45 protein-coding genes and 7 pseudogenes (2 of these 52 cut by a window edge) are annotated in these 57,671 nt (G+C 69.7%); 20 read left to right on the top strand and 32 right to left on the bottom strand.

The features are described 5' to 3' along the window. Positions 1-492, bottom strand: a pseudogene (locus tag ACWCP0_RS08975) (cation:proton antiporter) (it extends 755 nt beyond the left edge of the window). Positions 493-496: 4 nt separating this feature from the next. Beyond that, entirely contained in the window at positions 497-967 is a 471-nt protein-coding gene (locus ACWCP0_RS08970) for a cation:proton antiporter regulatory subunit (RefSeq protein WP_451078178.1), read from the bottom strand. Between the two features lie 276 nt (positions 968-1,243). On the opposite strand from ACWCP0_RS08970, the gene ACWCP0_RS08965 reads away from it, so the two are divergent. The 3 genes from ACWCP0_RS08965 to ACWCP0_RS08955 all read left to right on the top strand — a co-directional run bounded on the left by ACWCP0_RS08965 (position 1,244) and on the right by ACWCP0_RS08955 (position 3,477). Then, positions 1,244-2,197 (top strand): sensor histidine kinase, encoded by a 954-nt coding sequence (locus ACWCP0_RS08965; RefSeq protein ID WP_451078177.1) that lies wholly within the window; start codon positions 1,244-1,246, stop codon positions 2,195-2,197. Beyond that, complete coding sequence (locus tag ACWCP0_RS08960; protein ID WP_451078176.1) at positions 2,194-2,847, top strand: response regulator; 654 nt, start codon at positions 2,194-2,196, stop codon at positions 2,845-2,847. The genes ACWCP0_RS08965 and ACWCP0_RS08960 overlap by 4 nt, the downstream gene beginning before the upstream one ends. A gap of 381 nt (positions 2,848-3,228) precedes the next feature. Then, on the top strand, positions 3,229-3,477 hold the full coding sequence (locus ACWCP0_RS08955) for a PhoD-like phosphatase N-terminal domain-containing protein (protein WP_451078175.1): 249 nt from the start codon (positions 3,229-3,231) through the stop codon (positions 3,475-3,477). Between the two features lie 518 nt (positions 3,478-3,995). Here ACWCP0_RS08955 and ACWCP0_RS08950 read toward each other — a convergent pair. Further along, entirely contained in the window at positions 3,996-4,700 is a 705-nt protein-coding gene (locus ACWCP0_RS08950) for a hypothetical protein (protein WP_451078174.1), read from the bottom strand. Continuing rightward, the gene (locus ACWCP0_RS08945) at positions 4,684-5,823 is read right to left on the bottom strand and encodes a DUF4331 family protein (protein WP_451078173.1); all 1,140 of its coding nucleotides are present in this window, start codon (positions 5,821-5,823) and stop codon (positions 4,684-4,686) included. Before ACWCP0_RS08945 ends, ACWCP0_RS08950 begins: the two co-directional genes overlap by 17 nt. A gap of 606 nt (positions 5,824-6,429) precedes the next feature. On the opposite strand from ACWCP0_RS08945, the gene ACWCP0_RS08940 reads away from it, so the two are divergent. The 4 genes and pseudogenes from ACWCP0_RS08940 to ACWCP0_RS08925 form a co-directional block, all read left to right on the top strand. Continuing rightward, positions 6,430-6,984 carry a hypothetical protein gene (locus tag ACWCP0_RS08940; RefSeq protein ID WP_451078172.1) on the top strand — a complete coding sequence of 185 codons (555 nt, stop codon included), beginning with the start codon at positions 6,430-6,432 and terminating at the stop codon, positions 6,982-6,984. Next, positions 6,981-8,312: a Dyp-type peroxidase gene (locus ACWCP0_RS08935; RefSeq protein ID WP_451078171.1), complete on the top strand. Its 1,332-nt coding sequence runs from the start codon at positions 6,981-6,983 to the stop codon at positions 8,310-8,312. The genes ACWCP0_RS08940 and ACWCP0_RS08935 overlap by 4 nt, the downstream gene beginning before the upstream one ends. A 94-nt stretch (positions 8,313-8,406) precedes the next feature. After that, positions 8,407-9,315 (top strand): annotated as a pseudogene (locus ACWCP0_RS08930) (DUF5996 family protein). A gap of 94 nt (positions 9,316-9,409) precedes the next feature. Beyond that, a pseudogene (locus tag ACWCP0_RS08925) lies at positions 9,410-9,777 on the top strand (iron chelate uptake ABC transporter family permease subunit); the annotation flags it as partial. Between the two features lie 385 nt (positions 9,778-10,162). Here the strand turns inward: ACWCP0_RS08925 and ACWCP0_RS08920 are convergent. The 4 genes and pseudogenes from ACWCP0_RS08920 to ACWCP0_RS08905 form a co-directional block, all read right to left on the bottom strand. Next, on the bottom strand, positions 10,163-10,885 hold the full coding sequence (locus ACWCP0_RS08920) for a VOC family protein (protein ID WP_451078170.1): 723 nt from the start codon (positions 10,883-10,885) through the stop codon (positions 10,163-10,165). Between the two features lie 269 nt (positions 10,886-11,154). After that, the gene (locus tag ACWCP0_RS08915) at positions 11,155-11,484 is read right to left on the bottom strand and encodes a hypothetical protein (RefSeq protein WP_451078169.1); all 330 of its coding nucleotides are present in this window, start codon (positions 11,482-11,484) and stop codon (positions 11,155-11,157) included. Positions 11,485-11,525: 41 nt separating this feature from the next. After that, entirely contained in the window at positions 11,526-12,170 is a 645-nt protein-coding gene (locus tag ACWCP0_RS08910) for a DNA alkylation repair protein (RefSeq protein WP_451078296.1), read from the bottom strand. Between the two features lie 415 nt (positions 12,171-12,585). Then, positions 12,586-13,022, bottom strand: a pseudogene (locus ACWCP0_RS08905) (3-hydroxyacyl-CoA dehydrogenase family protein); the annotation flags it as partial. A gap of 458 nt (positions 13,023-13,480) precedes the next feature. Here ACWCP0_RS08905 and ACWCP0_RS08900 point away from each other — a divergent pair. Then, positions 13,481-14,116, top strand: coding sequence for a DUF1345 domain-containing protein (locus ACWCP0_RS08900; protein ID WP_451078295.1), 636 nt, complete (start codon positions 13,481-13,483; stop codon positions 14,114-14,116). 778 nt (positions 14,117-14,894) lie between these two features. Here ACWCP0_RS08900 and ACWCP0_RS08895 read toward each other — a convergent pair. From ACWCP0_RS08895 to ACWCP0_RS08865, 7 genes are all read right to left on the bottom strand, one after another. Next, complete coding sequence (locus ACWCP0_RS08895) at positions 14,895-15,263, bottom strand: hypothetical protein (RefSeq protein WP_451078168.1); 369 nt, start codon at positions 15,261-15,263, stop codon at positions 14,895-14,897. A gap of 160 nt (positions 15,264-15,423) precedes the next feature. Further along, on the bottom strand, positions 15,424-15,969 hold the full coding sequence (locus ACWCP0_RS08890) for a hypothetical protein (RefSeq protein ID WP_451078167.1): 546 nt from the start codon (positions 15,967-15,969) through the stop codon (positions 15,424-15,426). Continuing rightward, on the bottom strand, positions 15,957-16,328 hold the full coding sequence (locus tag ACWCP0_RS08885) for a hypothetical protein (protein WP_451078166.1): 372 nt from the start codon (positions 16,326-16,328) through the stop codon (positions 15,957-15,959). The genes ACWCP0_RS08890 and ACWCP0_RS08885 overlap by 13 nt, the downstream gene beginning before the upstream one ends. A gap of 46 nt (positions 16,329-16,374) precedes the next feature. Beyond that, positions 16,375-17,871 carry an IMP dehydrogenase gene (locus tag ACWCP0_RS08880; RefSeq protein ID WP_451078165.1) on the bottom strand — a complete coding sequence of 499 codons (1,497 nt, stop codon included), beginning with the start codon at positions 17,869-17,871 and terminating at the stop codon, positions 16,375-16,377. Between the two features lie 185 nt (positions 17,872-18,056). Then, on the bottom strand, positions 18,057-18,206 hold the full coding sequence (locus ACWCP0_RS08875; RefSeq protein WP_451078164.1) for a hypothetical protein: 150 nt from the start codon (positions 18,204-18,206) through the stop codon (positions 18,057-18,059). A 363-nt stretch (positions 18,207-18,569) separates the two neighbouring features. Further along, positions 18,570-20,519, bottom strand: coding sequence for an amino acid transporter (locus tag ACWCP0_RS08870; RefSeq protein ID WP_451078163.1), 1,950 nt, complete (start codon positions 20,517-20,519; stop codon positions 18,570-18,572). Positions 20,520-20,569: 50 nt separating this feature from the next. After that, positions 20,570-21,013, bottom strand: coding sequence for an alpha/beta fold hydrolase (locus tag ACWCP0_RS08865; RefSeq protein ID WP_451078162.1), 444 nt, complete (start codon positions 21,011-21,013; stop codon positions 20,570-20,572). A 380-nt stretch (positions 21,014-21,393) separates the two neighbouring features. Here ACWCP0_RS08865 and ACWCP0_RS08860 point away from each other — a divergent pair, with 380 nt between their 5' ends. Then, positions 21,394-21,540 (top strand): hypothetical protein, encoded by a 147-nt coding sequence (locus ACWCP0_RS08860; RefSeq protein ID WP_451078161.1) that lies wholly within the window; start codon positions 21,394-21,396, stop codon positions 21,538-21,540. Between the two features lie 318 nt (positions 21,541-21,858). Then, positions 21,859-23,769 (top strand): ABC transporter ATP-binding protein, encoded by a 1,911-nt coding sequence (locus tag ACWCP0_RS08855; protein ID WP_451078294.1) that lies wholly within the window; start codon positions 21,859-21,861, stop codon positions 23,767-23,769. A gap of 121 nt (positions 23,770-23,890) precedes the next feature. Here the strand turns inward: ACWCP0_RS08855 and ACWCP0_RS08850 are convergent, their stop codons facing one another. Together ACWCP0_RS08850 and ACWCP0_RS08845 are read right to left on the bottom strand one after the other, a co-directional pair. Further along, complete coding sequence (locus ACWCP0_RS08850) at positions 23,891-24,517, bottom strand: response regulator (RefSeq protein WP_451078160.1); 627 nt, start codon at positions 24,515-24,517, stop codon at positions 23,891-23,893. Then, positions 24,514-28,851, bottom strand: a complete 4,338-nt coding sequence (locus ACWCP0_RS08845) for a HAMP domain-containing protein (RefSeq protein WP_451078159.1) — start codon at positions 28,849-28,851, stop codon at positions 24,514-24,516. The genes ACWCP0_RS08850 and ACWCP0_RS08845 overlap by 4 nt, the downstream gene beginning before the upstream one ends. Positions 28,852-29,142: 291 nt before the next feature. On the opposite strand from ACWCP0_RS08845, the gene ACWCP0_RS08840 reads away from it, so the two are divergent. The 8 genes from ACWCP0_RS08840 to ACWCP0_RS08805 all read left to right on the top strand — a co-directional run bounded on the left by ACWCP0_RS08840 (position 29,143) and on the right by ACWCP0_RS08805 (position 37,898). Further along, entirely contained in the window at positions 29,143-31,065 is a 1,923-nt protein-coding gene (locus tag ACWCP0_RS08840; RefSeq protein ID WP_451078158.1) for a SpoIIE family protein phosphatase, read from the top strand. A 621-nt stretch (positions 31,066-31,686) separates the two neighbouring features. Further along, positions 31,687-33,021 carry an OFA family MFS transporter gene (locus ACWCP0_RS08835; protein ID WP_451078157.1) on the top strand — a complete coding sequence of 445 codons (1,335 nt, stop codon included), beginning with the start codon at positions 31,687-31,689 and terminating at the stop codon, positions 33,019-33,021. After that, entirely contained in the window at positions 32,990-33,124 is a 135-nt protein-coding gene (locus ACWCP0_RS08830; protein ID WP_451078156.1) for an MFS transporter small subunit, read from the top strand. Before ACWCP0_RS08835 ends, ACWCP0_RS08830 begins: the two co-directional genes overlap by 32 nt. Before the next feature lie 881 nt (positions 33,125-34,005). After that, positions 34,006-34,866 carry a class II fructose-bisphosphate aldolase gene (locus ACWCP0_RS08825; RefSeq protein ID WP_451078155.1) on the top strand — a complete coding sequence of 287 codons (861 nt, stop codon included), beginning with the start codon at positions 34,006-34,008 and terminating at the stop codon, positions 34,864-34,866. 4 nt (positions 34,867-34,870) lie between these two features. Continuing rightward, positions 34,871-35,734: an HAD-IA family hydrolase gene (locus ACWCP0_RS08820; protein WP_451078154.1), complete on the top strand. Its 864-nt coding sequence runs from the start codon at positions 34,871-34,873 to the stop codon at positions 35,732-35,734. A gap of 22 nt (positions 35,735-35,756) precedes the next feature. Beyond that, positions 35,757-36,413 (top strand): dihydroxyacetone kinase subunit DhaL, encoded by a 657-nt coding sequence (dhaL, locus tag ACWCP0_RS08815; RefSeq protein ID WP_451078153.1) that lies wholly within the window; start codon positions 35,757-35,759, stop codon positions 36,411-36,413. A gap of 70 nt (positions 36,414-36,483) precedes the next feature. After that, positions 36,484-37,479: a dihydroxyacetone kinase subunit DhaK gene (gene dhaK / locus ACWCP0_RS08810; protein ID WP_451078152.1), complete on the top strand. Its 996-nt coding sequence runs from the start codon at positions 36,484-36,486 to the stop codon at positions 37,477-37,479. A gap of 86 nt (positions 37,480-37,565) precedes the next feature. Beyond that, positions 37,566-37,898: a hypothetical protein gene (locus ACWCP0_RS08805; RefSeq protein ID WP_451078151.1), complete on the top strand. Its 333-nt coding sequence runs from the start codon at positions 37,566-37,568 to the stop codon at positions 37,896-37,898. Positions 37,899-38,193: 295 nt separating this feature from the next. Here the strand turns inward: ACWCP0_RS08805 and ACWCP0_RS08800 are convergent, their stop codons facing one another. The 3 genes from ACWCP0_RS08800 to ACWCP0_RS08790 all read right to left on the bottom strand — a co-directional run bounded on the left by ACWCP0_RS08800 (position 38,194) and on the right by ACWCP0_RS08790 (position 42,603). Then, positions 38,194-39,414 carry a metallophosphoesterase gene (locus ACWCP0_RS08800; protein WP_451078150.1) on the bottom strand — a complete coding sequence of 407 codons (1,221 nt, stop codon included), beginning with the start codon at positions 39,412-39,414 and terminating at the stop codon, positions 38,194-38,196. Positions 39,415-39,662: 248 nt separating this feature from the next. Then, positions 39,663-39,911 carry a hypothetical protein gene (locus tag ACWCP0_RS08795; RefSeq protein WP_451078149.1) on the bottom strand — a complete coding sequence of 83 codons (249 nt, stop codon included), beginning with the start codon at positions 39,909-39,911 and terminating at the stop codon, positions 39,663-39,665. Between the two features lie 214 nt (positions 39,912-40,125). Further along, complete coding sequence (locus tag ACWCP0_RS08790; RefSeq protein ID WP_451078148.1) at positions 40,126-42,603, bottom strand: SpoIIE family protein phosphatase; 2,478 nt, start codon at positions 42,601-42,603, stop codon at positions 40,126-40,128. Positions 42,604-42,735: 132 nt separating this feature from the next. On the opposite strand from ACWCP0_RS08790, the gene ACWCP0_RS08785 reads away from it, so the two are divergent. Beyond that, a complete protein-coding gene (locus ACWCP0_RS08785) occupies positions 42,736-42,951 on the top strand; it encodes a hypothetical protein (RefSeq protein ID WP_451078147.1) in 216 nt (71 codons plus the stop codon). A 187-nt stretch (positions 42,952-43,138) separates the two neighbouring features. Here the strand turns inward: ACWCP0_RS08785 and ACWCP0_RS08780 are convergent. The 12 genes and pseudogenes from ACWCP0_RS08780 to ACWCP0_RS08725 form a co-directional block, all read right to left on the bottom strand. Next, positions 43,139-43,406 (bottom strand): annotated as a pseudogene (locus ACWCP0_RS08780) (adenosine deaminase); the annotation flags it as partial. Between the two features lie 14 nt (positions 43,407-43,420). Then, entirely contained in the window at positions 43,421-44,413 is a 993-nt protein-coding gene (locus ACWCP0_RS08775) for a hypothetical protein (protein WP_451078146.1), read from the bottom strand. Continuing rightward, a pseudogene (locus ACWCP0_RS08770) lies at positions 44,413-44,565 on the bottom strand (GMC oxidoreductase); the annotation flags it as partial. The gene ACWCP0_RS08775 and the pseudogene ACWCP0_RS08770, both read right to left, overlap by 1 nt. A gap of 11 nt (positions 44,566-44,576) precedes the next feature. Beyond that, positions 44,577-44,928: pseudogene (locus ACWCP0_RS08765) on the bottom strand (LysR substrate-binding domain-containing protein); the annotation flags it as partial. A gap of 172 nt (positions 44,929-45,100) precedes the next feature. After that, positions 45,101-46,624: an acetaldehyde dehydrogenase ExaC gene (exaC, locus tag ACWCP0_RS08760; protein ID WP_451078145.1), complete on the bottom strand. Its 1,524-nt coding sequence runs from the start codon at positions 46,622-46,624 to the stop codon at positions 45,101-45,103. Positions 46,625-46,677: 53 nt separating this feature from the next. Next, entirely contained in the window at positions 46,678-47,958 is a 1,281-nt protein-coding gene (locus ACWCP0_RS08755; RefSeq protein ID WP_451078144.1) for a GAF domain-containing protein, read from the bottom strand. Positions 47,959-48,120: 162 nt separating this feature from the next. After that, on the bottom strand, positions 48,121-49,275 hold the full coding sequence (locus ACWCP0_RS08750) for an ROK family protein (RefSeq protein WP_451078293.1): 1,155 nt from the start codon (positions 49,273-49,275) through the stop codon (positions 48,121-48,123). A gap of 23 nt (positions 49,276-49,298) precedes the next feature. Beyond that, a complete protein-coding gene (xylB, locus tag ACWCP0_RS08745) occupies positions 49,299-50,744 on the bottom strand; it encodes a xylulokinase (RefSeq protein WP_451078143.1) in 1,446 nt (481 codons plus the stop codon). Between the two features lie 140 nt (positions 50,745-50,884). Further along, positions 50,885-51,310 (bottom strand): hypothetical protein, encoded by a 426-nt coding sequence (locus ACWCP0_RS08740; RefSeq protein WP_451078142.1) that lies wholly within the window; start codon positions 51,308-51,310, stop codon positions 50,885-50,887. Positions 51,311-51,534: 224 nt separating this feature from the next. Beyond that, complete coding sequence (locus ACWCP0_RS08735) at positions 51,535-52,023, bottom strand: alpha/beta hydrolase (RefSeq protein WP_451078141.1); 489 nt, start codon at positions 52,021-52,023, stop codon at positions 51,535-51,537. A 26-nt stretch (positions 52,024-52,049) separates the two neighbouring features. Then, a complete protein-coding gene (locus ACWCP0_RS08730) occupies positions 52,050-53,387 on the bottom strand; it encodes an SWIM zinc finger family protein (RefSeq protein WP_451078140.1) in 1,338 nt (445 codons plus the stop codon). Then, a complete protein-coding gene (locus tag ACWCP0_RS08725) occupies positions 53,384-56,359 on the bottom strand; it encodes a DEAD/DEAH box helicase (protein WP_451078139.1) in 2,976 nt (991 codons plus the stop codon). Before ACWCP0_RS08725 ends, ACWCP0_RS08730 begins: the two co-directional genes overlap by 4 nt. Before the next feature lie 286 nt (positions 56,360-56,645). Here ACWCP0_RS08725 and ACWCP0_RS08720 point away from each other — a divergent pair, with 286 nt between their 5' ends. Then, on the top strand, positions 56,646-57,671 hold the 5' portion of the coding sequence (locus ACWCP0_RS08720) for a fatty acid desaturase family protein (RefSeq protein WP_451078138.1). 177 nt of this gene lie beyond the right edge of the window; the window shows 1,026 of its 1,203 coding nt (coding positions 1-1,026); its start codon is at positions 56,646-56,648; the stop codon falls past the right edge of the window.

Here is a 57,671-nt window from a genome sequence, read left to right as displayed (position 1 = left end):
ATAGACGGCCATCGCCAGGTCCTCGAGGACCAGGACGCTCAGGATCACCGGGGTCTCGCGATTGCCGAGCCGCCCCAGATCGCCGAGCACCTTGGCGATGACGCCGGAGGACGAGATCCAGGTGACGCCGGCCAGCACCACGACGGCCACCGGTCCCCACCCCAGCAGCAAGGCCATGGCGGCCCCGGGGAGGGCGTTGAGGGCGAAGTCGACCAGTCCGGCCGGGTACTGGGTCTTGAGGTTGGAGACCAGGTCGCTGGCGGTGTACTCCAGCCCCAGCATCAGCAGCAGCAGGATGACGCCGATCTCGGCGCCGATCGCCACGAACTCCTCGCTCGCCCCCAGCGGCAGCAGCCCGCCCTTGCCGAAGGCGAGACCGGCCAGCAGGTACAGCGGGATGGGCGAGAACCGGAAGCGTCCGGCGAAGCGACCCAGCAGGCCAAGACCGAGGATGATCGCACCGAACTCGATCAGGAAGACGGCGGAGTGCACGCGTTCAGTCCCGTCCGAGTATCGCAGCGGCGGCAGCGACGCCCTCGCGGGTGCCGATGACGATCAGCGTGTCCCCGCCGGCCAGCCGGAAGTCCGGAGTCGGCGACGGGATCGCGTCCGCCCGGCGCAGCACGGCGACGATGGACGCGCCGGTCTCCGTCCGTATGCGCGTCTCGCCCAGTACCCGGCCGTTCCAATGTGAGTGGACGGACAGTTCGATGCGCTCGGCGACCAGGCCCAGGTCGGTGGTGTGCAGCACGTTGGGGCTGTGGTGGGCCGGCATGAGCGCGTCGATGAGCGAGGCCGACTCCGGACCCGTGAGATGAAGCGAATGCGCGCAGGCATCAGGGTCGTCGCTGCGGTACACGTTCACGGTACGTGTGCCGTCCCGGTGTGCGATCACCGACAGATGACGGCGCTCTCGCGTGGTCAGGTCGTACTGGACACCGATGCCGGGCAGCGGTGTGGTGCTCATGCGCGGAGCAGGCACAGCCTGTCCCCTCCTGGTTCTCCGACGTTGTTCGACCGCGCGGCGGCGGACCGGGCAGGGATCGGCCGCGGGCACGACCATCCATGGTGCCACCTGTCGGTAGTGCCGGAAATGGGTGTTGTCACGGATGGACAGTGGACCGGGACAGCGGTCAGGCTGAGGCGGGGAGTTGGGTTCCGTCGCAGGTCAGGGCACGCATGTGGTCGGCTGAAGAGGCAGCGGCGATAGTGGTGGTGGGAGCCCACCGAGAAAGGCGAGTGCATGTCGCTGTACTGGCGGATCTTCCTCCTCAACGCCGCCGTGCTGGTGGTCGCGGTGCTGCTGCTGCTCGGCCCGGTCACGGTGTCCACCCCCGTGCTGCTCGGTGAAGCGCTGGTCCTGGGCGCCGGACTCGCGGCCATGCTGATCGCCAACGCGGTGCTGCTGAGGATCGGACTCGCACCACTGCAACGCCTGACCCGGGCCATGGCGACGGCGGATCTGCTCAGGCCGGGCAGCCGGCCGGCCGTCACAGGCCACGGCGAGATCGCTGCGCTGACGAAGACGTTCAATGCCATGCTCGACCGGCTCGAGGCCGAGCGGGCCACCAGCAGCGGCCGTGTGCTGTCCGCGCAGGAGGCGGAACGCCGGCGCATCGCGCAGGAGCTCCACGACGAGATCGGGCAGACCCTCACTGCGGTCCTCCTGCAGCTCAAGCATGCAGCCGACCACGCCCCTCAGCCGGTGCGCGAGGATCTCCGCCAGGTGCAGGAGACCACCCGTGCCAGCCTGGACGAGATCCGGCGCATCGCTCGCCGGCTGCGACCCGGCGTACTGGAGGAACTCGGCCTGCACAGCGCACTTCGTGCCCTGGCCGCGGAATTCACCACTCCCGGCCTCAGCGTGCACTGCTCCATCGGCCCGGGCCTGCCCCCGTTGGACCATGCGACCGAGCTCGTCTTCTACCGGGTGGCCCAGGAAGGACTGACCAACACCGCCCGCCACTCCGGTGCGAGCCAGGTGGAAATGGAGCTGCGTATCCTGTCCCGATGCGGCGTGGGACTGATCGTCCGCGACAACGGCAAAGGGCTGGGGCAGGCGGCCGAAGGCGCCGGTATTCGCGGCATGCGTGAACGCGCTCTCCTGATCGGAGCCGAGTTGTCCGTCGGCCCGGGCGGCGCCGGGGGCACGGAGGTACGTCTGGACGTCACCGACACGAAGGGGAACGCCCGATGACCGCACCGGCTCGCATCCTGCTTGCCGACGATCACGCCCTGGTGCGCCATGGGGTGAGGCTCATTCTCGACAACGAACCCGACCTCACCGTGGTGGCCGAGGCCGACGACGGCGCCGAAGCCGTCGCCCAGGCCCGCAGCACGGACATCGACCTGGCCATCCTCGACATCGCCATGCCCCGTCGGACCGGACTGCAGGCAGCCCGCGAGCTTTCGCGCCTCCGCCCGGACCTCCACATTCTGATCCTGACGATGTACGACAACGAGCAGTACTTCTTCGAGGCCCTCAAGGCAGGCGCGAGCGGCTACGTCCTCAAGTCCGTCGCCGACCGCGACCTCGTCGCAGCCTGCCGCGCCGCCGTCCGCGACGAACCCTTCATCTACCCCGGTGCCGAGAGCACCCTGATCCGCAAGTACCTCGACCTCGCCCGCAGCGGCGACCCCTTGCCCGCCCGCCCCGTCACCGAACGCGAGGAAGAGATCCTCAAACTGGTCGCCGAAGGCCACACCTCGAAGGAGACCGGCGACATCCTCGTCATCAGCGCCAAGACGGTCGAACGCCACCGCGCGAACCTGCTCCAGAAACTCGGGCTGCGCGACCGCCTCGAACTCACCCGCTACGCCATCCGCGTCGGACTGATCGAACCATGACGGCGAACCCACGCACCCGTGGACGGCTCAGATCCGGCCCTTGGGGAGAGTGACCGCCCCCTCACCGCCGTGGCATGGAGGCTCCGCCGCCCCAACTGTCGGTGCGGGCGGATAGCTTGCCCCCTGACGCGAACCGGCCATCCACCCCGGAGGCACTCCCTCGCAAGGGCAACGACCCTCCTGTAAGCGGGGACCCCGGCGTACACGACAGCTCCGGGGCGGACCACTGCTCTGGCCTGCCGACGAGCCCTGGCCGTACCGCGCCTGGCCCGGCCACTGGACGTACGGACCTGACTTCGGGGCGGATCGCACGCCGGAGGCGGTGCCCATGGTGCCGGTGCCGGGTGTCCACCTTGTCGCCCGGGATGTGCCCCCAGGCGGTTGGCTTCGCCAACGGCGCCGTTCACGCTCGGCGTTGCCTCCGGCGACCCCGACCACCACAGCGTCGTCCTCTGGACGCGACTCGCCCCCGACCCGCTCAACGCCGAGACCGGTGGCATGCCCGTGCGAAGAAGGCCCACCACGACGGCGAGTAAAGCCCGTCCCTCACACCGGGCCGACCCCCTTGCCGATGATCCTGGCAACGCCGGAGGCGAGGGGATTCCCCTTGTCAGCATTCGACGCGGCTGAGACGGTGCCTGGCCGAGCGGCCCTACGACCTGCGGCAGGCCGGGCGGCTTGTGGTTGCGCTCCGATGTGGGTCCGGCGAACCGGCCAGAGCATCCAGATCCTCCTCCGGCACCAGGCCAAGTTCCTCGACGGAATCCAGGACCACGCGAACCGCCTCATCAAGCAGTCCCTGCAGGAGTGGGACTGCGTCGGCAGGGGCGCGACGCCTTCATCTCGTACCTCCAGAAGAAGCCGAGCTTCTGCGGCGAGGCGCTCACCAGCAGATTCTTCGTCTGCTGGTGGTACGCGTGTGGCACGTCGCCGACCAGTGCAAATAGCGCCTCGCGACACTCGAAGTGGATCGCCGGCCCGGGAATGGGCCGGAACTGCTGAATCTCTTCGACCTCAACGATCTGCTGCGGCGACTGGTGGTCGGCGCGCGTCCTCCGCGACCGCGGACAAGTTGATTGCGGCCTCGGCACACTCCGCAGCCATGCCTTGATCCTGGAAGCTGTCTAGTGATCCATCCGCGTGGGCCGTCATTCGGTGAGGGCCCGAAGGGCCCGTGCATGGGCGGGCACGTATGCGAGTACGGCTCGATATGCCATCACCGCCCGGTCATGTTGTCCGGCGTGCTGGAGTGCGTGCCCCCAGTTGTAGAGGATGGCGGTCAGGGGGAGCGGAGAGGGGCTTGTGTATCTCCCGAGGGCTATGCCGAAAGCGTCCCGCGCGTGCTCGTCGTTTCCCATCGACACGTGCAGGCACGCGATGCGTGCCATCTGCTGCGGCTGGGTGTGGGCGCTGCCGTGTGCCAGGCGGAGCCTGAGGGCGGTCGGGCCGTGCCCGCACGCCTCGAGCACGTCGGCGCGTTCCTCGGCGACGGCCTCGGTCGCCGCGCCATGGTGCGTGGCCAGTGCGAGGGCCTGCACCGTCTCAGCGAAACGGTGGGTGGTCGTGGTCACGTGGGCGCGGGTGATCCAGGCAGTGGGGTCTGCGGGGGTGCGGCCGATGAGTTCGGTCGTGATGCGGTCGGCGGCGGTCAGATCGCGTACGTCGGAGGTGGTGCTGTGGCGTGCGAGCAGCGCGTTGGTGAGCCGTGCTCCCACATCCGTGCGGCCTGACTGCGCGTAGTGCTGGGCGAGGCCCACTATCTGGGCGTCCAGATTGGCGAGCGCGATCGTCGAGGACGTACACAGCGGCAGGCGCCATCCGTCGAAGTCTGGGCGTTCAGTCTGCGGGGTCAAGAATCGCTCCGGCATTCAATGCGGGTGGGTTGGGGTTGGCCTCGGCCAGGTAGGGGAAGGCGTGCGTCGCGGGGATGACGGCGGCGTCCACTCCGTCGTGGACCGGCCTGCCGTGCCAGCCGCCGACTATCACCGAATAGAGAATGTCGATGACGTCTTCGTTCAGCCAACGGCCGCCACAGGTTTTGTGGGCCTGACCGGTGAGGGCGCCGCGCTCGATGTCGAGGTATCCGTGTTCGCCGAAGGGCCTCGTGGTGTCCAGGACCAGGTGGTCGTGGAGAAGCGTCTCGGTGAGCGGGTGGTGGTGATCGTCGGTGAACGGCCAGGCGATGGCGTCATCCAGCTGATCGAACATGGCGAGATTCGCGTCGAGTCGGGCGCGGTAGAAGGCTGCGGATTCCGGTGGGACGTCGAAGGGGTCGTCCAGGTTGTACAGGTCGCGCAGATCGACGGTCGCGTTCACGGTGTCGTTTCCGTTGACCGACAGCAGCACGTTCTTCGCTTCGGGTCGGCCGATGCGCTCGAAACGTGCGGCCGGTCTTCCCTGGCTGAGGGACTCTCCGGTGGCGGCCCACAGCGCGGAGCGGTCGGCGCCGAGGACGGCGTCCGCGTCGAGTTCGAGGACGATGCTCAGCACGTTCTGTCCCTCGACGGCGTCCACGCCGGGAGAGGTGAAGGCGAGTCGGCGGGTGGCGCGTGTGCGGACCTCGCTCTTGACGTCCATGAAGAAAGGGTCTCGGCGCAGCCCGGCGAAAACGCTCACTTCGGGCCCGTATACGGCGCCCTGCTCCCCGGTGCGGAAAGCGACCGTGCGGTCGGTGCCGTAGCTGAGCACGCCACCCTGGTCACCAGTGTCTGGTTCGATGTCCGTGAAGGTGACGTCGAACGCGACGGCATCCTCACCGCGGGCCCGGACCACCGCGTCGGGGCCGATGTCTGCGGGCGCAAGCCGCATTCGGTAGAGGACGGCGTCGGAGAAGGCCGCTCCTGGCTGCGCCCCGGGGAACACGTTGAGTACCACGGCCAGCCGACCTGGCACCTCGGGCACGGGGAAGAAGTACAAGTCGGTCAGGTCGATGACCGGGTCCTGCACCGCGCGCAGGCTGGACAGGTGGTCGGACACGGCATGGCCTCCTTCGGGTACGGCACTTCCCGGCACGGTCTCCACCCGCAGCGCGTACTGCGAGAAACGGCAGTACGACCGAGGCGGACCGGCCGACTGTCTGCCTGACCGAGTACCGACAAGCTGCTGCGCGGTCTCGTCCACCCGATCACCGTCCCCACGGCGTCGATCACCGTTACCGCAGAGTCGGGCTTCCCGGGACGGTTCCGTGGTTTTACGACGGCCTGGAGAGTGCAGTTCACCGGGCTCACCTCAGCGGTCGGATCGTGAGTAGGCCGGAAGCGAGTCGGCAGGAGTCGCCTCCGGCGCGAGGGCGGTCGATCGGCTCGAGGCCGCCCGTGGCCGTCGCGCCGGTTCTGGATCCGTGTGTCGTGTTCATGGTCCGCTCCTTCCGGCCGGCGGGACCCCCGCCAGGTCTATGAGAACGACGCTAGGAGCGGAGAGCGGCATGGCCACTGGGCGCAGGACACCAAAATCGGGTGGATATTGGTATCAAAGGCCCAATCACTCGACAGTGCCGACGCGCCAGCCTCGAAGGAGGGCTGAGGCGCACGACGCCCGGCCCAGGCCCTCCATGCAGGGCTTCTTCTGAAGGAGGTAATTACCTTGTTCGATGAAAGCACCTACGACCCGATCTCGCCTCACGTCACTGCCGGGGACATCGGCCGGTACACGCAGGAGTCCCGGCGGCAGACCGAGGGGGCGGGCAACCGGGTCGGCAACCGAGCGGAATTCACGCTGGTCGCTCCGGTGATTCAGCCGACCGGTCCGTCCGTCTTCCGCGAACGGGCGAAAAAGGCGCAGATCGAGGCGCCCTATTGGGAGGGCCGGCTCGGTACTGTCCACGACCTGCGCGTCTGCTTGATCAACAACGATCAGCAGCTGCTCTTCGCTGCCACATACAGCGACGAGTTCATGCCGTACGTGCGGGATGTCATTCGCTTCGCGGGCCCGTGGATCGACTACATCTTCACTGACGTCGCGGAGGGCTACCCGGGTGTGAATTCGCCGGACGAGACGCTGCAGTACATCGCGAAATACCAGATCGAAGCAGACATCTGGTATGGCAGTCCGGACCCGGAGGCGACACCCCGCGACATCACGAAGAGCCTGCGGGTGACCAACGCCTTCAACCAGCTGCTCGACACGGTGCAGGAATGAACGACTCAGCCGGGCGCACAGTTCCCACCCTGGAATTCGACGACATCCAGGGCACGTTGCTGCGCCGACGACCCGACGACTACCGCGGCGTGTACCTGCTGTACCGGATCGATGACGCCGGTGCCGCCAAGCGGTCACTTCATGACATCCTGCCGGCGGCGACGAGTGCGGCGGATTGGGAGAGCCCTCGACCTTTCACCCTCAACATCGCAGTTACCTACAGTGGCCTCGAACGGCTGGGAGTTCCGGCGAAGTCGCTCGCTTCGTTCTCGCCGGAGTTTCGCGCGGGTATGGCTGCCCGCAAGAATGTGCTCGGCGACACCGGGGCGAACGACCCGAGCAACTGGGGTCCACCGCTGGGCAGTCGGCACGTCCACATCGGGGTGCTGATCCTCTCGCAGGACGCCGAGGCGCTGGACGAACCGCGCGACGAAGCCAGGCGCCTTGCCGGCGTGAGCCTGATCTATCAACTCGACGTAAGTGTCCCGCGTACCGGACGTGAGCACTTCGGCTTTCGTGACAGCATCGGTGGACCGCACATCCTGGGAAGTACGCACCCGCCACTGCCGGGCCATGACGAGATCCGGCCCGGAGAATTCATCCTCGGCTACCCGGACGAAACAGGAGAGCTGCCTGAGGCGCCGGTGCCCGACGTGCTGGGCCGTAACGGCTCCTATCTCGCGTTCCGGCAACTGCACTCCGACGTCGCGGCGTTCCGCCGATACCTGCGCGACCATGCCAAGTCGTCCGAGGACGAGGAACTGATCGGCGCAAAGATGATCGGCCGCTGGCGCAGCGGTGCGCCGCTCGCCCTGTCACCCGACAAGGACGATCCCGACCTCGCGGCCGACCCGATGCGCAACGACGACTTCCTCTACTACGACGACGATCCGCACGGACAGCGCGTGCCACACGGAGCCCACATCCGGCGCGTCAACCCTCGGGACAGCCTCAAGGACAGCGTGGTCGCGGTCAACAGGCATCGGCTGATCCGGCGCGGCGCCGCCTACGGACCGGTGCTCCCAGACGGCGTACTGGAGGACGACGGGGCGGAGCGCGGCATCATCTTCATCTTCTTGGGAGCGAGCCTTTCCCGGCAGTTCGAGTTCATCCAGCAGGTCTGGATGAACGACGGCGACTTCGTCGGCCTCGGCACCGAGAAGGACCCACTCACCGGCAACCACGACGGCACCGATACATACACCATTCCCGGCAAGCCGGTCCGCCGGCGACTCACCGGGTTGCCACGCTTCGTGACCGTCCGGGGCGGCGAGTACTTCTACCTGCCCAGCATGACCGCAATCGAATGGCTCTCCTCGCTGACCTAGTTCGGCGACACCGGAAGCCGGCGACTGTGAGTTGCGGGAGCGGCAAGGCCCAATGGGAGGCACGATGACCAGGTAGTAGACACAGCAGGTCGGGATCTGGCCACGGCTGCGTGTGGCGGACTGGGCCGAGACCCGAGACACACTGCACATGTGGACCCAGATCGTCGGCAAGATCCGGTTGGCCCACGCCTCCATGATCAACCACTGGTGGCAGGTCGCCTTCTACGTCACGCCGCGGGGTTGACCACTTCCGCGATCCCGTACCGGACTGGCGCATTCGACATCGAGTTCGACTTCGTCGACCACCGGCTACGCATTCGTGTCAGTGACGGAAGCCGGCGTGAGCTGGCGTTGGAGCCCAAACCGGTGGCCCAGTTCTACGCCGAGACCATGGGCGCGCTGGGAGAGCTGGGCATTGAGACGCGCATTCACCCGCGGCCGAACGAGGTGGACGCGGCGATCCCGTTCGCGGACGACTACCGGCACGCCTCCTACGACCCGCACGCCGCGCGGCTGTTCTGGGGCCAACTGCTGCAGGCGAGCCGGGTGTTCGGGGAGTTCCGCTCCCATTTCGTCGGCAAGGACAGCCCCGTGCATCTGTTCTGGGGGTCGATGGACCTGACCTGCACCCGCTTCTCCGGGCGTCCCGCGCCACCGCATCCCCCCGGCGGTGTCCCCAACGTGCCGGACTGGGTGACAAAGGAGGCGTACTCGGTTGAGTTGTTCAGCTGCGGGTTCTGGCCCGGAGGCGGTGAGGAGGGCGGGTTCTACGCATACGCCTATCCCGAACCAGCCGGCTTCGCCGACTGTCCGCCCTGCAGAGGCGTCATACCAGCGGGAAAGCGGTGAGTTCGTGCTGCCCTATGAGGCGGTTGTCGCCGCCGCCGATCCGGACCGGGTGCTGAGCGAATTTCTGCACAACACCTACGAGGCGACCGCCGAGTTGCGCGGCTGGGACAGGGCGGCGTTGGAGGCCGACCCACACCGCTGGGAACACCGCTAGGAACAGACATGGAGCGTGGTCGTGGGCAGCGGCTCCTCCTTCACCACTGCGGAGTGGGAGGTGCCCGAGGGCAGCCAACTGGTGCTCTACGGCCGTGCTCGCCGTGGGGCTGGTCGTCGCGGTCCTGCGGCGCACGGAACTCGACCTCGTGTCGCTCGATGAGGACACCCCGAGGCTCCTGGGGCTCGATCTGGCACGGGGACGCCTGGGCTTGCTCGTGCTGAGCGTCCTGCTCAGGGCCACCGCCGTCGCCGCCGCGGGCACGATCGGCTTCGTGGGACTCGTGGCACCGCACGCGGCCCGGGCCCTCGTGGGCCGGCAGCACGTCCGGGTGGTGCCGGTCGCGGTGCTCCTCGGTGCGGTCCTCATCTGCACCGCGGACCTGCTCGGCCGCACCGCGATCGCGCCGGCCTGATCGGAACGCCGTACTTCCTCCATCTGCTCGTGCGCAGCCGCCGGTAGGGGCCTCGGGGTCCACCCGCCGGGCGGCGGGTGGTGCGGCGCCCGCTCCGCACCACCGTCCTGGTTGACGGCGGAGATGTTGTCCGCGTCCTGAGGAGTTGAGGGTGATCGGCTTCGGTAATGACCACGTGGCCGCCGGCAACTGCCTCGCCCCATGGGCGGGCTGCCGTCGGGGAAAGGTCAAGATGCAGTGCGCAGGCCCGTCCGGTGTAGTGGAGGAACTGCGGCGGATCCGGACGGCCTGATGGTTTCAGGAGCGAGGGCGAGCCGAATGACCGTGGCGGGGATGCACGCCCGGTGGCTTCTCGGTCCGGCATCATGTTGGTCGCTGCCAGCCGATGATCGCAACGCGCAGGGTCGCCGCGGCCACCCGGACCTGGGCGTGCTATCGGGAAGTCAGGACACGGAACTCGTTGCCATCGGGATCGGCCAACACCACCCAGCTGACCTCGTCCTGGCCGATGTCGATTCGAGTCGCCCCCAGCGAGACGAGACGGTCGACCTCCGCTTGCTGATCACCGTCGACAGGTGGAGCGAGGTCGAAATGCAGGCGGTTCTTCCCTGTCTTCGGCATCAGTGGCGGACCGCCCCACGTGATCTTCGGACCGCCATGCGGCGAGCGGATCGCGGTCTCCTGGTCCTGGTCCCAGACCAACGGCCAGCCCAGCGCCTCGCTCCAGAAGTACCCGACCTCCTGCGAACCGTCGCACGCGAGCGCTCCGATGAATCCGCAGTCGGCAAGGAAGTTGTTGCCCGGCTCGATGATGCAGAACTCATTGCCCTCGGGGTCGGCGAGCACCACATGCCCCTCTTCCGGGCGTTGACCGATGTCGATGTGCCGGGCGCCGAGTCCGAGCGACGTCGCCACCGTCTGCTGCTGGCCCTCGAGGGACGTGCTCGTCAGATCGAAGTGCATCCGGTTCGGGCCGGCCTTCTGCGCCTGGGTAGGGAGAAACCGGATCCGGAACCCGGTGTCATCGCTCGGCAGGAGGGCGATGCCGTCTTGGCGGTCGTCGGCCAACTCCCAGTCCAGGACGCCGGCCCAGAAGCGCGCGAGAAGGAGCGGGTCGTTCGCATGGAAGCAGAGCGCGAGGAGGTGAGCAGTCATCTCGTTCCGCATCTCCGATCTGGTGACTTGTGGCCGCAGACAGGGCACGTCCTCCCTGCCTATGAGGAGCGCAACGCTAAGGCGCTTGTGCCCTGCGGCGCAACGCGAATGAATTCAGTGGGCGACGCTCTCGCGCGAGATCGTGTGCGAGAGCGTCGCCCACCGGTGACTCGGCATTGATCTGCCGCGCCGTCCCTTCGCTCACCTTGCCGGGATGGCGAATTCGACCCACACAGGGAAGTGGTCCGAGATGCGCCATGACAGCTCTGTCAGGGACTGCCCGTCCTGGAGCTGGGGCACGAAGTTGACCTGGCCACCGGCACCGGTCTCCAGGGTGAGAACCGGGCGGTGTTCCTGGCCCTTGGTGACCAGGCGATCTGGTCGTAGAAGTGCTCCGCACCGGGGTCGTCGAAGATGGTGCGGGGCAGTCCGGCCGGCTGAGGCGCGGGGACGAGGCCGGTGGAGGTGAACGCCTCGAAAAGCGGGTCCCCTGCGCGGTCGATGGTGAAGTCGCCCAGCGCGATGAGGTTATGGTTCCAGCCGAACTCCCGATCCGCCCACCCGGCCGGCCACTTGGCGATGGCGCGCAGCTCGGGCACCCGGTCGGTCGCGTCCTCGCCATGGAGGAGTACGAACCTTCCTACTTGTCGCGCTGTCGGCGCACCATCTCGGTGATCCAGATGGGCGCGAACGGAGACGTGCAGCCCGGGGAAGTCGGGTAGTCCTTGAGCACCTCCAGGCGCTCACCGATGTCGATTGCACGGGTGCGGTGCTCGGCGTGCTCGATCCCGATCTGAGCCAGGCAGTGGTTCATCGCCCACTGCAGGCGATCCGGGGCGTCCTTCATCTCCGCCTCGATGACATCGAGCAGTCCTGCGAGGTCGAGGCCCTCGGGCTTCTTCGCCACGCGTTCGGTGGTCAGCGCCCAGCCGGCACTCGCGACCTCTGGATCCGGATCGGCGGACCAGGCCAGACGCAGCTCTTCGGAGTGCGGGTTCTTCTTCACCACGTAGTTCACGAGCCAGTCGTGCACCTTGGGCGTGCGCGCCGCGCGCACCATGACGTCCAACTCGTCACGCTCGAACGCCTTCGGGCGGCAGATCAGGATCGCCAGCAGTCTCGCCGCGGTGTCATCCGTCTCCCAGAGCCGGCACGCGAGTTCCTGCTGCGTCTTCAGCCGCTTCGCGAGCGCGCGCAGCTTGCCGAGGTTCACACCGTGATCGTCACCGTGTTTCTCGTTCACCTCGCGTGTCTTCGGGTCCTCGAGCTCGGCCAGCTCGGCCATCACCTCGGCCACCGTCGTCTCGGTCAGCGTCGACTCGGCCACCTCAGCCTCCTGTCCATCACGTGCGAGATTCAGCCTACGACGGAGGTCGGCCTCCTGTCGTACACACCGGTTCGGCGGCAGCCACCGGCACGAAATCCCGCGTCTTCACAAATTTGCAGCAGTTCTCGGCACTGACCCTCGCCTTCACTCCGAGCAGCCATCCAACTCCTGGCCAACCCGGTGAGGAGAGTGATTGGCTCAGCCGCGCACCACCGGTTCGTCCGGGAGATTCGGGTATCGTTCGTGCGCCTTTTCTGCACGACACAGTCCATGACCTGTCCCAGGTCGGACACCGGCCCCTCAACCGGCGGCCCGACCGGCTCCCTCGGCCCGGGGCGCCCGGGGCCCTCCCGGCCCGCGGCGCACCAGGTCCTCAGTCGCGGTCGTACCTGTGGAACCCGCGGCCCGTCCTGCGGCCCAGCAGCCCCGCCTCCACCATCCGCTGGAGCAGCGGCGGGGGCGCGTACAGCGGTTCCTTGAACTCGTCGTACAGCGAATCGGCGATCGAGGTGACGGTGTCCAGGCCGATCAGGTCGGCCAGTTTCAGGGGGCCCAAGGGGTGGGCGCAGCCCTGTTCCATGCCGGCGTCGGGTCGGCCGCGGTGGCGAAGCCGGACTCGGCCATGCGGACCGCCGCGAGGGGGTAGGGGATGAGCAGGGCGTTGACGACGAAGCCCGCCCGGTCCGTCGAGCGGATCACGGTCTTCCGCAGGACCCTGGTGGCGAAGTCCTCGGCAGCGGCCACCGTCTCCGCCGCTGTGTGCAGGGAAGGCACGACCTCCACCAGCGGCAGTACGGGCACGGGGTGGAACTCCGGATCGCCCTCGGGGTCGGGCCCGGCCCTGGGCTCCAGGCGCTCCTGCTCGCCACTGCTGGCGCTCAAGACTCTCAAGCCTTCCACCATGCGGGCATGAGGTGACCAAACGGCACTTTTGGGCAGATTATGCCCGTTGATCCACGAGCGTCATTCGAGTCTCGACCACCACCAGATCCTCCGCAGGGGTGGGTCGTCGTGCTGCTGGGCTGCACTCTGTGTCACGTGCGGATATCCTGACGCTGTCCTCTTTATTTGCTTTGTCCACCCGTGGTGGCGGCATCGAACTGCTTCTCGGCCAGGACGTGCACTCGGCTGCACGCGGCACGACGCGAGCGGTATCGAGTTGTGCTCCACGACGCACTGACGCTCCTGACGTACACGGACGAGGCCGTGGTCGTCCTGGAAGCCTGACACCCTTCGCCGGGCCATCGAGGCGGTCCCCCATGAGCCCCATGAAGCACTGGTCGGTGATTTCCGCGGTCCCCCGACTCGCCGGTGCGGCGGTGCTCGGAGCGGTGACCGGCGCGGTCGTCGGTGTTCTGACCAGCACACCACTGGGAATCCTCGCCGGTTTCGCCACGGCGGAGACGATCTTCGTCGTGGCGGGGTGGATCGTCCTGTGGCCCATGGACGCCGCCACCACCCATCGCAACGTCCGACGCGAGGAGTTCCGGCCCCTCCTCGAGGAACTCGTCGTCGTCGGGACCGCCGTGTGCGGACTGCTCGGCATCGTGGTGCTGCTCATGGTCAGCGACACGGACCTGAGCCACGCCGCGGCCGCGACGGCGCTCTGCGGCGTGTTCATGGCCTGGGCGGCTCTCCACCTGATGTACGCCACCCGCTACGCACACATCTTCTACCTGCCGCCCAAGGGCGGGATCGACTTCAACACCGACGAAGCGCCGCAGTACAGCGACTTCCTCTACTTCAGTTACAACCTCGGAATGACCTATCAGGTCTCCGACACCGACGTCTCGAGTTCCACGATCCGTGCGGTCGCCCTCCGGCACTGCCTGCTGTCCTATGTCTTCGGCGTCAGCATCCTGGCCACCACGATCAACCTCGTCACCGGAATCGTCACGGGCTGATCCGCGGACGCTCCCACACAGGCATGCGAAGACCGGCCGTCCGCGGCCGGCTGCGCTCCACCTCGGCTCTGCACCAGGCCGACTCATACAGAGGCCCGCAGGGTCCGAAACCCCCGCGTGACGAGCGGCGCGCCGTACGGCGTCTCATGACCCCGACCCACGGCCGATCACGACAGCCGACCCAACCCCTCATCAGGCGCAACCGGGCCGGAGATGCGGCGGCAGGCCGGAACTGGTGCCTGGCCGTCTGCCCCGGGCCTCGATCGCCTTTCGCGCTGAGCCGCCGGGGGCTAGTGTTCATGTGCAGCGAGTGACCCACGAGGAGCTAAGACATGGTCGGTCGTCCGAGCGCGCGTTGGCGTTGTAGGCCGTGATCGGCCTGTCATCGCGTGCTGCCCTTGATGTTGCGGCACAGCGAGCCTTCCCCTGCCTGAATCGCAGGCGCACCTGGTGTGCGCCGGGTGATGGGCCTCGTCGTCGGCAATCCAAGGGATCTTCGTGCTGTCCACTTCCTCTGCTGTATCCGATTCCAGTCGATCTGTTCGGCCAGGTCTGTGGCGGGATCGCGACTTCCGCAGACTCTGGGCCGTGCAGGACGCGCCGCCGGCGGTCGCCCGTTCTGAAGCCCACGAGACGGCCGCCCGCGAGACCAGCAGCCGCCCTCCAGGTGACGTCGAAACTCGTTCACATTGATCACGGATACGGCCTTCACGTGACTCCCGAAGCCGCCACGAAACGATTTCCGCACAAGGTGACACAGCCAACAGGTCCGGGGCCGTCATTCGAAGACGGCTTGGGATCTGGCGAGGGGAACGACGACGGCTGAGCGTCGTGCGGCCTGCTCTCGAAGGGCTGCGTTCTCGGCCAGGAGGACCGCGATGGCGGTGGCGGAGGCGTCGACCTGGCCTTGAAGGCACCGACGTTCCTCTCGGCCCTCCTTGAGCTGGCGGCGGAGGAGCGTCACCTCCGCCGCCTGTTTCTGGTCGCGGAGGTTGGCGGGACTCGCATTGATCTTGGCGTTCCACTCGGCGAGCACGTCGGTGGCTCGGTTCATGGTGGCCCTGCTGACACTGGCCTCGCGCCAGAGATTGTTCTTGGTGAGCTTGCCGTCGGTGCATGCATGAGTGCCTGCGAAGAGCCGGGCCATGGCCTCTCGCAGGGCTTGTTGGGCCTTCGCCGAGACCCCGGGCTGCGGTGTGCTGGTCGTGATCAGTCCATCTTCTTGAGCCCGAGCTCGACGTCGCGGAGCTGTTCGTTGAGCTGTGCTCGGGGGTTCCGGGGGAGTCTCGGGTTGGACAGGAGCCGGGTCAGGGACGCGTGCTCGGCTTTCCAGAGCGGGATGTGAGTTGGGGCGAAGAAGCTGTTGCCGCTGCGTGAGGGGCGGCAGCGGTCCGGCAGCGGACCTCGGTGGCCCTCGGGGAGGATGGCGTCCTCGACGCACTTGGCGCCGACCGGGTGTCGTCGTCCATGGTGCAGTGGTTGAGCTTGCCGAACCGGGTCGTGGATTTCGAGCGTCTGAGCAGGTCGTATTGGACCCGGATGTCGCCCCTTTGAGCCTGTCCGGTGATACGGAGCTCTTCGGCTCGGTGTCTCACGGCGCGGAATGCCTCGCGCATGCGTTCGGCACCGGGCCCGAATCCGGCGTTCTCGCCTTGACTGTCGCGGTCGAAGGGTTCCTTGAGTCGTTCGAAGCGACGCTCGCTGACAGCGTCGTCGTGTTCCTGGGCCCAGGACGATTCCTTCTCCAGGTAGCCCTGGGTAGATCGGTTGGCCAAGGTCCGGGTGGCGACATGCTTGAGCTGCATTTCGACGGCGATCTCAGAGCCAGGGAAGTCTTTGGTCAGTATGGCCATCGTTCGACGGAACATGTGTGGGTCACGTGGCACTTGGGGATCTCCGCGAGGCCCGTGTGGTCTCGGTGACGGTTCACGTGCTTGGTGAAGTTCTCGACGGCCCGCTGGCTCTCGAACGCTGCCTCGGGGTCACGCTCGTTGACCGACCCGAAGACCAGCTCCTCGTGGAGGGACAGCTGCGAGGCGATGTCGATCGCTTTGGCAACCGGCTCGATGATCCACCAGTGCTTGACCGGAAGATCAGCAGCGTCGCCCGGGCGCTTGGTCGACTTCACTGCTGGGTTGCCGAAGTACTCGACCACGGAGCCCTTGACGACGACCCGGACTACTGGCGGGAGGGGGGTATTCCGACCATGCACTATTCCCCTCCGACCAGTAGTCCTCACGTCGGGACTCAGCAGCTTGTCAGGAGACCGTCGCCGGGGTGTCCCGCAGGGTGACGTTGGCGTGGCTCTCCTGGAAGCTCTGGTCTGAAACGAGGGTCAGCCTGGCCGTGGACTGGAACTCCGGCAGGGTAGTGGAGCCGCAGGAGACCATCGTGGTCTTGAGCTTGGCAATGGTCAGGGCGAGCCCTTCGTTGAGGTCGCCGGCGTAGGGGACGTAGCCGTCCACGCCTTCCTCGAAGACCAGCCCCTGGCCTCCCTGGCCGTAGCGCTGCCAGTTGCGGGCCCGGTTCGAGCCCTCACCCCAGTACTCCTTCACGAAGCCGTCGCGGGTGGGCAGCTTCGCGCCGGCTGCCTGGTCGAAGCGTGCGAAGTAACGCCCCATCATGACGAAGTCGGCCCCCATCGCCAGCGCCAGGGCCACGTGGTAGTCGTGTACCAGTCCACCATCGGAGCAGATCGGTACGTACTCGCCGGTGCGTTCGCGGAAGGGGTCCCGGGCCGCCGCGACGTCCAGCACAGCGCTGGCCTGGCCGCGGCCGATGCCCTTCTGGTCCCGCGTGATGCAGATGGAGCCGCCGCCCACCCCGACCTTGACGAAGTCCGCTCCCGCCTCGGCGAGAAAGGTGAACGCCTCGCCGTCGACCACGTTGCCGCCGCCGACCGGGATCTCCGGATAGTGCTTCTTCACCCAGGACAGAGCCTGCGCCTGCCAGTCGCTGTAGCCGTCGGACGAGTCGAAGCACAACGCGTCCACGCCTGCCTCCAGCAGGGCCGGGACGCGCTCCTGATAGTCGTGGGTGTTGATACCTGCGCCCACACGCAGACGCTTGGCAGCGTCCACGACCTGGTTCGGGAAGCGCTTGTTGTCCGCGTAGTCGGAACGGAACACCAGATGCTGCAGGTGGCCCTCGGTATCCAGCACCGGGAGGCAGTCCAGCCGTTCGTCCCACAGCCGCGCGTTGGCTTCGGAAAGCGTGATGTCGGGCCCGGCATGGGCCAGGTCGGCGACAGCGGTCATCCGGCCACGGACCGGTCCGTCCAGATCATGACGCTGGGGGTGGAAGTCCCGGGAGGTCACCAGGCCGAGCAGGCGGCCGGTGGCGGTCCCGTCGTGGGTGACCGCGGCGGTGCTGTGACCGGTGCGGCGCATGACATCGACCAGGAGGCTCAGGCTGTCGTCGGGGCGGACGTTGGTGTCGCTGGTGACGAACCCGGCCTTGAAATTCTTCACCTGGCGGACCGCTGCAGCCTGGTCCTGGATCGGCTGGTTGTGGTGCAGGAAGCTGAAACCACCGTTGCGCGCGAGCGCGATCGCGAGATCGGGTGTGCTGACGGCCTGCATGATCGCGGACGTGAACGGGGACTGCAGCTCGATCGCCGACGCCTCGCCCGCGATGTGCCGCACCAGGGGCGTGCGCAAGTCAACCGTCGCAGCCGAGCAGTCGGTCCGAGTCCGGTTCGGCAAGAGCAGAAACTCGTTGAACGTCCGTGAGACTTCGGCGATGATCTGTGCCACTCGTTCCTCCTGACCCGTCGGCCGGGGCCCGACTGCCCCGCCGTGAGGATCGCCCCCGTATCCCAGGGCCCGGGCAGGCAGAGATCGGCACGGCAGCCGTGGAGGTGCCACCAACTGCGGCAGAGCCCTGACCGGCCCGTGGATCGAACGGGGTGCGGTCGTGACCTGGCACCTTATCGATCAACTCAGCCGCTGCACGAATCGTGGCCGTCACCGGCAGCCGCCACCCCCGGGTGGTTGCTCAGGTCCTCGGCCCGGGCCGCGAGGTACTGGGCCCAGTCGCGTCTGGCGGAGGCGACCCAGCGGAGCGCCGTGTGGCGGTGCATCCCGGTCACGTCGGCGACGATCGGGCCGGGGAGACCAGCCGCGAGAGCGGGCGAGCGCCGTTCGGTGGACGGGCCGAACAGCAGGGTGATCGCGCGGCCGCCCGGACGTCCGTGGGCAGGGCATCGTCAGTCAGACAGCGCTGGAGGAGTGGCCATCGATCGTCCTCGTCGAGCAGGTTCTGGGGCTCCTGCCTCGGGATGGAGGGTTCGCCGCCCCGCAGGAAGCTGAACCGGACGTGGAGCGTAGGGACGCTGGCGAGGATCCCGGCTGTCCCGAGATCTCGCCCTCGGTCCGCGTGCCGTCGGCACGCAGGCCGAACACCCTCCCCGGTCCACGGCTGTCTCCTCGCCGGTCACCCACGGGCCGGTGTGTCAGCCGACGTGGACGCGGGGCCGGTTCGCCCGGTTGGGTTCGGCGACGCGCAGGACCTCGCGGGTGACGGGGGCGACCTCGCCCTGGCCGAAGAGGAAGAAGCGGAGGAAGTTGGCGAACGGGGTGCCCTCGGTCCATTCGAAGTACATGTGGGGGCGTTGGCCGGAGGCGTCGCGTACGTGGAGGAGCAGTGCGGCCAGGGCGTTGGGGACGGAGGAGCTCTCCAGGGTCAGGACGCGGTAGCGGCCGTGCAGCACCTCGCCGCGTACGTGCAGGCCGGCCTCGAACTCCGAGGGGTCGCCGACGGTGACCTCGACGAAGACGAAGTCGTCCTCGGGCGGGATGTCGTTGTCGGCCCGGATCTGGTGGATCTTGTTGCGGTACTCGGCGACGTCGCGCTGGTCGGGTTCGTTGGCGATGAACCGGATCGTGCGGTGGGAGATGTCGCGGACGAAGCGCTCGGCCATGTCGTCCAGCGTCACGCCCGTGACGCGCAGCTCGAAGGCGCGGGCCAGCCGGGATGCCAGGGACAGGATGATGATGCCGGCGATGAAGCAGGCACCGATCTTCACGCCGTCGGGCCGTTCGACGACGTTGAGGGCGGTGGTGTAGAGGAAGACCGCCGAGATGACGGCGAAGGCGATCGTCCAGCCCCGCTGCCCGGCGCGGCTCGCGGCGATCGTCACCGCGATCGACGCGGAGCAGATCAGGACGAGCACGCCGGTGGCGTACGCGCCGCCCTGGGCGTCGACGTCGGCGTCGAAGATCCAGGTGACGAGGAACGCGACCAGGGTGAAGACGATCACCATGGGGCGCACGGCGCGCGCCCAGTGGGGGGCCATGCCGTAGCGGGGGAGGTACTGGGGCATGAGGTTCAGCAGCCCGGCCATGGCGGAGGCACCGGCGAACCAGAGGATGGCGATGGTGGCGACGTCGTAGACGGTGCCGAAGGCGTCTCCGAGGTACTGGTGCGCGAGGTAGGCGAGGGCGCGTCCATTGGCTTCGCCGCCCGGCTCGAACTCCTTCGCCGGGATGAGCAGCGTGGTGATGAAGCTGGTCGAGATCAGGAACACGCTCATGATCAGCGCGGCGGTGGTGAGCAGCTTCTTGGTGCCGCGGATGCGCCCGGCGGGCTTCTCCTCGATGTCGCCCGGAGCGCCCTCGACATGTGGCATGACCGCCACGCCGGTCTCGAACCCGGACAGGCCCAGCGCCAGCTTGGGGAAGACGATCAGCGCCACACCGATCATGGCCAGAGCGTTTCCGTGCTCGGTGGTCAGGGCCGTGGACCAGTCGGTGACGACGTGCGCCTCGGTGGCGACGTGCCACAGGCCGACGGTCACGACGACCGCGTTCAGGGCCAGATATGCCCCGACGAGGGCGACGGCGACGCCGATCGCCTCCAGGAAGCCCTTGAGGAAGACCGCCCCGAGCAGCGCGATCAGCAGCAGGGTGACGAGCATCTGCTGTCCGTGCAGGAAGCCGGGCACGTGCGGGTTCTCCACCAGGTGGATGGAGGAGTCCGCCGCCGACAGCGTGATCGTGATGAGGAAGTCGGTGGCGGCGAAGCCGAGCAGGGTCAGGACGAACAGCTTGCCCTTCCAGAACGACAGCAGTCGCTCCAGCATGGCGATGGACCCCTGACCGTGCGGGCTCTCCTCGGCCACCCGCCGGTACACAGGCAGCGCGCCGGCCAGCGTGACGATCACCAGCACGATGGTGGCCACCGGCGACAGCAGTCCCGCCGCGAGCGCGGCGATGCCGGGCTGATAGCCCAGGGTGGAGAAGTAGTCGACGCCGGTCAGGCACATGACCCGCCACCACCGCTGCCCCTTGTGCGCGGGCTTCGGCTCGCCAGGTGCCCCCTTCTGGTGCCTGGCCATGTCGGACAGGCCCTCCAGCATCCACGCGCGCAGGCGGCTCGTACGGGCCTGGACGGGGGTGGCCATGTGTGCTCCTGACTACGGCGAACGATACGGCCATCATGGAGACGGCCCGATCAGCGTATGCAAGGAAACAGCCCGCAGGCCCAGAGGCACCCGCCCATGCCCCGAGACAGACGTGGATCATCGACCGGTTCGACCGGTTCGACCGGTTCGACCGGTTCGAGGAAGCGCCCGGACGACCCGTCAGTTCGAGCGTGGCGCGCGTATATCGTTCCATCGGTTGAACTGGTTCGCACATCTGGCGCAATCATGCCGAGGCTGCGTGGCAGGTCGGCCGGCTCGCTCCATTCCGTGCCGCCGCGGTCGTGGAGCACCGCCCTGGTGAATCGGCCGACCCGGGCGTGGATGTTGAGGTAGTCCAGGCCGATCGCGCCGGCGGCGGGCAGGAAGACGACGGCCGGGCCGCCGGCTCCCGAGCGGTGGAGGAACAGGCCCCGTCCGTCGATGTCGAAGAAGCGTCCCGGCGGGACCTGATGCGTGTGCGTGGTGGTGTTCATGGAGCCGATGGTCGAGCCCTACGCAGGGGCGTTCAGTGGCAAATCATGAGAAATCTTGCCGGGCGTGATCAGCCGGCGCAACTGCCGCTGCGTAGACATGACATCAAGAAGGCGGACTGGGATCGGCCACCGAGTACCGTCCAGCAGGGGGTTGTTGTCGTGCATGGCCTTCGCCGGCGGTCGTGGCGGCGGGCCGTCCGAACGCCCAATTCACCAGCAGCACCAGCTCTTGAGGTGGGGACATGAACGGGTACATCGTGGTGGCGTTCGTGCTTTTGGGGGTGCTTGTGGTGGTCGCCGCGATCACGACGGGTTGGCTGCCCAAGTGGTAGCGCAGGCATGTCCAGCGACCCCGCCTGTGGGGTGATGGGCAACTGCTGGTGGCCGCGTTCCTCGGTCTCCAGGTGCTCTTCGGCGTGTTCGCAGAGTCGGGGCTGCATTTCATCGGCGCCGGCATGGGCGCGGTGCTGATGTCTATTGCCGCAGGGCCGATGTGGGCTGCGCAGCGGTCGGCTCGGGCCGGGTGAGCCCTGGACCGAGTACCGGGGCTTGCTGACGCCGTCGCCCTTGCGTGCCGTGGTGGGCTCGCCGCGGCGCTCGGCGCCGGGGGCGCGGGCGGCCGGGTGGCCGGCGTGGGCGGAGGAGCTCAGTTGCCAGGTCACCGTCCCGGTCCTGCTCGTCCTCGGTGACCGTGACCTGCTGATGTACCCGCCGCCCGGCGACTGCCGGGCGGAATTGGAAAGGCGCCCGGCCCGCCTCTCCGGCGCCGCCACCGGATTTCCCTGCCCTTGTCTCCCTGCCCTTGACCTGAACAACGCTTGAGGTTCTACGGTTCTCTCATGAGCATGGAGACCACAGCCTGGATGCAGTTGCACAGCGTCATGAACGCACAGCGGGACAGTCGCCCCCTCGCCCGGGCCACCCTGCGCCGCATCGGTGCCTTCGCCCGACCTCACCGTCGTCGCATCGTCCAGTTCGTGCTGCTCGGCATCGTGGGCGCGGTGCTCGCCGTGGCGACGCCGATCCTCGCCGGACGCGTCGTCGACGCGATCGTGCACGGGTCCGACCCGGGCGTGGTCGTCCGGCTCGCGCTGCTGATCGCCCTGATCGCGCTCGGTGAGGCCGCACTCGGCCTGCTGAACCGCTGGCTGTCGGCGTCACTGGGGGAGGGGCTGATCCTGGACCTGAGGACCGCCGTCTTCGACCACGTCCAGCGCATGCCGGTCGCGTTCTTCACCCGCACCCGCACCGGCGCCCTCGTCAGCCGCCTCAACAACGACGTCATCGGCGCACAGCGCGCCTTCAGCAACACGCTCTCCGGAATTGTCGGCAATGTCGTGACGCTGCTGCTCACACTCGCCGTGATGCTGGCCCTGTCCTGGCAGATCACCCTGCTCGCCCTCGTCCTGCTGCCGGTGTTCGTCGTGCCGGCGCGCCGCATGGGCACCCGTATGGCGAGGCTCCAGCGCGAGGCCGCCGATCTCAACGCCGCGATGGGGACGCGGATGACCGAGCGCTTCTCGGCGCCGGGCGCCACGCTCGTGAAGCTGTTCGGGCGGCCCGACGAGGAGTCGGCGGAGTTCGAGGCCCGGGCCCGCCGGGTGCGCGACATCGGTGTACGGACGGCGATGGTGCAGTCGGCCTTCATCACCGCGCTCACGCTGGTCTCCGCGCTGGCCCTCGCCCTGGTGTACGGCCTCGGCGGCTGGTTCGCCCTGCGCGGCTCCCTCGAACCGGGCGCTGTCGTCGCCCTCGCCCTGCTCCTCACCCGTCTGTACGCGCCGCTGACCTCGCTCGCCGGCGCCCGAGTCGAAGTCATGAGCGCCCTCGTCTCCTTCGAGCGGGTCTTCGAGGTCCTGGATCTGAAGCCACTGATCGAGGAGAACGCCGACGCCCTGCCCGTGCCGAACGGACCCGTCTCCGTCGAGTTCGACGACGTCCGCTTCGGCTACCCGTCCGCCGACAAGGTCTCCCTCGCCTCCCTCGAAGAGGTCGCCGCACTCGACACGCGCGGCGGCGCCGAGGTCCTGCACGGCATCTCGTTCCGTGCCGAACCCGGCCAGACCGTCGCCCTCGTCGGCTCGTCCGGCGCCGGCAAGTCGACCATCGCCCAGCTGCTGCCCCGGCTGTACGACGCCGATGAGGGTGCCGTCCGCATCGGCGGCGTCGACGTACGCGACGTGACGGCCGAATCCCTGCGAGCCACATTCGGCATGGTCACCCAGGACGGGCATCTCTTCCACGACACCGTCCGCGCCAACATGCTCCTCGCCCGTCCGGACGCGACGGAGGACGAGCTGTGGGACGTCCTGGGGCGGGCCCGCCTCGACGACCTCGTGCGGGACCTGCCGGACGGGCTCGACACCGTCGTCGGCGAGCGCGGATACCGGCTCTCCGGAGGCGAGCGCCAGCGGATGACCATCGCCCGCCTGCTGCTGGCCCGGCAGCGCGTGGTCATCCTCGACGAGGCCACCGCGCACCTGGACAACACCTCCGAGGCCGCCGTGCAGGAAGCGCTCGCCGAGGCGCTGGAGGGCCGCACCGCCGTCGTGATCGCCCACCGGCTGTCCACGATCCGCGCCGCCGACCAGATCCTCGTCGTCGAGGCCGGCCGGATCGCCGAGCGCGGAACCCACGACGAACTGCTCGCTCTCGACGGGAGATACTCGGAGCTGTACCACACCCAGTTCACGAAGCGGGGGCACGGGCAGGACGTGCCGCAGAGCGCGGAGGAGTCGGTGGCCGTGGCCTACTGAGCGGGCGAGGACCGGCCGGCACCGGGGCGGGAGCAGCCACATGTCCTGATGCTCCCCTCACCTGTTCAAGCCCCCCTCAGTCCGCACTTGCCTCACCCGTCCACAACCTCCCGAGACGGAACTAGGCCGCGTGCCGCACCCGCAGGCCGTTCACCGCACGTCGCAGCTCGGCCGTGCGCTCGGCGAGCCCGGCCGCCTCGGTGCCCTCCGTGTTGCGCAGCTGCAGCTCGATCTGGGCGAGCTCTTCGGCGATCTCCGCCAGCCGTTCCTTCGGTCCCGCCGCCTCCACGGGCGTGCGGTCGGTCACCAGAAGCCGCCGCAACTGCTCGGCCTGCATCGCCAGTTGGCGGTTCTTGCGGTCCAGGTCGAGGAAGACGCTTACTTTGGTGCGCAGCACCCAGGGGTCGAACGGCTTGGTGAGGAAGTCGGCGGCGCCGATCGCGTACCCCCGGTAGGCGTAGTCCGTGTCGGCGTCGGTCCCGGTCAGCAGGATGATGGGCACGTCCTTGGTCTGGTCAAGGCGCTTGATGTTGGCGGCGGTCTCGAAGCCGTCCATGCCGGGCATCAGGACGTCCAGCAGTACGACGGCGAAGTCCTGCCGCAGCATCGCCTTCAGCGCGTCCTCCCCGGAGGAGGCACGTACCAGCTGCTGGTGCAGGGGGCCGAGCACGGCCTCCAGCGCGATGAGGTTCTCCTCCATGTCGTCGACGAGGAGGATGCTGCACTTGTCAGGGGCGGTGGTGGTCATGGCCTCTGCCTCGGGCGGTTCTCGCCGTCGCCGTCGCCATCGCCATCGCCATCGCCATCGCCGTCGCCGTCGCCGTCGCCGTCGCCGTCGCCGTCGCCGTCGCCGTCGCCGTCGCCGTCGGCTTCGGCTTCGGCTTCGGCTTCGGCGATCGTGGCCTGTGCCTCGGCGGTCTCCGGATGGGGATCCTGCACCTGCACCCGCTCAGGTTCCCGCTCCGGAATCGGCTTCGGCGCCGAGGACGCGCCCTGCGGGTCGAGCAGGTCGCAGATGACCGACAGCAGGTGGTCCACGTCCACGGGCTTGGGTACGTAGTCGGAGGCGCCGCTGTCGATCGCCTTGGCGCGGTCTCCCGGCATGGCCTTGGCGGTCAGCGCGATGATCGGCAGATGGGCGAGGCGGGGGGTGCCCCGGATGGCTCGTATCGTCTCGTAACCATCCATCTCGGGCATCATGATGTCCATCAGAACCAGCGACACATCGGGGAACCGCTGCAGAACCTCGAGGCCCTCGCGGCCGTTCTCCGCGTACTTCACCGTGATACCGACGCGGCCCAGCACATGCGTGAGCGCGAAGACATTACGGATGTCGTCGTCGACGATGAGGAGGAGACGACCGGCCAGCACCCGGCCGGGGCGTCCGCTCAGCCACTCCTTGAGCCGTGTCGTCTCCGGCCAGGCGTCCTCTCGGACCTCCGCGGGCGCCACGGTTCCCCAGCCGACCAGGCTGTCCGGACTGCCGGTCGCGGTGTTCGGCGCGTAGTCGGTGGCGTCCCGCACCGGCTCCGGCCGCAGGGGGAGCGCGGGCGGGGGAGGAACCGCGGCAGACGCGGGAGCCGGGGCAGGTTCGAGCTCGGAGGCCGTGGCAGGGGGGCCCGTGACCCGCAGTGCCGCCGCTTCCGGCGTGGCGGCGGCGCCGGGGTAGCGCGCCGGAATGTAGAGGGTGAACCGGGAGCCCACGCCCAGCTCGCTCTCGGCGACGATCCGGCCGCCGAGCATCCCGGCGATCTCCCGGCTGATGGACAGGCCGAGACCCGTACCGCCGTACTTGCGGCTGGTGGTGCCGTCGGACTGCTGGAACGCTTCGAAGACCACCGGCAGCTTCTCAGGCGGAATGCCGATCCCGGTGTCCTTGACCGAGAAGGCGACGACGGCCTCCGCCCTCTTCAGCGTCTCCTCATCGAAGCGCTCCCCGGACACCCGATCGACATGCAGCTTCACGCCACCGGAGGTGGTGAACTTCACCGCGTTGGACAGCAGATTGCGCAGGATCTGCTGGAGCCGCTGTTCGTCGGAGAACAACTCCCGTGGCACGTCGTCGGCCACCGCGATCTCGAAGCTCAGCCCGCGGTCCACGGTCAGCGGGTGGAACGTGGCGTGCACGTAGTCGAGCAGCTTGTTCAGCGGCAGCCGCTTCGGGTGCACGTCCATCCGGCCCGCCTCGATCTTCGACAGGTCGAGGATGTCGCTGATCAGCTGGAGCAGGTCGGAGCCCGCGCGGTGGATGGTGGCGGCGAACTGCACTTCCTGCTCGGACAGATGACTATCGGGGTTGTCGGCGAGGAGCCGCGCCAGGATCAGCAGCGAGTTGAGCGGAGTGCGCAGCTCGTGCGACATGTTCGCGAGGAACTCCGACTTGTACTGCGAGGCGGTCGCGAGCAGCGCCGCCTTCTCCTCCAGCTCGGCATTGGAGCGCTGCAGCTCATCGGAGCGCATCCGCAGCTCGGCGGTGAGCCGCTGTGACTCCGACAGCAGCGACTCCGTGCGGGAGTTGGCGATGATGGTGTTGATAGAAACACCGATGGTGTTGGCGAACTGGTCGATGAAGGCCAGGTGTACGTCGCTGAACCTGCTGAGCGAGGCCAGCTCGATCACTCCGAGTATCTGGTCCTCGAAGAGGATCGGCAGGATGACGACGCTGTGCGGGAGCGCCGAGCCGAGCCCGGAGTTGATGGTGATGTAGTCCGGCGGGGCGTCCGTGATGATGATGCGCTGCTTCTCCTGCGCGGCTTGGGCGATCAGGCCGCGGCCCGGGGTGCCGGTTCCGGGGAGCGGTCCGCGGCTGCCGGCCTGGTCGGTGCCGTACCCGGCGATGAATTCCAGGCCCGCGCCGGGCAGTGCACCGGCCTCGGACAGGAAGAACGCGCCGAACTGCGCGTTCACCAGCGGTGTCAGCTCGCGCAGGATCAGGTCGGCGACCTCCACCAGGTCGCGGTGGCCCTGCATCAGGGCGGCCATACGGGTGAGGTTGGACTCGAGCCAGTCCTTGGCGCGGGTGGTCTCGCGGAGGTTGGCCACCATGAGGTTGACGTTGTTCTTCAGCTCGGCGACCTCGCCCTGCGCCTCGACCGCGATGGAGCGGGACATGTCGCCCTGGGTGACCGCGCTGGCCACCTCGGCGATGGCGCGCACCTGGGTGGTCAGGTTGAGGGCCAGCTCGTTGACGTTCGTGGTCAGCCGCTTCCACGTCCCGTAGACACCCTCGACGCGGGCCTGGCCGCCCAGCTGCCCTTCGCTGCCGACCTCGCGGGCGACACGGGTGACCTCGGAGGCGAACGAGGAGAGCGTGTCCACCATCGTGTTGATGGTCGTCTTCAGCTCCAGGATCTCGCCGCGCGCGTCAACGTCGATCTTCTTCGACAGGTCGCCCTGGGCGACGGCGGTGGCGACCTGGGCGATGTTGCGTACCTGGGAGGTGAGGTTGTCGGCCATGAAGTTGACGTTGTCGGTGAGGTCCTTCCAGACGCCGGACACGCCGCGGACCTGGGCGCGGCCGCCGAGTCGGCCCTCGGTGCCGACCTCGCGGGCGACGCGGGTGACTTCGTCGGCGAACGCCCGCAGCTGGTCGACCATCGTGTTGATGGTGTCCTTGAGTTCCAGGATCTCGCCGCGTGCGTCGACCGTGATCTTCTTCGACAGGTCGCCGTCGGCGACGGCCGTGGTCACCTGGGCGATGTTGCGTACCTGGGAGGTCAGATTCAACGCCATGAAGTTGACGTTGTCCGTCAGCTCCTTCCAGACGCCCGAGACGCCGCGGACCTGCGCCTGACCGCCCAGGTTCCCCTCGGTGCCGACCTCGCGGGCGACGCGGGTGACTTCGTCGGCGAACGCGGACAACTGGTCGACCATCGTGTTGATCGTCGACTTCAGCTCCAGGATCTCGCCCTTCGCCTCCACGGTGATCGTCTTGCCGAGGTCGCCCTGGGCGACGGCGGTGGCGACCTGGGCGATGTTGCGTACCTGGGAGGTGAGGTTGTCGGCCATGAAGTTGACGTTGTCGGTGAGGTCCTTCCAGACGCCGGAGACGCCGCGGACCTGGGCGCGGCCGCCGAGTCGGCCTTCGGTGCCGACCTCGCGGGCGACGCGGGTGACTTCGTCGGCGAACGCGGACAACTGGTCGACCATCGTGTTCACGGTGCTCTTGAGTTCCAGGATCTCGCCGCGTGCGTCCACCGTGATCTTCTGGCTCAGATCGCCGTTGGCGACCGCCGTGGTCACCTGGGCGATGTTGCGTACCTGGGAGGTCAGGTTCGAGGCCATGAAGTTGACGTTGTCCGTGAGGTCCTTCCACACCCCGGAGACGCCCGGTACCTGGGCTCGGCCGCCCAGCTGCCCCTCCGTGCCGACCTCGCGGGACACCCGGGTCACCTCGTCGGCGAACGCCCGCAGCTGGTCGACCATCGTGTTGACGGTGAGCTTCAGCTCCAGCAGCTCGCCGGTCGCCTCGACCGTCACCTGCTGGGTCAGATCGCCGCGCGCCACCGCGGTGGTCACGACCGCGATGTCGCGGACCTGCGCCGTCAGCCGCGAGGCCATCGTGTTGACGGCCTCCGTCACGGAGCGCCAGTCGCCCGACAGGCCCTGGACCTTGGCGCGCCCGCCCAGTCGGCCCTCGGTGCCGACCTCGCGGGCGACCCGGGTCACCTCGCCGGTGAACAGCGACAGCTGGTCCACCATCCGGTTCACGCCCCGCCCCAGGCGCCGCAGGTCGCCGCGGAGCTGGCGGGTCTCGTGGTGCAGCTCGACCCGCTGTGTCAGATCGCCGTCCGCGACCGCGTCCAGCACGCGCGTGGCGTTCGCAACCGGCGTGACCAGCGCTTCGAGCAGTGAATTGGTGGCGTCCACGCTGGTGGTCCAGGCGCCCTGTCCGGGGCTCGCCGCGATCCGCTCGTCCAGCCGGCCCTGCCGAACCACCTCGCGGCGCACCCGCTGAAGCTCCGAGGCCAGATGCGCGTTCCGTGCGACGATCTGGTTGAAAGCTCCCGCCATCTCGGCGAGCAGGCCCTCGTGCGATCCCTCCACACGTACGGTGAAATCGCCGTCGCGCAGAGAATTCATGGCTGCGAGCAATGGGCGCAATTCGGCCGGGCGCAACCACTGCCCATCCGGGGCGGAGGTCGGTTGACCTGTGCGTTCAGGTGACTCGTCGAATTCCCCGGACGAGGTGGCGGGGAAAACGGAATCGGGTGCGGCCGGGTCGATCGCCATGGGCACCCCATTCTCAGAAATCAGAACATATGGGCATCTTGATCTCTTTATTAGGTTACATTGGGTGTTCTCAATGTCGAAGTGATCCAGGGGCCGCACGTGGGGCCGTCCTCCCTCTACCCACGAGAGTCCGTTTCGCGGATGAGGCTCCCAGCGAACGAGCTCGCAGCTTCCGCTGCTCGAAAATTCGTGCGCGCCGCACTCGCCGAATGGGGCTCGCCGACGCTCTCCGATGCACCCTCTGCGCCGCGGCCGCCGGTGATCACCGACCGGCTCGTAGACGACGCCGTGCTTCTCGTCAGCGAACTGGTCACCAACGCGATCATGTACGCCGGCACCGACGTCGAGGTCGCGTGCTGTCTCGGGTCCGGACCCGGCCCCCTCGTCCCGTCCGCGGCGGATGCGCCCGGGGCCTCGGACGTCGTCGTCGAGGTGGTGGACCACAATCCCTCCCGCGCGGTGCGTGGCGGGAGGGACGCATGGCGCGAGGGCCGCGGCTGTGGCTTCCAGCTCGTACGTGCACTGGCCGAATCGTGGGGGGTGATCTACCGGCACAGCGAGAAGTCCGTGTGGTTCCGGCTGGAGACCGCTCGCAGCACGCCGGCGCCCGACGGCTCTGTCAACGCCTCCACGGACAGCACCGCCGAGGACGCGCTCCAGCCGCCGCGGGCCGCTGAAATTCTCCCTCCCTCCCAGCCCCGCCCCCGTCGAGGCCGCACCGCCGAATGGGTCGAGCGCGGCGGGCCCACGTTCCTCGCCGAGGCCGGCGAACTCCTCGCCGGGCAGTTGGACGAGGACATGGTCGCCGCGATCGCGGGACAGCTCCTGGTACCCAGGCTCGCCGACTGGTGCGGCGTGTGGTTGACCACCGAGTCCGGCGCCATGCGGCTTTCCCGCGTCTGGCACACGGACGAGCGGTGCATCGGCGGACTGCGCCTGGCGCTCGAGAACGACCCGCCGCCCGCCCGGCTCCGCCCGACCGGCATTCCCTGGCCCTGGCCGCAGAACGCGGACGGCGTCGGCGCGGGCGGCTCTGCGCTGCTCTTCCCCCTCGTCGCGAGCGGCTGCTGCCACGGCGCGGTGTTGCTGGGGCGTAAGGGGGTGTCGCAGATGACCGACGGCCTCGCACGGCTCGCGGAGGACGTGGCGCGGCGCGTGGCCCACGCCGTCGCCACGGCCCGCCACTACACCAAGCAGGCCACCATCAGCCGGGCGCTCCAGCGCCGGCAGCTGCCCGAATGCCTCGCCGAAATCCCGGGCTTCGACACGGCGATCGTCTACGAGCCGCTGGGCGAGGGCCAGACGGTCGGCGGCGACTTCTACGACCTCTTCCCGATGGGAGACCTCCAAGACCGTCGCTGGTGCTTCCTGCTCGGCGATGTCATGGGCCACGATGTGGAGGCGATGTCCGTCACCGGCCTCGCCCGGCACCTGGTGCGCCTGCTGGCCCGCGAGGGACACGGCGTCGAATCACTTCTCGGCAGGTTGAACATCGCACTGGCGGAGGAGAGCGTGGAGGCCGTCGCACTCGGCGGCGAGCAGGCGGGGCCGCGCTTCCTGAGTCTGCTCTACGGGGAACTGGAACCCGACTTGGTGGAGGGCGGCGCGCGCTGCACGATCGCCAGCGCCGGGCACCCGCTGCCACTGCTGCTGTCGGCCGTCGGCGATGTGGCGCCTGCCGCGGACCCGCAGTTGTTGCTGGGGGTCTCCGAGAGCGCGGAGTTCCACGCCAACTCCTTCCACCTCGCCCCGGGCGAGACGCTGCTGTGCGTGACCGACGGCGTGACCGAACGCCGCCGGGGAAACCGTCAGCTGGACGATGCCGACGGGCTGGCCGAGGTGTTGCGGGGGTGCGTCGGAATGGGCGCGAAGGCCGTGGCGGAGCGGGTGCGGCGGGCCGCGCACGACTTCGACACCAGTCCGATCGACGACGACCTCGCTGTGATGGTGATCGAAGCGATACCGGTGCCTGTGCCGGGGGGCGGGCACGGAGAGGAGCCGGAGGCAGCCCGCCCCCGCCCCCGTACGCAAGCCGGCCCGTACGCAGCCGGGCCCACGACGTGACGCGCTCACGCGGCTCGGTACGGTCAAACGGTGCGACAGCGGGGGAGGTGCCCGGCGCAACCGGGACTCGTCATCGGCACAGCGTCCGGCGTCACCCGCAAGGTCTGATACATGATCGACTCCGCGGGTCAACCTCGCCGTTCCGCTTGGGCCGATGAGGCGTCGCTGATCGTCAGCGGTTCGGGTGGGCGGGTGGCTTCGGTGCTTTGGGCATGACGGAGTCCCGGCGCGGTGCTCGGGTTCTCCGGGCTCCATCTGGTCGCGGGCGGTCAAGAGGTTGTTGATGACCGGGCCGGCCCGTCCTGAGGCAAGGGCAGGTCGAGTCACGGGACTTCCGTCTCCGGCAGGAAACGCTGCGGGCTGATCCGCATCGCCGGGAGGCTCAGCATCGCGGCTGCGCCCGCTTGTTGCGCGGAGCCGACCTGGCCGAGGCCGCGCGCAGGACGGCGTCGGGCCCCGGCGGGCGCGACTTCATCCTGCTGAGCCGCCGCTCGAGGCGCGGTGTCCGCCTCAAGCAGGCCGCCATGTCCGACCGTTCGTCGCGTCAGGGATACCGCTCACCGCATACAGTCGACGCGCCGTCTTCTCAACTCCCTCGTTTCCTTCCTAGCGTTCAGGATCATGAGCCCTCCTGTCGCTCCCCCGGGATGGAGCCGCTGGCTGGTCCCGCCCGCCGCGCTCTCGGTCCACCTCGCCATCGGCCAGGCCTACGCGTGGAGCGTGTTCAAACCGCCGCTCGAATCGGCGCTCGGCCTCAGCGGCACGCAGAGCGCGCTGCCCTTCCAGCTCGGCATCGTCATGCTCGGTCTGTCGGCCGCGTTCGGCGGCACGCTCGTGGAGCGCAACGGGCCGCGCTGGGCGATGACCGTGGCCCTGGTCTGCTTCTCGTCCGGCTTCCTGATCTCCGCGCTGGGCGCCGCCACGGAGCAGTACTGGTTGATCGTCCTCGGCTACGGCGGCGTCGGTGGGATCGGCCTCGGCATCGGCTACATCTCGCCCGTATCGACGCTGATCAAGTGGTTTCCGGACCGGCCCGGCATGGCCACCGGTATCGCCATCATGGGCTTCGGCGGCGGTGCGCTGATCGCCTCGCCCTGGTCGGCGCAGATGCTGGAGTCGTTCGGATCCGACAACTCCGGGATCGCGCTCGCGTTCCTCGTGCACGGGCTGTCGTACGCCGTGTTCATGTCGCTGGGCGTGCTGCTGGTGCGGGTGCCGCGCAGCGAGAAGCCCGTCGCGAACACACAGAGCGCCTTCGAAGGCGTGCAGGTCTCCGCTCGCGACGCCGTGCGGACCCCGCAGTTCTGGTGTCTGTGGATCGTGCTCTGCATGAACGTGTCCGCCGGCATCGGCATCCTGGAGAAGGCCGTCCCGATGATCACGGACTTCTTCGCGGACACCTCGACCCCGATCTCGGTGACGGCGGCCGCCGGCTTCGTCGCCCTGCTGTCGGCGGCCAACATGGCGGGCCGGATCGGCTGGTCGTCCACGTCCGACCTGATCGGCCGCAAGAACATCTACCGCGTGTACCTGGGCGTCGGCGCCCTGATGTACGCGCTCATCGCGCTGTTCGGGGACTCGTCGAAACCCCTGTTCATCCTGTGTGCGCTGGTGATCCTCTCCTTCTACGGCGGGGGCTTCGCGACGATCCCCGCGTATCTGAAAGACCTCTTCGGGACCTACCAGGTCGGTGCGATCCACGGCCGGCTGCTCACCGCCTGGTCCACGGCCGGCGTCCTCGGGCCGCTGATCGTGAACTGGATCGCCGACCGGCAGGAGGAGGCCGGCAAGCACGGCTCGTCCCTGTACGGCCTGTCGTTCGTCATCATGATCGGGCTGCTCGTCGTCGGCTTCGTCGCCAACGAACTCGTCCGTCCCGTCAACGCCCGCCACCATCGCCCAACCCCGAGGGAGGAAACCGCCGATGTCGAACGACAGCCCTCAGAGTCCGCCTGACCGGCGCGGGCTGATCGCCTTCGCCTGGCTGTGGGTGGGGGTGCCGCTGACGTACGGACTGTATGAGCTCGTGCGGAAGGCGACGCAGTTGTTCACCGGGTGACGTTCAGGCGTCCGAGGGTCTGGCGGATGCCGACAACCCGGGCGTCCCATCCGTGGCTTCACCTACCGCCGCACGGCGCACCTCGGCGTCCGGGAGCAGGCGAACCGCCTCATCGAGCGGTTCATGCGGTAGTGGGACCGCGTCAGCCGGGGCGCGGTGCCCGCGGGGCGATCCGGGACTTGGACCGGAAAGAGACCGGAAGCGCCGGTCAGGAGCGGGACAGCTGCGGAAGGAACTGAGGTACGACGTGAACCGGGCCCTGCTGTGAGCAGGGCGGGACAAAGGCGTGCCTGACGGGCGAAAGCCCAGGTCAGGCACCTTTTCACGGGCCTCTGGAAGAGGCCGGGCTTCTGCGGCGAGTACGACACCAGCAGGTTCTTCGTCTGCTGGCTGTACCGGCTTTCATGTCGTTGACCTGCTGGAACAGCGGATGTCGAGATCGGCGGCGAGTCGCTGGCCGCATATGGTCCGGCTCTTGGTTCCAGATGCCGCCGTCTCCGCCAGGGGTGACCAGGCCCGACCGCGGGCGTGGCCGTGGTCGGCAGGGTGGGAGCCCCATCGCGGCGTCCACTCCTCGTGCCTCTCGCGGCTGGTCAGGGCAAGGCGTCCTCTGTTGTCAGCAGTACGTTCAGGACCACATCGGCTCAGGTCGGCTCCAGCACACGCCGGAAGTGCGGCGCGGGCGCGGCCACGCGCACGGTGATGCTCGAGGAAGGGGAGACAGCGTTCACGTCGCAGGCGCGCCCGGGGCGACGATGATCAAGGCCCGTCCCGCTCGTGGACGGACGGGCCGCTGGGGCCGCCTGGGTCCAGGCTACAAGTGGCGGGGTGTGATGCGCGGGCGTGGAATGGAGGGGCGGGGGCGGAAACGTGGAGGCGCCGTGGGTGTGACACCGCTGACCGAGATCCTCTCCGGGCCCTTCAACGATCGCTACGCCGTACCGGCCATCAACGTGTTCAACGACCTCACGCTGGAGGCCGTGCTGGCGGCCGCGGTGGAGAACGCGTCGCCGCTGATCGTGCAGACCTCCGTGAAGACGGTCAAGTCCATCGGCAGCGACGTGCTCTACGCCATGTGGACCGCGATGACCGACGGCATCGAGGTGCCTGTCGCCCTGCACCTGGATCACTGTCCGGAACGCGAGGTCATCACCGAGTGCCTGCGGCGGGGGTGGAACTCGGTGCTCTTCGACGCCTCCAGGCTCCCGGTCGAGGAGAACATGCGGCAGACCGTCGAGGTCGTCGCGGAGGCTCGTGCGTACGGGGCCGCGGTCGAGGGCGAGATCGAATCGATCACTGGTGTGGAGGACGGCATCGGCAGCGACGTCGCCGCCGAGCGGCAGGACCTCGCGGTCGCGCTGGAGTTCCTGCGGACCACGCAGGTCGATGTCTTCGCACCGGCGATCGGGAACGCCCACGGGTCCTACAAGCAGGCGCCGGTGCTCGATGCCCAGCGCGTGTCCGACCTCGTGGCGGCCTATCCGGTACCGATCGCGCTGCACGGCGGCAGCGGACTGTCCGACGAGCAGTTCCGTGACCTGATCTCCCGGGGGTGCGCGAAGGTCAACATCTCGACCGCCCTCAAGGAGACGTTCATGAAGTCGAATCTGGCCTTCCTCGAAACGGCGGCGGAGCGGCAGAAGTGGGATCCGCCGTCGCTCTTCCGGGCCGTCCGCCAGGATGTCGTCGAGTTGGCCGGTTCCCTGATGAGGCTCTTCGGCAGCGCCGGGCGGGCGGGCTGACACCGTGCCCGCGCTCATCTTCGACTGCGACGGCGTCCTCGCCGACACCGAACGCGACGGACACCTGCCCGCGTTCAACGAGACGTTCGAGGAATTCGGCCTGCCCGTGCGGTGGAGCGACGAGGAGTACGCGGAGAAGCTGAAGGTCGGCGGCGGCAAGGAGCGGATGCGGACACTGCTGACCCCCGACTTCGTCGCTGCCGCCGGGCTGCCTGCCGACCCGGCCGCACTCGAGGAGCAACTCGCCGGCTGGCACCGGCGCAAGACCGAGATCTACACCGGCATCATCCGCAGCGGAGCCATTCCGTCGAGGCCCGGCGTGCGGCGGGTCGCCGAGGAGGCGCACGAGGCCGGGTGGACGCTCGCGGTCGCCTCCACCTCGGCGGAGGCGTCCGTCCGCAGCGTGCTCGACCTCGCCATGGGTCCCGAACTGGCCGCACACTTCGGTTTGTTCGCCGGCGACGTGGTCCAGCGGAAGAAGCCCGCCCCGGACATCTATGCTTTCGCCGTGCACCGGCTGGGCCTCGATCCGGCGGGCGTCGTCGCGATCGAGGACAGCCGCAACGGGATGCTGGCCGCGCTCGGCGCCGGGCTGGCCTGCGCCGTCACGACCAGCGCCTACACCGAGGAGGAGGACTTCACAGGCGCCTCCCTGGTGGTCACCTCGCTCGGCGATCCGCCGCCGGAGGAGACCGTCACCAGGGTGCTGAGCGATCCGCTCGGCGCCCACCCGGGGCCATGGGTGGTGCTCGCGGACCTGGCCGCCCTGCTCACCGCCGGCGGCGACCCCGACGCCACCGCATCCGGTCCGTCCGCAGCTGGGCCGCTCGACTCCGTGCCGCCTGGTCCGGGTCCTCGTTCGCACTGACGTCGCGGCAGTCAGGAGAGTCATGTCATCGCCATCGACACCCGTCGGCGACCTCGCCTTCGTCGTCCGGACCATGGCCCGGACGGCGGTCGACAACGAAAAGGCATTCGGTGACCTCGACGCCGTGGCCGGTGACGGGGACTTCGGGTACTCGCTCGCTCGCGGCTTCGAGATCGTGCTCGCCGACTGGGACACCCTCGCATCAGGCCCACCGGCCGAATTCCTGAAGAAGGTCGCTCTGGTGATCTCCAAGCGAGTCGGCGGCACGTCGGGGCCGCTCTGGGGCACAGCCTTCCTGCGGGCGTCCGGGGCCGTGAAGGACCGGCAGGAGCTGAACGCCGCGGACGCGGTGGCCATGCTGCGGGCCGCGGCCGAGGGGATCAAGGCGCGGGGCAAGTCCGACCTCGGCGACAAGACGCTGCTGGACGCGCTGATACCGATGACCGATGCCCTGGAGCAGCGGCTGGCCGACGGCGGACCGGGCGCCGGCGCGGCGGAACTCGCCCGGGTGGCCGCCGCGACGGCCCGTACCGCGGCAGATGCGACGACACCCATGCAGGCCCGGCGCGGCCGCCAGAGCTACACCGGTGAGCGGAGCATCGGCTCGCCGGACCCGGGCGCGGTGGCGGTCGCGGTCATGGCGGAGCGCGTCGCCGCCGAGTGGGACGCACGCGAGTGACGGCAGGCAGCGGGCCCGGCTCCGGACCGCCTCCCGGCGGCCGGGACCGGCACCACGAAGGAGTTGCGGGATGAAGAAGTTCGTCAACGACCCGAAGGACTACGTTGCGGAGATGCTGGAGGGGCTCGCCCTGGCCAACCCCGACACGCTGAAGTACGTCCCCGAGTACAACCTGATCATGCGCGCCGACGCCCCGCAGGAGAACAAGGTCTCCATCGTGCAGGGCTCCGGATCCGGTCACGAGCCGGCGCATGTGATGACCGTCGGCAAGGGGATGCTCGACGCGGCCTGTCCGGGCGACGTGTTCGCCGCACCGCCGGCCGACTTTGTCTACGAGACCGTCAAGCTTGTCGCCTCCCCGAAGGGCGTTCTGCTGCTGGTCAACAACTACACCGGGGACCGGATGGCCTTCGAGATGGCCGAGGAGCTGTCCCAGGCCGACGGGGTGACCGTACGTACTCTCTTCATCGATGACGACGTGGCCGTACAGGACTCGACGTACACCGTCGGCCGGCGCGGGGTGGCCGGCAACTTCTTCGTGATGAAGGCCGTCGGTGCGGCCGCCGAGCGGGGTGCGGACCTCGACGAGGTGCACCGGATCGGAGAGAAGGTCAACTCCGTCACCCGAACCATGGGCATGGCGCTCACCGCCTGCACGCCGCCCGCGAAGGGCTCGCCGCTGTTCGACCTGCCCGAAGACGCGGTGGAGATGGGCGTGGGCATCCACGGCGAGCCGGGCCGCAAGCGGGAGCAGCTCCAGCCGGCGGACGCGATGGTGCGCGAACTCGTCACCGCGGTCGTGGACGACCTGCCGTACTCCTCCGGTGACCGCGTCGCACTGATGGTCAACGGCCTCGGCGGCACACCGATCGGCGAGCTCTACCTGGTCTACGGACGGGCCCACAAGCAGCTGACCGATCGAGGCATCGAGATCGGGCGCAGCTATGTGGGGGAGTACTGCACCTCGCTCGACATGGCCGGCGCCTCCGTCACACTGGTGCGACTGGACGACGAGATCTCCGATCTGCTCGCCGACCCCGCCGAGATCCCGATCCGCGTGTTCTGACCGGCCGACGACACTCCTCGCCCGGAGAATCGGGCACCGCGAAGACCCCGATCCGGCAGTTTCTCCGTACGGCCGGCCGTGCCGGAGTGCTGCCGCAGCACATCCGCACGTCCGGGCTCGCTGAGAGCAGGCGCGCGAAGCTGATGACGGCGGCGCGCGAGGGCGAGTCTTTCGACGAGCGCACAGGTCTGCCGGCGTCCGAGCTGCGCCGGCACTACGCCAAGTCCCTGGACGGCGTCCGGGAACAGGCCAACCGCGACATCGAGCGGTCCATGCGGGAGTGGGACCGTGTCAGCCGGGCGCGCCGCCCGCGGCGTGATCGGGGACTTGGACCGGGAAGAGACCAGAAGCACTGGTCAGGAGCGGGGACACCTGTGGAGGGAACGGGGAGGTGCGACGTGAATCGGGCCCTGCTGTGAGCAGGGCGAGTCAAAGGCGCCTGACGGGTGAAAGCCCGTCAGGCGCCTTTTCCGTGCCTCTGGAAGAAGCCCAGCTTCTGCGGCGAGTACGACACCAGGAGGTTCTTCGTCTGCTGGTGGTACAGGCGTCACGCGTCGCTGTCCTGCGTAAAACGTGGCCATGTATGGCTCGGTGGAGCCGTCGGCCCGGGAATGGTCCGGATCTTGTCCTCAGCGAGCCGGGCCTGGTCATCTGTCGACGCCGCATCCCTCGGCTCGTGGACTGCTCCAAGCGGATGTGTCGGCCCGCCCAGTGCTACGGCGAGGTGGGCAGGTGCGGGGAGCGGAGCACGAGCAGGGTGATCTCGCTGGGGGCGAAGACGCGGAACGGCGGGCCCCAGAAGCCGGTGCCGCGGCTGGTGTAGAGGAGGGTGCGGGGGCCGTGGTGGCTAAGGCCGGCGAGGGCGGGCTGGTCGATACGGACCAGGTGGTGGAAGGGCCAGATCTGGCCGCCGTGGGTGTGGCCGGAGAGTTGGAGGTCGATGCCGGCGGCTGCTGCCCGGTCGATGAACTTGGGCTGGTGTGCCAAGAGCAGGACGGGTAGGTCGGGGTCGGCGCCGTTCAAGGCTCCGGCGAGGTGGGCGCGGTGGCCTGCCAGGCCGGAGGACTCGGCGGTGACGTCATCCACGCCGGCGACCACGAGGGTGTCGCCTCCGCGTTCGAGCAGCAGATGGCGGTTGCGCAGCGGCTCCCAGCCCAGCTCGTCCATCAGGTCGACCCAGCCCTGGGCCTCGCTGTAGTACTCGTGGTTGCCGGTGACGTATACACGGGCCCGGGTGGCCCGCACGGTTCCGAGTGGGGCGGCCTGGGCGCGGCGGCGTTCGGCCGTGCCGTCCGCGATGTCGCCGGTGTGGCAGACCAGGTCGGCTTCCAGGGTGTTCACCGTCTCGCATACCCGTGCCGACCAGCGAGCGCGATCGAGTGGGCCGTAGTGGGTGTCGGTGATGAGGACGACGCGGATGCCGTCCAACCCGGCACCCAGCCGTGGGAGTTGCACGTCGAGTCGGCGCACGCGTGGCACGCGGCGGGCTTCGGCGTACCCCCAGGCGAGCAGTACGGCGGTTATGCCGAGGACGGCCCAAGTGACGATTCGGGCCCGGTCCTGACTCTCGTCGACGCCGGCCACGGTCAGGGCGAGCCGCAAGAAGACGCCGAGCAGAATGGACCAGGTGAACAGGACCCAGCTGGTGCCCAGCAGGGTGTCACCGACGATCGCCGCCCGGTCCTGCTGGCGCCGGCCGTGGCCGCGCACCATCGCGAGCGGCATACCAACGAGGCCGAGGGCGAACAGGGCGGTGCCGACCAGCGTGACGGGCAGCGGCCAGTGCTGGCCGGTGTGCAGGAGCACCCAGCAGGGCACGGCCCACAGCAGGACGGGGGCGATCAGGGGGATGTAGCGCATCAGGCGGTGCAGTCGACTCTGCCGCGGAGCTTGCGCTTCGCTGTCGGCGGGTCGGGTGTTGCTGGTGTCGGTCACGCTTCCCCTCTCTGACCAGCTGCCGTCTCGCGCACTGTATCCGGTCGCCCTCGGGCCGGCCGGACCGGCGTTCATGGGCGCGGGCCCCTTGGGGCGAAGGGCTCTCTGCGGGATGGCAAGACTCCGCCGCAGACACCTCCCTTGGCATGAACCGCGATCAGGGCGCTACTGCCCCGGCTTGGTACTGCCGCCAGTGGAGCGCGCGCTGGCGGGACGATGGCCTGAGTCGATGATGGCGAGTGCCGGCCTCACTGAAGCCGGTCAATGCACTCCCGCAACAGGGCGTGTATGTAGCCCGAGTTGGGGAGGTCGTGCTTGGTGATGACGCCACGGCTGGTGCGAATCTGTCGGTGCATCACGTCATCCGCCTGCACCTTGAACTCCAGGAGCCGTTGCACGTACTTCTTGTCCGTATTGGTCCACTTGTAGCTGCTGGCGGCCTGCTCGAACGACTGGCACCCCAAGATGGGCGGCACGTGGTCGATGATGGCCCGCACCAGGGCGTGACAGGCGTCCGCGCTCGGGGTCGGCCGCAGCTGACCCCGTGCCGGCGCCGTGCCTTACAGCCGGCGTCGACATCGACCCTGACAAGGGACCTTCCGAGAGTCACGTTCCAGTGGCCGGCCCGGCTGAGCCGGCTGCGATCAGGGGCGGTACGTCGATCCGCCAGAGAGCGGCTCCGGTGATCCGAGCACCCGGACCGTCCTGGCTCTATGGCATCTGGCGCGACAACGGCGACCGTTCGGCCGCGAATGGCGCGGCCTCGTCCAACCAGGCGCTGACCCCACCGCCATTCCCGCCGGGAAGGGGCTGCTCGGTCCAGATGGTCTTGCCGTTGCCGGTGTACCGCGTCCCCCAGCGTTCGGTTAGCTGGGCGACCAGCATGAGGCCGCGTCCGCCCTCGTCGAAGATGCGGGCGCGGCGCAGGTGCGGTGAGGTGCTGCTGGCGTCGGAGACCTCGCAGATCAGCGTCCTTTCCTTGATCAGCCGCAGCTGAATGGGCGCGCCGCCGTAGCGGATGGCGTTGGTCACCAGCTCGCTGACCACGAGTTCGGTGACGTAGGCCAGTTCGTCCAGCTCCCAGGCGTGGAGTTGGGCGGTCGCCTGAGAGCGGGCGCCTGCGACGACAGCCGGATCGCTGGGGAGGTCCCAGACGGCGATGTGCCCGCTGTCCAGAGCACGTGTACGGGCGATGAGCAAAGCGGCGTCGTCGGTGGGCCGCTCGTCGAGCAGCGCCTTGAGGACCTTGTCGCAGGTGGTCTCCAAGGACGAAGCAGCGGCGTCGGCGAGGGCGCCGCGCAGGGCATGCAGGCCGGCGTCGACATCGCGATGGCGTGCCTCGACCAGCCCGTCGGTGTACAGAGCGAGGAGACTGCCTTCGGGAACTTCGTGGTCGACGCACTCGAACGGCATCCCGCCCACGCCGAGCGGCGGGCCGGTGGGCAGTTCGAGGAAGTCCACTCCGCCGTCAGGGCGCACCAGTGCGGGCCAGAGGTGACCTGCACTGGCGAGCGAGCACGTGCGGGAAATGGGGTCGTAGACCGCGTACAGGCAAGTTGATCCGAGTTCTCCAGACGGCGCCTGTGCACCGGAGTCCTGCCCCGAGCTGAGCCGGACGACGAGGTCGTCGAGGTGGGCGAGGAGCTCGTCCGGGGCCAGATCGACGTCGGCGAGGGTACGCACGGCCGTTCGAAGGCGCCCCATGGCGGCCGAGGCGGCGATGCCATGGCCGGCCACATCGCCGACGACGAGGGCGACGCGGGCGCCGGAAAGCGGGATGACGTCGAACCAGTCGCCGCCGACGCCGATGTGCGAGTCCGCGGGGAGGTAGCGGCCGGCGACGTCCACGGCTGCCTGCTCGACAGTCCCCTGTGGCAGAAGGCTGTGCTGGAGAGCCAGCGCCGTCCTGTGCTCGCGTGTGTAACGGCGGGCGTTGTCGATACAGACCGCGGCGCGCGCCGCCAGCTCCTCGGCGATCTGCAGGTCGTCGGGTCCGTACGCTGCGACGGAGGGAGCCAGGCGGGTGAAGAGGGCGACGCCGAGGTTGGTGCCGCGGGCGCGGAGCGGCACCGTGATCAGCGACTGCGCGCGATGCCGAACCACCCAGGCAGCCCGGTCGGGGTCGCGGGCCAGCCAGCGGGTGATCTCGGGCTCCCCGATCTGGTGCACGGTACCGTGACCGGTGGCCAGGCAGCGGGTGGGCGGTGAGAACTCCGGGTAGCGGGCCAGCTCGCCGACTGCGACGGCATGCTTCACACGGGAGCGGATGGCTGCGCGCCGCAGCAGCAGAGGACCGTCGACGGGGATCAGCGGGGGCTCGTCACCGCGCAGCACGGTGTCGAGGAGATCGACGGAGACGAAGTCCGCCAGGGCAGGCACGGCTACGTCGGCCAGCTCCTGGGCGGTGCGGGCCACGTCCAGGCTGCTTCCGATACTCCTGCTGGCCTCGTCGAGCAGCGCCAAACGCTCGCGGGCCACGTACTGCTCGGAGAAGTCCAGGGCGGCCAGCTGCACGCCGTGCACCAGTCCATGGGAGTCCTTGAGCGGGGTGAAGTGGACGATCCAGGCATGCGCGTGGGGCTCCCCCGGGACCTTTACGTAGTTCTCGATGTGCTCGGGCTCACCGGTCCGCAGCACGCGATCGAGGGATCGCTCGGGAGCCTGGAAGGCCGGATCGGGCATGTGCTCGGAGATCCGGAGCCCCCGAAGCTCCCGCTCGGAGGCGGCGAGCTGCCTGGTCATGGGCTCGTTGACCCGCAGGAATCGACCCTCGGAATCGTAGATCGCCAGGGAGAACGGGGACTGGTCGAACGACCAGCGGATGAGTGGATCCGTGTCGCACTCCATCTCCTCCCGCACCGGTACGCCCTCCAGCAGCCAACCGGCTCGCCCGTCACCCGTGGGCAGCGGGCACGCGCGCAACCGGCACTCCACCGCGCTGCCGTCCCGGCGGCGGAGTGCCACCTGCCCGGTCCAACCCTCCTGTCGGCCGAACCGCTCACGAGCAGCCGCAGGGAGGGCCGATGAGAGTAGCTCTGCCGAGGGCAGGCCGACTGCCTCAGCGGCGGAATACCCGAGCAATTGCTCCGCACCGGCGCTCCAGCAGGTCAGCACACCATCCGGATCCGCCACTGCCAGAGCCCCCGCAGCAGGAAGCACGTCACCAGGGCTGCGTTCCGGTGGGTCCATAGTCGATCATCTCGCTTTCGAGTCCCAGCTGATTCAAGGATCTCTCGGTCGTGGCGCCGGTTCCCGTCAAGCGATCGCACGCGCTGGGTGGCGTTGCTGCGCGGTCGGCCCAAGGGGCCTCATGGCCTGCGTGTGGACACACAGACGTGGACGACCTCGAAGCTGCGGAAGTCGGCGATGGCGGCTTCTGCGATGCGAATGATCCAGGTCACCGAGCAGGACGCAAATCAGGTTGCGGCCGCCGGTGATAGCCAGATCGGCCATGGCCCACAGGCCCAGGATCGCTCCGGCGTGACGCGCTGCACCTCGGTGGCGGCTGCTGCTGGTCTCCGCGGCGGGCGCGGGTGAGCTCGGCGGCTGCCTGCGTTGGCTGGTGTTCGCGGTCCCCCTGACTGGTCGCTGGTGAGGGGGTCAGTCTTGCTGCCACGGCCCGGGCATGAGGCCGCGTTCCGTAAGTTGTGGCACGGTCGTGGAGCCTGCGTGGCTGTCCGCCACGTCTGCCGCCGCTTTCCCTGGTCAGCTGGATGGCGCGCGATCAGGCCGCCAGGTACCTGTCAATCTCGGCGTTCTACGTGCCTTACCCGCCGCATCCATGTAAGAGGCTTCGACGGCGTTCTTGGCCAGCGCTGCCACGCCTCTTGCTCGAGGTCCGTGCGGCGATCGCCGTTGATGGTCACCAACAGGCCCGCCTCGGCCATCCGGCGGACGGGGTGCTCGTCCAGCGTCGCGACCGCGCCGGTGGCGATGTTCGACGTCGGGCAGACCCCCAGCGTGATGCCGTGTGCGCCCAAGTGGTCGAGAAGATCGGCTGGCACCTTTAAGGTGCCCTCGTGCCGTGCCGCGAGGTCGGCACGACCTGTGGCGGAGCGGAGCCGATGTGGCGGACGTGCAACTCGGCCTTGGGTATCCCCGCAATGAGCGTCCAACCCGGTAGTACTACCTCCAGTGGGTGGTACCGGAGGCGTCGACAGGTCCGCAGGGCGGGGGCGGCGCTGTGGTGTGGTGACAGTGCGGTGTCGGCCTCGATCGTGTTCATGGCCGCCTCGGGCTGTACCCGGCGGCAGGTGCCGCCGGTCTTCGGTTGCCTGGTGGTAGACCGTGCGCCGGCGCCACATCGACTGGGCGGCACCTCGGGTGTGGGGCAGGTGGCACCGCTCGTGTCCGGTCGAAGTCGATGACGGCGGTGGCGTCGAAGAGGCCGTCGGTGACCGGGTTGAGCTTGAGGGCCACCACCCGGTTGTTCGCGTACAGCTCGTACAGCACGTCCAGGATCGGGATCGAGGTGATGTTCCCCGCGCCGAGCGCGACGCCCACGCCTTTTGGTCTCGGCAGGGCGGAGAAGAGCGAGGCCCGCGCGGCTGCGCACCGTCTCCTTCGTGACGCCGGGCGGCATCCACACCTCGGCACTGAAATCGTTCAGGAGCAGCTGGTCCCAGACGCTGTGCGGCAGGACCCGGACCGTGACGCGCCTGCTGGGCGCCCGGCCGAAGGTGAACCCGTCGACGGGGCTGCGGCTCTCCTCCAGGGCTTCGACGGTCGCGGCGAGCGCGCCCAGGGAGGTCAGCACCGGGTACGGGCCGGTGATCCACTCCTCCCCGACCAGCGGGCTGTCGTCCGGCAGCTGCTTGTAGGCGACGGCCGCGCGGACCCACGCCTCCGCCTGCACGGCGGTGGCCGCGTGCATCTGCTCCAGGAGTTCGCGTCGCTTCGCACGGTCGCAGGCGGCCCAGGCCGCCTCGCCGCGGACCAGGTCGTCGACGGCCCGGTCGATCTCCCAGACCTGCTCGGTGGTCGGCGGGGACCTCGTCATCACACGGCTCCCTTGACGAGGCCGGCGGCCTTGATGAGGTCGGCCGCCTTCTCCGCGGCCGTGATCGTGGGCGCGTTGGTGTTGCCGCGCGGCACCGTCGGGAACACGGACGCGTCGACGACCCGCAGGCCCGCCACGTCGTACACGCGAAGGGGGCGTCATCGTCGGTTGCGAAAGCGGCGGCCCGCAGCGCGGCCGCGAGGCGGGTGACGGCCGTGGCTGGCGGCTGGGGTAGTCGGGCCAGGAGCAGGCGCCGCAGTTCCTGCGGGCCGCCGCGCACCGGCAGGACGCGGACGCCGGGCGGTGCGGCCGAGGCCAACGCGGCGGGCACGGTGGTATGCCCGCAGCCCGCGGCCACGAGGTGCAGTTTCGCCAGCCAGTCCCGGGCCGTGTGCAGGATCTCGGGCCGTTCGTCCAGCCCGGCCACACCCTCATGAGCCGGTCCTCGCCGGACGGGGGCCTGCGATCCACTGCTGTCCGCGCAGGTCGGCGACGTCGACGTAGTCTCCGCGGGCGAAGACCACGAAGCAGATGTGGGACGGGCCGGTGGAGTGGTGGAGCGCCGGTGCGCTGATGAGCGCCCAGCTCGGCGAGGAGTTGGCGCGCAAGCCGGGCTCGGTCGAGAGCGGGCTCAGCGAAGGGCGCCTGACGGGTGAAAACCCAAGTCAGGCGCCTTTTCGCATGCGTCTAGAAGAAGCCCAGCTTCTTCGGCGAGTACGACACCAGCAGGTTCTTCGTCTGCTGGTAGTGGTCCAGCATCATCTTGTGGGTCTCGCGGCCGATACCCGACTGCTTGTAGCCGCCGAAGGCCGCGTGCGCCGGGTAGGCGTGGTAGCAGTTCGTCCAGACCCGGCCGGCCTGGATGGCCCGGCCGGCGCGGTACGCCTGGTTGACGTCCCGGGTCCACACGCCCGCGCCCAGGCCGTACAGCGTGTCGTTGGCCGTCTTGATCGCGTCGTCGAAGTCCGAGAACGACGTCACCGCGACGACCGGCCCGAAGATCTCCTCCTGGAAGATCCGCATCCGGTTGTCGCCCTCGAAGATCGTGGGCTGCACGTAGTAGCCGCCCGCCAGTTCGCCGTCGTACTCGATCCGCTGGCCACCGGTCAGGATCTTGGCGCCCTCCTGCTGTCCGATGTCCAGGTAGGAAAGGATCTTCTGGAGCTGGTCGTTGGAGGCCTGTGCGCCGATCATCGTGTCCGTGTCCAGCGGGTGCCCGGGCACGATCGCCTCGGTGCGGGCGATGCCCGCGTCCAGGAACTCGCTGTAGTGCCCGCGCTGGATCAGGGCACGCGACGGACACGTGCACACCTCACCCTGGTTCAGGGCGAACATGGTGAAGCCCTCCAGGGCCTTGTCGCGCAGCTCGTCGTCGGCGGACCAGATGTCGTCGAAGAAGATGTTCGGCGACTTGCCGCCCAGCTCCAGCGTCACCGGCTTGATGTTCTCGGAGGCGTACTGCATGATCAGCCGCCCCGTCGTGGTCTCGCCTGTGAACGCGACCTTCGCCACGCGCGGGCTGGACGCCAGCGGCTTGCCCGCCTCGACGCCGAAGCCGTTGACGATGTTCACGACGCCCGGCGGCAGGAGGTCGGCGACCAGGCTCATCCAGAAGTGGACGGATGCCGGGGTCTGCTCGGCGGGTTTGAGCACGACCGCGTTGCCCGCAGCCAGTGCCGGCGCCAGCTTCCAGACCGCCATCAGGATCGGGAAGTTCCAGGGGATGATCTGCGCCACGACACCGAGCGGCTCGTGGAAGTGGTACGCGACCGTGCTGTCGTCGAGCTCGCTGAGCGAACCCTCCTGGGCGCGCAGCACGCCCGCGAAGTAGCGGAAGTGGTCGATGGCCAGGGGGATGTCGGCGGCCAGGGTCTCCCGTACCGGCTTGCCGTTCTCCCAGCTCTCCGCGACCGCGAGCTCCTCCAGATGCGCCTCCATCCGGTCGGCGATCTTCAGCAGGATGTTCGCCCGGGCCTCGGGAGCGGTACGGCCCCAGGCCGGCGCCGCGGCCTGCGCGGCGTCCAGGGCCCGCTCGACGTCCTCGGCGGTGCCGCGGGCGATCTCGGTGAACGGCCGGCCGTTGACCGGGCTCGGGTTCTCGAAGTACTGGCCACGCGCCGGCGGGACGTACTCGCCGCCGATCCAGTGGTCGTAGCGGGATGCGTACGTGACGATCGCGCCGTCCGTGCCAGGCGCTGCGTATCGAGTCATGAGGCCTCCCGGGGTCGTCGCCGTCCGCCGTTGGACGGCGTCCGACGCCGAACCTAGGGAGCCGGACGTTGCAACCACGTTGCGGCCGCGTACTCTCCGTCCAGCGCCCGCGCCCGGGCCTCCGCGGCCGCCCGCTGCCCCTTCGGCAGTCCGGAGGCGAGTGCCTGCCACACCGGTAGGTCGTCCTCGCCCCACGGGCTGTGGGCCCAGTCCGACAGCAGGCCCGGATCGCCGCGCGAGATGAGGGCTGCACGCAGTTGGTCGGCAAGGCGGCGCCGCAGCGCCACGACACCGGGCGCATCCGAGCCCGGGAGCAGCGGCCCGGCGTACCCGCTGAGCGCCGCCGTGACCGCACCCGAGGCGAGCCGGCGGGCCACCACGTCGAAGTCCGCGTCGACCGGCACGGCCAGCCGGTACGGCCGGGACTGCAGCAGCCGCGGCCCCAGCAGGCCGCGCAGCCGGGACAGTTCAGCCCGGAGCGTGACCGGGGTGACGTGCTCGTCCTCGTACAGGTCCAGCAGCAGCTCGTCGCCGCTCAGCCCCTCCGGGTGGCGGGCCAGTACGACGAGGATCTCGCTGTGACGGCGGCTCAGTCGGAGCTTGCGGCCCTCCGCGACCAGCAGTGCCTCGTCCCTGCCGAGGGCCGTCAGCTGGACCGCTCCCTCCGCGGGGTGCGGCGCGAGCAGGGCGAGCTGCGACTCGGCGGCCCGCGCCACCGCCCCCACGAACGCCAGGCTGTGCGGATGGGCAAGCCGGTCCCCGCCGGTGATGTCCACGGCGCCCAACAGCCGCCCGGTGTGCGGATCGTGGACCGGAGCCGCCGCACACGTCCACTCGTGGACCGGCCGCCGGAAGTGCTCGGCCGCGAACACCTGCACCGGACGGTCCACCGCGATCGCCGTCCCCGGCGCGTTCGTCCCCGCCACCGACTCGGCCCAGCGCGCGCCCTCCACGAAGTTCATCCGCCGCGCCCTCCGCCGGGCCTCCGGATGACCCTCGACCCACAGCAGCCGCGCCTGCGCGTCGCACACCGCGACGAGATGTTCGCCGTCGACCGCGTACACGCCCATGAGCTCCCTGATGACCGGCATCACGCGCGACAGCGGATGGCCCTCGCGGTACACCCCGAGCTCGTCGTCGCCGAGCTCGACGCTCGCCGCGCCCTCCGTGGTGACGTGTGCGCGGGCGCAGCGCCGCCAGGATTCGGCCACGACGGGCCGTACGGTTCGCTCCACACGGCCCGCCGTGGCGAACCGTTCGTACGCCAGGCGCAGCTCGCTGCCGCGCTCCACCGGATCGTTCCCGGCCTCCAGCGCCACCCATGCGTCGGTCAACTCGGCCTCCCGGACGGTGCCTTCCCTCGCGGGCCCATCGTCGTCCCGTAGCGGGAACCCGACAAGCGTCACGGACGCGTCATCCGGGGCGGCCGGGCGGCCCCGGGCGCGTCGGGATCCGCTCCTGTCCCGCCTGCCCCGGGCGCCTCCCCGGCCACCTCGCTAGTCCACAGACGAACTCACGGCATACGACCCCGGATCGTCGAGCACCGCACGCACCACCGAATGCGCCGCCCCCAGCAGCGGCCCGTCGGAGCCGAGCCGCGACACCGTCAGCACCGGCCGCGCCGGATCGGTGGTACGGCGCGTCAACTCCCGCTCCACGGAAGGCAGCAGCCACGGCGACAGCCGAGACAGCGCGCCGCCCAGGACCACCGCGCGGGGGTCCAGCAGATTCACCGCACCGGCCAGCGCGATGCCGAGTGCGGATCCCGCGCCGCGCAGTGCCCGGCGGACATCGCGGTCACCGGCCGCAGCCCGTTCGGCGAGCACTTCGATCGGCCGGCCCGTGGTGCTGAGCCCGGCGGCCCGCAGCACGGCCTCCTCACCGGCGTACTGCTCCAGACAGCCGCGACCACCGCAGGCGCACACGGGGCCCTCGGGACGTACGGGTACATGGCCCAGCTCGCCCGCGTACCCGTGCGCGCCGCGCAGCAGCCTGCCGTCGACGACCACGGCCGCGCCGATGCCGATCTCGGCCGAGACATGGACGAAGTCCCGCGGCGCCGGATCCCCGCCGATCCACAGCTCGGCCAACGCGCCGAGATTGGCCTCGTTGTCGACGGTCAGCTGGGGCCCGTACGGCAGGCAGACGCCCAGGTCGACGTCCCACCAGCCCAGGTTGGGGGCGCGGACGACGGTGTGGGTGTCGCGTGCCACCAGACCCGGCACCGCCACGGCGACACCGGCGGGCCGCAGGCCCTCGACGCGCACGGCATCGGTGACCTCGCGGACAAGAGCGGCCAGTTCCTTGAGCACCGGCTCGGGAGGGCGGCCCCGGTTGTCGGCCCCGGCCGACGCCCGCGCCCGTACCTTTCCCCGCAGATCCACCGCGACGACGGACAGGTGGTCGACCCCGACCTCGGCACCGAGGCCGACCGGGCCGCGGTTGCCGATGCCGATCGCGCTGCCGGGCCGGCCGACGGCGCCGGACTGCTCGCGGCCGAGCTCCACCAGAAGCCCGGCGCGCGTCAGTTCGTCGACGAGCGAGGAGACCGCGGCCCGGGTCAGCCCGATCCTGCCCGCCACGGCCGCGCGCGACAGCGGTCCTTCGGCGGCCACGGCGTGCAGCACGAGCGAGAGGTTCCGGCGGCGCATGCCCTGTTGAGTGTTGGGCAGCGTCACGGCCGGTGCTCCGAACGCAGCAGTGCGCCGCCGTCGGCGAGGACGGAGCCGATCCGGTCCAGCGCGGCACGGTCCACGGGCACGGGATCGTACGACGGGCCGTCCGCCGTTCCCCAGCGCCGGGCGATCGCTGCCGGGTCCTCACCGGTGAGCACGCCGGCGGCCTGCGCGGCGGCGCCGAGCGCCACCAGTTCGCGGGCGACAGGCACCGTGACGGCGCGCCCGGACAGCCGGCGGACCGTCTCACGCCAGGCCGCGCCCCGCGCCCCGCCGCCGATGAGCAGCAGGGGAGCGTCCTGCTCCGGCGTTTCCGCCAGCACCTTCTCCAGCGCTTCGAGCAGCGCGTACACGGCTCCGTCGTACGCGGCCTGGAGCAGCCTCCCCGGCGTCGTGTCGTGGCGCAGCCCGTACAACAAGCCGGATGAGTGGGGGAGTTGGGGGGTGCGCTCGCCGTCGAGGAACGGCAGGAGTACCTCACGGCCGCCGGATTCCACGGCATCCCGGTCACGGCCGAGCAGCACGGCGATCCGGTCGAGGGCCTGTGTGCAGTTCAGTGTGCAGGCGAGCGGCAGCCATTGGCCGCGGGCGTCGGCGAAGCCGGCCACCGTGCCGGCCGGATCGGCCGTCGGGTGCGGGGACGTCGTGTACACCGTGCCGGAGGTGCCCAGACTCAGCACGGGCTGTCCGGCAGTGAGCCCGAGTCCGAGCGCTGCGGCAGCGTTGTCCCCGGTCCCGGGTGCCACCAGCGCGCCCGCCGGAAGCGGCAGACCGGGCAGATCGCGAACCGTCCCGGCCGCTTCGAACGGGTCCGCGACCTCCGGGAGCAGCGCGGGGGAGAGGCCCGCGAGGCCGAGGATCTCGACGTCGTACGCCCCTGTCGCGGGCGTCCACCAGCCCGTGCCCGATGCGTCGCTCCGGTCCGTGACGGCTCGTCCGGTCAGCCGTTCGGTGAGGTAGTCGTGCGGGAGACGTACCGCGCGGGTGGCCGCGGCGGCCTCCGGCTCGCGCTCGCGCAACCACGCCCACTTGGTGACGGTGAACGCGGGGCCGGGGACGCTGCCGGTGCGCTCGGCCCACGCCTTCGCGCCGCCGAGGTGCTCGACGAGCCGCTCGCCCTGCGCCGCCGACCGCACGTCGTTCCACAGCATCGCCGGACGCACCGGCCGGCCCTGCGCGTCCAGCGTGACGAGGCCGTGCTGCTGCCCGGCGACGGACACGGCGGCGGCCCGACGGGCCGGTGCTCCGCACTGACCGAGCGCGTCCCCGAGCGCCGTCCACCAGTCCTCGGGGTCGCTCTCGCGGGCGCCGTTCCGGCCCGTGACGGTGTGCGGAGCCTGGCCGCTCGCCACGACCCGGCCCGTGGCGACATCGACGACCAGCGCCTTCGTCGACTGGGTGGAGCTGTCCACTCCGACGACGAGGGGCCCTGCGGGTACGGCCATGGGACTCTCCGTTCTGCACCTTCGTTGCAGTGCGCCTTCCCCGTGCTGGCCCGGATACTAATTTGTCAAGGGCCATGACGAAATAGGTGCGACGAAGGTGGTCGACGGGAGCGAGGTATGGCACCGGCCGTCGCGTCGTCCTACGACTCGGCGCCTCGGGCAGCAGGGGCCGCGGACCGGTCGGCGGAGCGCTCGGCCCGTGAGGCGTCCGAGCCGTCCACGAGCCCCGTGCGGATCAGGCTCTCCGCGGTCTCGACGATGGTCGTCACCGGGTCGCGCGGTTCCCAGCCGAGAACCGAGCGGGCCTTCTCGGTGCGCAGGACCGGAACCCTGCCCAGTCGGCTGAGCGATTCCCGCAGCGCGGGGTTCGAGCGGGCCGCTTCGCGTACCTGAGCGTCGGTCAGCTCCTGGCCCGGCACCCTGGCGGCGGACTCTCCCAGGTGCTCGGCGAGGATGTGCGCCATCTGCAGGAAGCTGATCGCGTCGCCGCTGCTGGCGAGGAAGCGCTCGCCTGCGGCAGCGGGATGGGTCACGGCCCGCAGGTGGAGGTCGGCGACGTCGCGCACGTCTCCGACACTTCAAGCGCTTCAAGTCAAGCGACCGGCGCGAACGATTTTCCGAGGGCACCGACGGTGTCCGGGCAGCCACAGTCCGGACACGCGGCGCTGACCGACCAGCCGCGACACGTGCAGGGCGACGGGAACGACACATGCCCCTGCCCGCACCGGGCAGCGGCACATCGGCCGGCATCTGTGAGCGCTGTGAGCGGCATCGGCCCACAGGCTGCGCGTCAGGCGGCCAGGCGCTCGCCGAAGAAGTCGGAGAGCTTGGCGACCGCCGGGGTGACGTACTCGTCCTTGTCGTCAAGGTCGACATGGGTGGCGCCGTCGACGACGAACAGTTCCTTGGGCTCGTTCGCCTTCTCGACGGCCTCACGGCTGAAGTAGCCGGTGTCCGCCCTGGAGCCGGTGATCATCAGCAGCGGGCGGGGCGAGATGAACTCGATCATCGCGTACGAGTCGTACTGCGCGAGCCGATCGATGCTCCGCAGCACCCATCCCGTGTTCGAGCGGGGGTGCCGGCCGCGCGGGGTGCAGTAGGACTCGGATCCCTCGCGCCACAGGGTGCCCTCTTCGAGGCCGTCGTGCGACTCGGGCACCCAGGTCTGCATCGTCGGGGCCTCGCCGCGGGCTTCCGCGGTGCGCAGGGCACCGGCCCGGTCGAGCATGGCCTGCAGGACCTCCGGGCCCTGCGTGCGTCCGAGCCCGCACGGCTCCACCTCCCTGCGGTACGTCAGTGGCCGGGTCAGCCCTCGGCCATCGCCAGCGCCGCGGCGGGATCCGGCGCCGCAGGCCCGGCAGGGGCCCAAGTGCTCCCGGACCTGGCGTACGGCCACCAGCGCCCGTCGGGACCCACCCGGAGTTGCGCGTCCGCACCCACGACGGTCCACCGCCCCGCGCCCGCCGCCCGCAGCCGTGGACGCTCACCCTCGTCCCAGGCCGCGGCCAGCCGCGCCTCCGCCCGGTTGAGCGTTTCCGCGTCCGGCACCCAGTCGTCCTCCAGGACCGCGAGCGCCGCCGCCCCGCCGAACCGCCAGGCGCGGACCGCGAGGTCGAGGCCGGAGCGCCCGCGGCCGGAACCCGCCGCGAGCCGTGCCGCGATCACGGCCGGGACGTGCGCCCCGCCCGCATGCGCCGCAGCCAGCCGCACCGCGTCCTGGCCCTCCGTCAGCTGCGGCTCCACAGGCCGTCGTTCATGACCCGCGTCCAGTGCCTCCACCAGCATCCGGTGCGCCCGCGCCGCCGCGTCCGCCGCGAGGAACTCCAGCGCGTCCGCGTCGATCCCCGGCACCGGAGCCGTCTCCGTGTCCAGGGACGGAGGCACGCCGGGCTCCGGTGGCAGCGGCGGCGAATCCGGCAGCGTGGGCAGGATGTCCGCCGCCGCGAATGCCTCCCGCGCCCCCACCGCCGCGGGCACGGGCACGCCCGCCGGCCGCTCCTCGTGTTCCGCCCGCGCCGCACTCCGTACCTGCAGCTCGTCGAGGAGCCGGCGCTCCCCACGGCCCCGCAACAGCAGCAGCACGAACGGATCCTGGTCCAGCAGCCGCGCCACCTGGTAGCAGAGCGCCGCCGTGTGCGGACACAGGTCCCACGCCTCGCAGCTGCACGCGGGCTCCAGGTCCCCGATGCCCGGCAGGAGCTCGACTCCGGTGCCCGCCGCGTCCTCCACCAGGTGCGGCGGCATCTCCCGGTCCAGCAGGGCGGCGATGTGTCCGGCCCGGTCCACCGCCATGTCCAGCAGGCGGTCCCACGCGTCGTCGGTCAGCTCCTGCAGCAGTACGTCGCTGCGGTACGCGGTACCGTCCCGGTCCCTCACCACCGCGGTGATCCGCCCGGGCCGTACGGACACGGCCCCCACCGCCCCGTCGCGTGCCTGCTTGCGGCCCTTCTTCAGCTGCTCGGAGTCCAGCGCCGTGTCCTCCAGCGCCTGCAGCCAGGCCCGGCCCCACCACGTCTGCGCGAAACCCCGGCCGTGAGCGGGTGGCAGCGCCGCGAACGTCCGCTCGTCCTCGCCCTCGTATCCTCTCCCGTTCCCGTTCCCGTTCCCGTTCCCGTTTCCCGTGCTCGCCGTGCTTCCCGTCATCGCGCGCCCCCTCGCAGCTGCACCAGGTCCGCCAGTTCGGCGTCGGTCAGTTCGGTCAGTGCCGCCTCGCCGGAGCCGAGCACCGCGTCCGCGAGCTCCTGCTTGCGCTCCAGCATGGCCGCGATGCGGTCCTCGATCGTGCCCTCGGCGATCAGCCGGTGGACCTGCACGGGCTGGGTCTGGCCGATGCGGTACGCGCGGTCCGTGGCCTGCGCCTCGACGGCCGGGTTCCACCAGCGGTCGTAGTGGACGACGTGACCGGCCCTGGTCAGGTTCAGCCCGGTGCCCGCCGCCTTCAACGACAGCAGGAACACCGGCATCTCGCCGTCCTGGAAGCGTTGCACCATCCTTTCCCGCTCGGCGACCGGAGTGCCGCCGTGCAGGAATTGCGTCCGCACCCCGCGCGCCGCGAGATGGCGCTCCAGCAGCCGCGCCATCTGCACGTACTGCGTGAAGACGAGGACACTCGCATCCTCGGCGAGGATCGTGTCCAGCAGCTCGTCCAGCAGCTCCAGTTTCCCGGACCGGTCAGGGATCCTCGGCTGCTCCTCCTTCAGATACTGCGCCGGGTGGTTGCAGATCTGCTTCAGCGCGGTCAGCAGCTTCACCACCAGTCCGCGTCGCTCCATGCCGTCGGCCGCCGAGATCGCGGCCAGCGTCTCGCGCACCACCGCCTCGTACAGACCGGCCTGTTCGGCGGTCAACGAGACGGCGCGATCGGTCTCGGTCTTCGGCGGCAGCTCGGGCGCGATGCCCGGGTCTGACTTGCGGCGGCGCAGCAGGAACGGCCGTACGAGCGCGGCCAGCCGCTCGGCGGCAGCGGGGTCCGCGCCGCCCTCCACGGCCTGCGCGTACCGCGCCCGGAACGTACCGAGCCGGCCGAGCAGCCCCGGCGTCGTCCAGTCGAGGACGGCCCACAGCTCGGACAGGTTGTTCTCGACGGGCGTGCCGGTGAGCGCGACCCGGGCCTTCGCGCCGATCGTGCGCAGCTGCTTCGCCGTCTCCGAGTACGGGTTCTTGACGTGCTGTGCCTCGTCGGCGACGACCATGCCCCACGGGACGTCGGCGAGCTGTGGCGCGTCGAGCCGCATCGTCCCGTACGTGGTGAGGACGAACTCCCCGTCCGTCAGGGCCTCGAGGCTGCGCGTCGCGCCGTGGAAACGGCGCACCGGTGTGCCGGGCGCGAACCTTTCGATCTCCCGCTGCCAGTTGCCCATCAGGGACGTCGGGCAGACGACGAGTGTCGGGCCGGCGGCGGATGCGTCGGTCTGGCGGTGCAGATGCAGGGCGATGAGCGTGATGGTCTTGCCGAGTCCCATGTCGTCGGCCAGGCAGCCGCCGAGCCCGAGCGAGGTCATCCGGTGCAGCCAGTTCAGTCCGCGCAGCTGGTAGTCGCGCAGGGTGGCGGCGAGCGTCGCGGGCTGGGCGACCGACTGCTCGCCGCCCTCCGGATCGGCGAGCCGGTCGCGCAGCCGCTCCAGCCGGCCCGACGCCTGGACCTCGACGCGCCGTCCGTCGACCTCGGTGGAGCCGGTCAGTACGGCGCCGAGTGCGTCGACCGGGGTGAGCTTGCGGTCCTGGTGCGCGCGGGCGCGGCGGGCCTCCTCGGGGTCGATGAGCACCCACTGGTCGCGCAGCCGCACCACGGGCCTGCGCGCCTCCGCGAGCTGGTCCAGCTCCTCGCGCGTCAGCCGCTGGTCGCCGAGCGCGAACCGCCAGTTGAAGGCCAGCAGAGCGTCCGCCGACAGGAACGACGGCATCCCGGAGCCGGTCGCGTCCGTGCCGGAGTCGGAGCCGGTCGCATCCTGGTCGGAGCCGGTCACGTCCGTGCCGGATCCGGATCCGGCGCTGGTGCCCTCCTCGGGCGGGCCGATGACGGCACGCGCGGTGAGCTTGCGGGCGAGCTCCCTGGGCCAGTGCACCTGCACGCCGATTGCGGCCAGCGCCGACGACGCCCTGCCGAGCAGGTCGGTGACGTCTTCGTCGGCGAGCTCGATCGTGTCGGGAACGGCCGCCGACAGGAGCGGGGTGAGCGGCGCCCAGGCACGTGCCGCGCGGCGCAGTGCGAGCAGGGCGTCCATCCGGGCGCGCGGTCCGAAGGCGGCGTCCTGCCCGCCCGCCCAGATCGCCGCGGCGTCAGCGACACGGGCCGGGTCGCTGACGCTGTGCATCTGCAGCACGGCCCGGAAGGCGGGCTCCTGGGTCCCTGTGCTCTCGGACAGGCCCGGAATCTCCACGCGCAGCGACAGCCTGACGCCAGCGTCGTGGCCCGCCGCGACATCCTGCGCCCAGGCGCGCGCCCGAGGCAGCCGCTGCGGCTCATCGGCCGCGAACGCGCCGGAGCCGGTGGCGAGCGGTGCGGCGGGCGTGCGCGGCAGTACGTCGGCGACCGCGTCCAGGAAGGCCCGCAGCAGCCGCTCCGGCTCGGGCAGCAGCAGCGGTTCCGCGGAGGCGTCGAGCGGGACGGCGTGTGCGGTGGGCGGCATGGAGGCGGCGAGCGTACGGATGCGGTTCAGGTCTTCCGCGGTGAGCGGTCCGGCCCGCCAGGAGTCGTGGTCGCTCGGGGTGAGTCCGGGCAACAGCAGTCCTCGCGCGACGAGTTGAAGGGCGAGCACGGCCGCGGCGCCCCAGAAGGCCGCGGCGGGTGAGGCGTCTGCGGACATCCGTGCCCGGGTGAGGACCGGCAGCGCGTCTCGTACGGGCAGGAGCCGGGCCGGTACGGCATGCGTGGACACCCCGTCGGGGCCGCCCGCTGCCACCGTCAGGTCCTCGACCGCGCCGCCGGATCCGGTGGGCGGCGCGCTGCCGTCGGCGTGCCAGAAGGCGAATTGGCCCGTGCGGGCCGGATCCGCGGGGAGGAAGACCGCGGCGCAGCGGGAGAGTTCGGAGATCGCTGAGGTCTCCGAGAACTGTGAGGCCTCTGGGCCCTCTGAGGTATAGGGGATGCCGGAGGGCGTTGCCGCGGGGAGCATGTGCACAGCGATGACGCATTCCTCAAATTTGACTACTGCGGGCCGGAGCGGCCGAGGGTACCCGACGGGATGCCTGCCGCGGGAGCGCGATCGTCGTGACCCACGTCACTTTCCCGCGTAGGGGTGCTGCCAGCACCACCGTGCGGTGCGGGTGATCCCCCTACTGTTTCCGGGTGGTGGCGCCATGGTCGCGAAGGTCCGCTGATTCGTACGTTTCTTCGGGTCAGAGCAGTTTCAGGAGTCGAGCGCGCCGGCCGGCGCGACGGCCGAGAGACCGGAGACCGTCATGTCCCAGGCGACCGCCACTGCCACCGCGCTCGACGGCGAGCCCGCACTGCCCCCGGGGGAACGCGCAGCCCCGCCCGGAAGCCGGACCGGAGGCAGGACCCGCGGCAGCGATTTCGCACCGCTGCTGCGCACGGCCAGGGATCAGGGACTCCTGGAGCGCCGCACCGGCTGGTACGCCCGCGTCATCGCCGTCAATCTGCTCGCCCTGGCCGCCGTCGTCGCCGGCATCGTGCTCATCGGCCCGTCCTGGTGGGTGCTTCCGCTGGCCGTGCCGCTGGCCGTGTTCTCCGCGCGTACGGCCTTCATCGCTCATGACGCGGGTCACGCACAGATCACCTCCGACCGCCGGGTCGGCAGGATCATCCAGCTCATCCACGGCAACCTGCTGTTGGGCATGAGCCAGGACTGGTGGAACGACAAGCACAACCGCCACCACGCCAACCCCAACCACGTCGACAAGGACCCGGACGTCGCCCCGGACGTCCTGGTCTTCACCAAGGACCACGCCAAGGGCCGCACCGGGCTTCGCCGATGGCTGACCCGGCATCAGGCCTGGTTGTTCTTCCCGCTGACCACCCTCGAAGGTGTGGCCCTCAAGGTCCACGGCTTCCAGCACGTCTTTTCAGGGGCCCAGGAAGGCAGGGCCGCGGACGGCGGGCCACAGGAACGCAAGGCCGCGGCAGGCGCGCGGGTGATCGAGGGCGGACTGCTCATCGCCCATGCCGTCGCCTACCTCGCGCTGCTGCTGAGCGTTCTCACGCCGCTCCAGGCCCTCGTCTTCGTCCTGCTCCACCAGATGCTTCTCGGGCTCCATCTCGGTATGGCGTTCGCGCCGAACCACAAGGGCATGGAGATGCCCGACCCGGAGAGCGACGAGCGCTGGGGTCATCTCCAGCGGCAGGTGCTGACCTCCCGCAACATACGGGGCGGCGCTCTCACCGACTGGTTCCTCGGCGGCCTCAACTACCAGATCGAGCACCACCTCTTCCCGAGCATGCCCCGCCCCCACCTGCGGCTGGCCCAG

It is taken from the genome of Streptomyces sp. NPDC001970, from assembly GCF_053594115.1.
The sequence above is the reverse complement of the archived record's forward strand: the minus strand, read 5'-3'. Positions and strand labels throughout refer to the sequence as shown.

Coding starts and splice junctions, on each gene's coding strand:
- xylB (WP_451078143.1), bottom strand. CDS start 50,744: ATGGCCGTACCCGCAGGGCCCCTCGTCGTCGGAGTGGACAGCTCCACC.
- ACWCP0_RS08730 (WP_451078140.1), bottom strand. CDS start 53,387: ATGACGGGAAGCACGGCGAGCACGGGAAACGGGAACGGGAACGGGAAC.
- ACWCP0_RS08750 (WP_451078293.1), bottom strand. CDS start 49,275: ATGCGCCGCCGGAACCTCTCGCTCGTGCTGCACGCCGTGGCCGCCGAA.
- ACWCP0_RS08840 (WP_451078158.1), top strand. CDS start 29,143: ATGAGGCTCCCAGCGAACGAGCTCGCAGCTTCCGCTGCTCGAAAATTC.
- ACWCP0_RS08855 (WP_451078294.1), top strand. CDS start 21,859: ATGGAGACCACAGCCTGGATGCAGTTGCACAGCGTCATGAACGCACAG.
- dhaK (WP_451078152.1), top strand. CDS start 36,484: ATGAAGAAGTTCGTCAACGACCCGAAGGACTACGTTGCGGAGATGCTG.
- ACWCP0_RS08830 (WP_451078156.1), top strand. CDS start 32,990: ATGTCGAACGACAGCCCTCAGAGTCCGCCTGACCGGCGCGGGCTGATC.
- ACWCP0_RS08935 (WP_451078171.1), top strand. CDS start 6,981: ATGAACGACTCAGCCGGGCGCACAGTTCCCACCCTGGAATTCGACGAC.
- ACWCP0_RS08965 (WP_451078177.1), top strand. CDS start 1,244: ATGTCGCTGTACTGGCGGATCTTCCTCCTCAACGCCGCCGTGCTGGTG.
- ACWCP0_RS08850 (WP_451078160.1), bottom strand. CDS start 24,517: ATGACCACCACCGCCCCTGACAAGTGCAGCATCCTCCTCGTCGACGAC.
- ACWCP0_RS08920 (WP_451078170.1), bottom strand. CDS start 10,885: ATGACTGCTCACCTCCTCGCGCTCTGCTTCCATGCGAACGACCCGCTC.
- ACWCP0_RS08890 (WP_451078167.1), bottom strand. CDS start 15,969: ATGGCCATACTGACCAAAGACTTCCCTGGCTCTGAGATCGCCGTCGAA.
- ACWCP0_RS08775 (WP_451078146.1), bottom strand. CDS start 44,413: ATGACGAGGTCCCCGCCGACCACCGAGCAGGTCTGGGAGATCGACCGG.
- ACWCP0_RS08900 (WP_451078295.1), top strand. CDS start 13,481: ATGAAGCACTGGTCGGTGATTTCCGCGGTCCCCCGACTCGCCGGTGCG.
- ACWCP0_RS08895 (WP_451078168.1), bottom strand. CDS start 15,263: ATGGCCCGGCTCTTCGCAGGCACTCATGCATGCACCGACGGCAAGCTC.
- ACWCP0_RS08970 (WP_451078178.1), bottom strand. CDS start 967: ATGAGCACCACACCGCTGCCCGGCATCGGTGTCCAGTACGACCTGACC.
- exaC (WP_451078145.1), bottom strand. CDS start 46,624: ATGACTCGATACGCAGCGCCTGGCACGGACGGCGCGATCGTCACGTAC.
- ACWCP0_RS08865 (WP_451078162.1), bottom strand. CDS start 21,013: ATGAACACCACCACGCACACGCATCAGGTCCCGCCGGGACGCTTCTTC.
- ACWCP0_RS08870 (WP_451078163.1), bottom strand. CDS start 20,519: ATGGCCACCCCCGTCCAGGCCCGTACGAGCCGCCTGCGCGCGTGGATG.
- ACWCP0_RS08835 (WP_451078157.1), top strand. CDS start 31,687: ATGAGCCCTCCTGTCGCTCCCCCGGGATGGAGCCGCTGGCTGGTCCCG.
- ACWCP0_RS08790 (WP_451078148.1), bottom strand. CDS start 42,603: ATGGACCCACCGGAACGCAGCCCTGGTGACGTGCTTCCTGCTGCGGGG.
- ACWCP0_RS08725 (WP_451078139.1), bottom strand. CDS start 56,359: ATGCTCCCCGCGGCAACGCCCTCCGGCATCCCCTATACCTCAGAGGGC.
- ACWCP0_RS08910 (WP_451078296.1), bottom strand. CDS start 12,170: ATGGCCGAGCTGGCCGAGCTCGAGGACCCGAAGACACGCGAGGTGAAC.
- dhaL (WP_451078153.1), top strand. CDS start 35,757: ATGTCATCGCCATCGACACCCGTCGGCGACCTCGCCTTCGTCGTCCGG.
- ACWCP0_RS08845 (WP_451078159.1), bottom strand. CDS start 28,851: ATGAATTCTCTGCGCGACGGCGATTTCACCGTACGTGTGGAGGGATCG.
- ACWCP0_RS08960 (WP_451078176.1), top strand. CDS start 2,194: ATGACCGCACCGGCTCGCATCCTGCTTGCCGACGATCACGCCCTGGTG.